At 72.3% G+C, this 56,460-nt stretch carries 48 protein-coding genes, 3 tRNA genes, 1 other RNA gene and 2 pseudogenes (2 of these 54 only partly in view); 38 read left to right on the top strand and 16 right to left on the bottom strand.

Going from position 1 to position 56,460, the window contains the following annotated elements; translation table 11 throughout:
* The 11 genes from ACYVJE_RS00550 to ACYVJE_RS00500 all read left to right on the top strand — a co-directional run.
* On the top strand, positions 1-370 hold the 3' portion of the coding sequence (locus tag ACYVJE_RS00550; RefSeq protein ID WP_461142774.1) for a hypothetical protein. 41 nt of this gene lie to the left of the window's left edge; 370 of the gene's 411 nt are visible here — the last part of the coding sequence; the start codon falls outside the window, past its left edge; the stop codon is at positions 368-370.
* Complete coding sequence (locus tag ACYVJE_RS00545) at positions 367-900, top strand: DUF3558 family protein (protein WP_461142773.1); 534 nt, start codon at positions 367-369, stop codon at positions 898-900. Before ACYVJE_RS00550 ends, ACYVJE_RS00545 begins: the two co-directional genes overlap by 4 nt.
* 370 nt (positions 901-1,270) lie before the next feature.
* Positions 1,271-2,611 (top strand): PPE domain-containing protein, encoded by a 1,341-nt coding sequence (locus tag ACYVJE_RS00540; protein WP_461142772.1) that lies wholly within the window; start codon positions 1,271-1,273, stop codon positions 2,609-2,611.
* A gap of 307 nt (positions 2,612-2,918) precedes the next feature.
* Positions 2,919-3,755: an ESX secretion-associated protein EspG gene (locus tag ACYVJE_RS00535; protein ID WP_461142771.1), complete on the top strand. Its 837-nt coding sequence runs from the start codon at positions 2,919-2,921 to the stop codon at positions 3,753-3,755.
* A 169-nt stretch (positions 3,756-3,924) separates the two neighbouring features.
* On the top strand, positions 3,925-5,232 hold the full coding sequence (locus tag ACYVJE_RS00530) for a M16 family metallopeptidase (RefSeq protein ID WP_459158493.1): 1,308 nt from the start codon (positions 3,925-3,927) through the stop codon (positions 5,230-5,232).
* Positions 5,229-6,593, top strand: a complete 1,365-nt coding sequence (locus tag ACYVJE_RS00525; RefSeq protein WP_459158494.1) for a M16 family metallopeptidase — start codon at positions 5,229-5,231, stop codon at positions 6,591-6,593. Before ACYVJE_RS00530 ends, ACYVJE_RS00525 begins: the two co-directional genes overlap by 4 nt.
* A complete protein-coding gene (gene nudC / locus ACYVJE_RS00520; RefSeq protein WP_461142770.1) occupies positions 6,593-7,525 on the top strand; it encodes an NAD(+) diphosphatase in 933 nt (310 codons plus the stop codon). The genes ACYVJE_RS00525 and nudC overlap by 1 nt, the downstream gene beginning before the upstream one ends.
* A 205-nt stretch (positions 7,526-7,730) precedes the next feature.
* A complete protein-coding gene (locus ACYVJE_RS00515) occupies positions 7,731-9,815 on the top strand; it encodes an ATP-dependent DNA helicase UvrD2 (RefSeq protein WP_459158496.1) in 2,085 nt (694 codons plus the stop codon).
* 165 nt (positions 9,816-9,980) lie between these two features.
* A complete protein-coding gene (locus ACYVJE_RS00510; RefSeq protein ID WP_459158497.1) occupies positions 9,981-10,142 on the top strand; it encodes a hypothetical protein in 162 nt (53 codons plus the stop codon).
* Between the two features lie 141 nt (positions 10,143-10,283).
* Complete coding sequence (locus ACYVJE_RS00505) at positions 10,284-10,724, top strand: WhiB family transcriptional regulator (protein WP_461142769.1); 441 nt, start codon at positions 10,284-10,286, stop codon at positions 10,722-10,724.
* Between the two features lie 103 nt (positions 10,725-10,827).
* Entirely contained in the window at positions 10,828-11,712 is an 885-nt protein-coding gene (locus ACYVJE_RS00500) for a class I SAM-dependent methyltransferase (RefSeq protein WP_461142768.1), read from the top strand.
* Positions 11,713-12,045: 333 nt separating this feature from the next.
* Here ACYVJE_RS00500 and ACYVJE_RS00495 read toward each other — a convergent pair whose 3' ends face one another.
* Positions 12,046-13,377 carry an ABC1 kinase family protein gene (locus ACYVJE_RS00495; protein WP_461142767.1) on the bottom strand — a complete coding sequence of 444 codons (1,332 nt, stop codon included), beginning with the start codon at positions 13,375-13,377 and terminating at the stop codon, positions 12,046-12,048.
* 135 nt (positions 13,378-13,512) lie between these two features.
* Positions 13,513-13,665: a DUF5679 domain-containing protein gene (locus ACYVJE_RS00490; protein WP_459158501.1), complete on the bottom strand. Its 153-nt coding sequence runs from the start codon at positions 13,663-13,665 to the stop codon at positions 13,513-13,515.
* A 227-nt stretch (positions 13,666-13,892) separates the two neighbouring features.
* Between ACYVJE_RS00490 and ACYVJE_RS00485 the strand changes: the two genes are divergently transcribed.
* Positions 13,893-14,435: a SprT-like domain-containing protein gene (locus ACYVJE_RS00485; RefSeq protein WP_461142766.1), complete on the top strand. Its 543-nt coding sequence runs from the start codon at positions 13,893-13,895 to the stop codon at positions 14,433-14,435.
* Positions 14,436-14,488: 53 nt separating this feature from the next.
* On the opposite strand, the gene ACYVJE_RS00480 is transcribed toward ACYVJE_RS00485, so the two are convergent.
* Positions 14,489-15,979, bottom strand: a complete 1,491-nt coding sequence (locus tag ACYVJE_RS00480; RefSeq protein ID WP_461142765.1) for a zinc-dependent metalloprotease — start codon at positions 15,977-15,979, stop codon at positions 14,489-14,491.
* Positions 15,980-16,176: 197 nt separating this feature from the next.
* Here ACYVJE_RS00480 and ACYVJE_RS00475 point away from each other — a divergent pair, with 197 nt between their 5' ends.
* From ACYVJE_RS00475 to ACYVJE_RS00455, 5 genes are all read left to right on the top strand, one after another.
* Positions 16,177-17,214, top strand: coding sequence for a YlbL family protein (locus tag ACYVJE_RS00475; RefSeq protein ID WP_459158504.1), 1,038 nt, complete (start codon positions 16,177-16,179; stop codon positions 17,212-17,214).
* Positions 17,215-17,292: 78 nt separating this feature from the next.
* Positions 17,293-17,859 (top strand): PPA1309 family protein, encoded by a 567-nt coding sequence (locus ACYVJE_RS00470; protein ID WP_461142764.1) that lies wholly within the window; start codon positions 17,293-17,295, stop codon positions 17,857-17,859.
* 181 nt (positions 17,860-18,040) lie between these two features.
* Positions 18,041-20,932, top strand: coding sequence for a UPF0182 family protein (locus tag ACYVJE_RS00465; protein ID WP_461142763.1), 2,892 nt, complete (start codon positions 18,041-18,043; stop codon positions 20,930-20,932).
* 219 nt (positions 20,933-21,151) lie between these two features.
* Positions 21,152-21,225, top strand: a tRNA-Met gene (locus ACYVJE_RS00460).
* Between the two features lie 182 nt (positions 21,226-21,407).
* Positions 21,408-21,481 (top strand) — tRNA-Met (locus ACYVJE_RS00455).
* Positions 21,482-21,601: 120 nt separating this feature from the next.
* On the opposite strand, the gene ACYVJE_RS00450 is transcribed toward ACYVJE_RS00455, so the two are convergent.
* A complete protein-coding gene (locus ACYVJE_RS00450; protein ID WP_459158506.1) occupies positions 21,602-21,811 on the bottom strand; it encodes a hypothetical protein in 210 nt (69 codons plus the stop codon).
* Positions 21,812-22,128: 317 nt separating this feature from the next.
* Here ACYVJE_RS00450 and ACYVJE_RS00445 point away from each other — a divergent pair, with 317 nt between their 5' ends.
* From ACYVJE_RS00445 to ACYVJE_RS00395, 11 genes are all read left to right on the top strand, one after another.
* A complete protein-coding gene (locus ACYVJE_RS00445) occupies positions 22,129-22,626 on the top strand; it encodes a PadR family transcriptional regulator (RefSeq protein WP_459158507.1) in 498 nt (165 codons plus the stop codon).
* Between the two features lie 377 nt (positions 22,627-23,003).
* Positions 23,004-24,113, top strand: coding sequence for a peptide chain release factor 2 (prfB, locus tag ACYVJE_RS00440; protein ID WP_459158508.1), 1,110 nt, complete (start codon positions 23,004-23,006; stop codon positions 24,111-24,113).
* A 365-nt stretch (positions 24,114-24,478) separates the two neighbouring features.
* Positions 24,479-25,168, top strand: a complete 690-nt coding sequence (gene ftsE / locus ACYVJE_RS00435; protein ID WP_459158509.1) for a cell division ATP-binding protein FtsE — start codon at positions 24,479-24,481, stop codon at positions 25,166-25,168.
* A 44-nt stretch (positions 25,169-25,212) separates the two neighbouring features.
* On the top strand, positions 25,213-26,115 hold the full coding sequence (ftsX, locus tag ACYVJE_RS00430; protein ID WP_461142762.1) for a permease-like cell division protein FtsX: 903 nt from the start codon (positions 25,213-25,215) through the stop codon (positions 26,113-26,115).
* 10 nt (positions 26,116-26,125) lie between these two features.
* Entirely contained in the window at positions 26,126-26,602 is a 477-nt protein-coding gene (gene smpB, locus ACYVJE_RS00425) for an SsrA-binding protein SmpB (protein WP_459158511.1), read from the top strand.
* A gap of 124 nt (positions 26,603-26,726) precedes the next feature.
* Positions 26,727-27,099: a transfer-messenger RNA gene (ssrA, locus tag ACYVJE_RS00420) on the top strand.
* 414 nt (positions 27,100-27,513) lie between these two features.
* Positions 27,514-28,482: an alpha/beta hydrolase gene (locus ACYVJE_RS00415; protein ID WP_461142761.1), complete on the top strand. Its 969-nt coding sequence runs from the start codon at positions 27,514-27,516 to the stop codon at positions 28,480-28,482.
* Positions 28,464-30,047: a flavin-containing monooxygenase gene (locus ACYVJE_RS00410; RefSeq protein ID WP_461142760.1), complete on the top strand. Its 1,584-nt coding sequence runs from the start codon at positions 28,464-28,466 to the stop codon at positions 30,045-30,047. The genes ACYVJE_RS00415 and ACYVJE_RS00410 overlap by 19 nt, the downstream gene beginning before the upstream one ends.
* A 241-nt stretch (positions 30,048-30,288) precedes the next feature.
* Positions 30,289-31,464 (top strand): Nickel transporter NicT, encoded by a 1,176-nt coding sequence (gene nicT, locus ACYVJE_RS00405; RefSeq protein WP_461142759.1) that lies wholly within the window; start codon positions 30,289-30,291, stop codon positions 31,462-31,464.
* A gap of 108 nt (positions 31,465-31,572) precedes the next feature.
* Positions 31,573-32,886, top strand: coding sequence for a DUF418 domain-containing protein (locus tag ACYVJE_RS00400; RefSeq protein WP_461142758.1), 1,314 nt, complete (start codon positions 31,573-31,575; stop codon positions 32,884-32,886).
* Between the two features lie 187 nt (positions 32,887-33,073).
* Entirely contained in the window at positions 33,074-33,448 is a 375-nt protein-coding gene (locus ACYVJE_RS00395; protein ID WP_459158516.1) for a hypothetical protein, read from the top strand.
* A 111-nt stretch (positions 33,449-33,559) separates the two neighbouring features.
* Here ACYVJE_RS00395 and ACYVJE_RS00390 read toward each other — a convergent pair whose 3' ends face one another.
* Positions 33,560-35,500 carry a UvrD-helicase domain-containing protein gene (locus ACYVJE_RS00390; RefSeq protein ID WP_461142757.1) on the bottom strand — a complete coding sequence of 647 codons (1,941 nt, stop codon included), beginning with the start codon at positions 35,498-35,500 and terminating at the stop codon, positions 33,560-33,562.
* A gap of 228 nt (positions 35,501-35,728) precedes the next feature.
* Between ACYVJE_RS00390 and ACYVJE_RS00385 the strand changes: the two genes are divergently transcribed.
* The 4 genes from ACYVJE_RS00385 (at position 35,729) to ACYVJE_RS00370 (ending at position 39,663) form a co-directional block, all read left to right on the top strand.
* Positions 35,729-36,559, top strand: a complete 831-nt coding sequence (locus tag ACYVJE_RS00385; protein WP_461142756.1) for a GNAT family N-acetyltransferase — start codon at positions 35,729-35,731, stop codon at positions 36,557-36,559.
* A 148-nt stretch (positions 36,560-36,707) separates the two neighbouring features.
* Entirely contained in the window at positions 36,708-37,955 is a 1,248-nt protein-coding gene (locus ACYVJE_RS00380; RefSeq protein ID WP_459158519.1) for an MFS transporter, read from the top strand.
* Between the two features lie 141 nt (positions 37,956-38,096).
* Positions 38,097-38,333, top strand: a complete 237-nt coding sequence (locus ACYVJE_RS00375) for a DUF6158 family protein (protein WP_459158520.1) — start codon at positions 38,097-38,099, stop codon at positions 38,331-38,333.
* Positions 38,326-39,663: an NAD(P)/FAD-dependent oxidoreductase gene (locus ACYVJE_RS00370; protein WP_461142755.1), complete on the top strand. Its 1,338-nt coding sequence runs from the start codon at positions 38,326-38,328 to the stop codon at positions 39,661-39,663. Before ACYVJE_RS00375 ends, ACYVJE_RS00370 begins: the two co-directional genes overlap by 8 nt.
* 317 nt (positions 39,664-39,980) lie before the next feature.
* On the opposite strand, the gene ACYVJE_RS00365 is transcribed toward ACYVJE_RS00370, so the two are convergent.
* Positions 39,981-41,321: a phenylacetate--CoA ligase family protein gene (locus ACYVJE_RS00365; RefSeq protein ID WP_461142754.1), complete on the bottom strand. Its 1,341-nt coding sequence runs from the start codon at positions 41,319-41,321 to the stop codon at positions 39,981-39,983.
* A gap of 244 nt (positions 41,322-41,565) precedes the next feature.
* Between ACYVJE_RS00365 and ACYVJE_RS00360 the strand changes: the two genes are divergently transcribed.
* A tRNA-Ala gene (locus ACYVJE_RS00360) sits at positions 41,566-41,637 on the top strand.
* 178 nt (positions 41,638-41,815) lie between these two features.
* Complete coding sequence (locus tag ACYVJE_RS00355) at positions 41,816-41,986, top strand: hypothetical protein (protein WP_461143163.1); 171 nt, start codon at positions 41,816-41,818, stop codon at positions 41,984-41,986.
* A 107-nt stretch (positions 41,987-42,093) separates the two neighbouring features.
* Here ACYVJE_RS00355 and ACYVJE_RS00350 read toward each other — a convergent pair.
* A pseudogene (locus ACYVJE_RS00350) lies at positions 42,094-42,263 on the bottom strand (IS701 family transposase); the annotation flags it as partial.
* 198 nt (positions 42,264-42,461) lie between these two features.
* Entirely contained in the window at positions 42,462-43,316 is an 855-nt protein-coding gene (locus tag ACYVJE_RS00345) for an SDR family oxidoreductase (RefSeq protein WP_461142753.1), read from the bottom strand.
* A gap of 190 nt (positions 43,317-43,506) precedes the next feature.
* Here ACYVJE_RS00345 and ACYVJE_RS00340 point away from each other — a divergent pair, with 190 nt between their 5' ends.
* Positions 43,507-44,097: a TetR/AcrR family transcriptional regulator gene (locus ACYVJE_RS00340; RefSeq protein WP_461142752.1), complete on the top strand. Its 591-nt coding sequence runs from the start codon at positions 43,507-43,509 to the stop codon at positions 44,095-44,097.
* A gap of 276 nt (positions 44,098-44,373) precedes the next feature.
* On the opposite strand, the pseudogene ACYVJE_RS00335 reads toward ACYVJE_RS00340, so the two are convergent.
* The 4 genes and pseudogenes from ACYVJE_RS00335 to ACYVJE_RS00320 form a co-directional block, all read right to left on the bottom strand.
* A pseudogene (locus ACYVJE_RS00335) lies at positions 44,374-44,732 on the bottom strand (DUF2637 domain-containing protein); the annotation flags it as partial.
* A complete protein-coding gene (locus ACYVJE_RS00330) occupies positions 44,729-45,028 on the bottom strand; it encodes a hypothetical protein (RefSeq protein ID WP_461142751.1) in 300 nt (99 codons plus the stop codon). The gene ACYVJE_RS00330 and the pseudogene ACYVJE_RS00335, both read right to left, overlap by 4 nt.
* Before the next feature lie 327 nt (positions 45,029-45,355).
* Entirely contained in the window at positions 45,356-46,741 is a 1,386-nt protein-coding gene (locus ACYVJE_RS00325; RefSeq protein WP_461142750.1) for a GntP family permease, read from the bottom strand.
* A 66-nt stretch (positions 46,742-46,807) separates the two neighbouring features.
* Entirely contained in the window at positions 46,808-47,332 is a 525-nt protein-coding gene (locus ACYVJE_RS00320; protein ID WP_461142749.1) for a gluconokinase, read from the bottom strand.
* A 274-nt stretch (positions 47,333-47,606) separates the two neighbouring features.
* Here ACYVJE_RS00320 and ACYVJE_RS00315 point away from each other — a divergent pair, with 274 nt between their 5' ends.
* Positions 47,607-48,371: a FadR/GntR family transcriptional regulator gene (locus ACYVJE_RS00315; protein ID WP_461143139.1), complete on the top strand. Its 765-nt coding sequence runs from the start codon at positions 47,607-47,609 to the stop codon at positions 48,369-48,371.
* Positions 48,372-48,457: 86 nt separating this feature from the next.
* On the opposite strand, the gene ACYVJE_RS00310 is transcribed toward ACYVJE_RS00315, so the two are convergent.
* From ACYVJE_RS00310 to ACYVJE_RS00295, 4 genes are all read right to left on the bottom strand, one after another.
* Positions 48,458-48,586, bottom strand: a complete 129-nt coding sequence (locus ACYVJE_RS00310; RefSeq protein WP_461142748.1) for an MFS transporter small subunit — start codon at positions 48,584-48,586, stop codon at positions 48,458-48,460.
* Positions 48,579-49,943 carry an OFA family MFS transporter gene (locus ACYVJE_RS00305; RefSeq protein ID WP_461142747.1) on the bottom strand — a complete coding sequence of 455 codons (1,365 nt, stop codon included), beginning with the start codon at positions 49,941-49,943 and terminating at the stop codon, positions 48,579-48,581. Before ACYVJE_RS00305 ends, ACYVJE_RS00310 begins: the two co-directional genes overlap by 8 nt.
* 140 nt (positions 49,944-50,083) lie before the next feature.
* Complete coding sequence (gene gndA, locus ACYVJE_RS00300) at positions 50,084-51,541, bottom strand: NADP-dependent phosphogluconate dehydrogenase (protein ID WP_461142746.1); 1,458 nt, start codon at positions 51,539-51,541, stop codon at positions 50,084-50,086.
* Between the two features lie 148 nt (positions 51,542-51,689).
* On the bottom strand, positions 51,690-52,868 hold the full coding sequence (locus tag ACYVJE_RS00295) for an ROK family protein (RefSeq protein WP_461142745.1): 1,179 nt from the start codon (positions 52,866-52,868) through the stop codon (positions 51,690-51,692).
* Positions 52,869-52,980: 112 nt separating this feature from the next.
* Here ACYVJE_RS00295 and ACYVJE_RS00290 point away from each other — a divergent pair, with 112 nt between their 5' ends.
* Together ACYVJE_RS00290 and ACYVJE_RS00285 are read left to right on the top strand one after the other, a co-directional pair.
* Positions 52,981-55,737, top strand: a complete 2,757-nt coding sequence (locus ACYVJE_RS00290; protein WP_461142744.1) for a glycoside hydrolase family 3 C-terminal domain-containing protein — start codon at positions 52,981-52,983, stop codon at positions 55,735-55,737.
* 300 nt (positions 55,738-56,037) lie between these two features.
* Positions 56,038-56,460: the start of a sodium:solute symporter family protein gene (locus tag ACYVJE_RS00285; RefSeq protein WP_461142743.1), read on the top strand. The gene runs 1,245 nt beyond the window's last position; the window shows 423 of its 1,668 coding nt (coding positions 1-423); the start codon lies at positions 56,038-56,040; its stop codon lies beyond the right edge, outside the window.

Genomic DNA, 56,460 nt, shown 5'->3' with positions numbered 1-56,460 from the left:
GGGGGAGGTCAGCAAGCAGACCGGCTGGATCAACGAGCAGGTCGGGGCCGGCAAGCTCCGGCTCGATCCCGAGGCCGCCGAGAAGGCGGCGAAGCGGTGCCGGGACGAGGCGGATGCGCTGGCTGAGCTACGCGGTAACAACCAGATGATTGCACGTGTCGAAGGTCTGGGGAACTATCCGGACGGCAAAGCTTTGCAAGAGCGCTTCGTGCAGAAGGCGACGGATTCCGAGGCCGGGGCGCTTCCATTGCTGGAGCAGATGGAGGCCGAGCTTCGCAAGCTGGCCGAGGCGTTCGAAGGCGCGGCGAAGGATTACCGTGCTACTGACGAACAGGCCGCTGGAGATATGCAAGGTGGGTTGCGACAGTGAACAGGATCGCTCGTTCGGTGCTGGGTATGTCGGCCGGTGTGGTGCTGGCCGGGGTGTCGGCGTGTGCGACACCGCTTGGGGGGTCTGAGTCTGAGCAGCCCTCGGAGAACGCGCAGCAGTCGAAGGCGCTGGAGCGTTTCGATCCGTGCACGTTCTTCGAGTCGGATGAGCTTAACTCGTGGGGGCTTCCGCCTGGGGAGGGGAAGGATTCGACGCAGGTATCCTGGGAGCCGTCCTGCCGTTGGTCCGGTGACGAGAAAATCATCGACTTCAGCAAGAACGTCGAAGAGACGGTGGATTCGTACAAGCAGAGCGGTAACTGGGAATCGTACGAGAAGCAGCAGATCGCGGGACGTTCGGCCGCGGTCGCACAGGTTCCTGGTGCTGGTGACGGTGGCTGCAACATCCTCGTCGATGCTGGTGGTGGCGTTGCGATTTATCAGGTCACCCTCAAAACTACTTCTTCTGCGGATCCGTGCCAGGAGCTGAAGAAGATCGCTGAAGCCACGGCGGCGCGGTTGCCGGAGTGACCGGGGTGCGGGTGTCGGGATTCTGCAGCGCGGCCGGTGCGGTACCGGTATCGCTCGTCGGGTGATGCGGGTCGACCCCAGCACCGATCTCCCTTCCCGTTCAGCGGAAGGGGGCCCGCCCCGGGACGGGTGCGAGTCGGGTCCGCTGCGCACAACGCTGTGGTCCGCTCCGCTCCACTCTTGCCGCCGCCGTGGCGGAATCCTGACGAATCGGTTGATTCGTGTGACAGGGGATCAGCCGGGATCGTAAGGTGTTGCACGCGCTCGACCAGGAGGTGGTGCACCGGGGCCGGCCTGTCGGGCGGCATCAGGTTCGGACGGTGCGTGCGGCCGCTGGGGTGGTCGCCGGGAACGACGAGGGGGTCAGGCCGTGGGGGTCACCGAGTTCTTCAGCGATACGGGCCGGAACATCCACGACGGCGGAGCCAGGCTCTTCGGCTACGAGAGCTTCGCGGAGGCCGACCGCAAGGAGCAGGCGCAGCAGGCCGAACAGGCGCACCAGCAGAACATGAACCAGCTGCAGCAGCGCAACCGCGGTCTGCAGGAGGGCGTGGAGGGTTACGACTCGCCCGCGGTGACGCAGCGCGTCAACTGGGAAGGCTACAGCCACGCGCAGATCTACCAGACGAACCAGGACTCGATCGAGGCCGGCAAGGTCGGTCAGATCGCGGACGCGTGGAAGAAGCTCGGCAAGGGTGTGGCCGACCGGGGCCCGCAGTTCTCCCAGGACATGGACAAGATCCTCGGCGGCAGCTGGGAGGGCGAAGCGGGCGAGGAGGCCAAGAGCGCGTCCAAGCCCGTCTCCGACTGGATGACCGGCACCGGCAACGCCGTCCACATGACCGGCAACAACATGCAGACCACCGGCGACGGCGCCGGTGAGGCCAAGAACATGGTCGGCGAGCCGGAGGGTCACAACGCCTGGGAATCGGGCCTGAAAACCGCGGTGAGTCCCGTGATGGGCGGTGCCGACGCGCTCGGCCAGATGGAGCGGCGCCAGGAGGAGGAGAAGGCCGCGCGCCAGACCATGGGTAACGTCTACAGCCCCACGGTCACCCAGGTGGACCAGCAGATGCCCACCTACCGCAAGCCGGACGGCACCGCGGTCGAACCACCCCCGGCGCAGCCGCAGGACTCCACGAACTGGGGCGGTGGTGGCGGCGCCACCACCGCGGCCAACGCGACGCCCGGTGGCCCCGGCGGCACGTCCAGCGTCCCCGGCGGCTCCTACCCGGGCACGCCCGGAACTGGCGGTCCCGGGAGCAACACGCCCTCGACTGGCTACCCCGGCGTTCCGGGGTCGACCACCCCCAGCACCTCGGCACCCGCCTCGACGGCGATGCCCGGTGCCCCGGGCGGTCCCGGCGGTGCGGCCACCCCGGGCGGAGGCGGCACGCCCGGCGGTGGCGGCGCCGCCGGCGGCGTGGTCGGCACGCCCGGCGGTGCACCCGGCGGCAAGTCCGGCGCCGGCACCGGCCCGGGCGGGCGCTCCGGCGTCGGCAACGGCGCCAAGACCGGCGCGCCCGGCGGTGCGGGAACCGCGGCGGGCCGCGGGGCGGCCGGCCGCGGAGCCATGGGCGGCATGGGCGGCCGCGGCGGCCAGGGGCAGGGCGAGGACGACGAGCACGAGCGCCCCTCGTGGCTGGAGGAGAACGAGGACGTGTGGTTCAACGACATGCCGAAGACCGCCCCGCCCGTCCTCGGCGAGTGACCGCGTCCGCGCCGTTCCCGGCGCAGGAACGCGCCCGGTGCGCCGGCCGCGCCCCCAGCGGCCGGCGCACCGGGATGAACCGCTTTCAGAGCGGTGCGCCCGTTGCGGGCGGGTAGTGGGGAGGGACCTCCCGCACGTCCCGGCTTCCCCGCCGCCCTCCCGAGGCGGTGGAGCATCGAGCAGCGACCTGCACCACGTCCCTCCCGGCTGCCGCGCCGATGCGGGAAGCGGGAGTCGAAAGCCCCGGTCGACGCCCGCGCGGCGCCGCCCGGGCCGCCGCGCGATCAGGAGAGAGGAAGCAGACACCGTGACCCAGCTGGGACGCTGGCAGCTGCCGCCCGTGCACCTCGACGCCGTGCTGACCTACCTCGGCGTCGAGGACCTCACCCTCCCGCTGACCACCCGCTCCCAAGGCCACACCGTCGAGCAGTGGGCGCGGACCGTGCAGAACGAGATCGGCAACATGACCGCGAGCGGCGTCCTCGTCGACGACGAGGTGGAGCCGAACCTGGCCGCCGCGCTGCGCGCGCTGGCCAAGCCCCACCTGTGGGCCGATTCGATCTGGTACCCGGACGCGGGGCAGCCGCACTGCTGGCGCACCGTCGCGGCGATCACCGAGGGCGAGCGGGGAACCCGCGTCGTGCTCGGCGTGCAGCCCCCCGACGAGGACCCCCAGCGCGGCGGGCCGCTCACCGTGGAGGTGCACGAGCGCGTCACCGCGGCGGAAGTGCTGCTGCCGACGCTGCCGCCCGCGCCGAAGGGGCAGCACCCCGCGGTGCGCGTGCCGCCGGCCGAGCTGGAACCCCGCCGGGGGCCGGGTGAGGGCGAGGAGCCCGACGGCTTCATGCGACCCGCCGCGTCCGGCAACCGGATGCGCAGCGGGGACCGCCAGGTGCAGCTGGCGAAGCAGATCGCCGGGCTGCCGCGCGTGCGCGTCGGCCAGTTCGCGGTGAACAAGCGCGACCAGCTCGGCAAGCGGCATCGCTCGTCGATCGCGGCGTGGTTCGACACCCCCGAGCCCGACGGGCGCTACCTCAACCGCGCCGAGCGCGGCAGCACCGGCGAGGAGCTCGCCGCGTTCGTGCCCGCCGACGCGCGGGAGATCGGCAACCAGGTGGAGAGCATGCTCAAACAGCTCGGCTGAGCGCGTGCTCCCTGCGCAGCGCAGACCCCCTGGCGTGTGATGTGTGCCACAACGCCGCGGGTGCTCCGGCGGGAGCGGGCGCGCAGCGTTCATCCGCCCGGGCTCGTTCGCCCGGGTGGATCGTCCGGGGGTTGTACGAAACCCCCGCGCTCGGACGTAGGCTGCGGGCATGGTCGACCCCCAACTGCATCGCGTCACGCTGCCCAACGGGCTGCGCGTGGTGCTCGCGCCGGACACCACCCCGGGGACGGCTCCCGTGGTGGGCGTCAGCGTGCACTACGACGTGGGTTTCCGCTCCGAGCCCGAAGGGCGCACCGGTTTCGCCCACCTCTTCGAGCACCTCATGTTCCAGGGCAGCGAGAGCCTGGAGAAGCTCGCGCACTTCCGCCACGTGCAAGGCTCCGGCGGGATCTTCAACGGCTCGACCCACCAGGACTACACCGACTACTTCCAGGTGCTGCCGACGCAGGCCCTGGAGCGGGCGCTGTTCCTGGAGGCCGACCGGATGCGCGCGCCGCGGCTGACGGAGGAGAACCTCCGCAACCAGATCGACGTCGTCAAGGAGGAGATCCGGCTGAACGTGCTCAACCGGCCCTACGGCGGGTTCCCCTGGATCCTGCTGCCGCCGGTGCTGTACTCCACGTTCGCCAACGCGCACAACGGCTACGGCGACTTCACCGACCTGGAACGGGCCACGGTGGACGACTGCGCCGCGTTCTTCGACAGCTACTACGCGCCGAGCAACGCGGTGCTGACCATCGCCGGCGAGTTCGACGTCGACCACGCGGTGGAGCTGGTGCACGAGCACTTCGGTGACGTGCCCGCCCGCGAGGTGCCGCCGCGGCCCTCGTTCGGCGAGCCGCACCTGGCCGCGGACGCGCGCGAGCAGCGCACCGACCCGCACGCCCCGCTGCCCGCGGTGGCGCTCGGCTACCGGCTGCCCGACCCGGTGGCGGACCCGGACGGCTACCTGGCGCACGTGGTGCTGGCCGCCGTGCTGTCCGAGGGCGACGCCTCGCGGCTGCAGCAGCGGCTGGTGCACCGCGACGAGCTCGTCGTCGACGTGCACGCCGGCGCCGGGCTGATGGGCGCGCCGCTGGACGCGCGCGACCCGGACACGTTCACGTTCACCGCGATCCACACCCCGCAGGTGGAGGTGGACCGCGTGGTCGGGGCGATCGACGAGGAGCTGGACCGGTTGTCCGTGGACGGCCCCAGCGCCGAGGAGCTGCACCGGGTCACCGCGCGCTGGTCGGCGAGCCTGCACCGGGAGCACGACCGCGTCATGTCCCGCACGCTCGACCTCGGCAGCACGGAGCTGCTGCACGGGCGCGCCGAGCTGGTGTCCGAACTGCCCGGCCGGGTCGCCGACATCACCCCGGGGGCGGTGGCCGCGGCGGCGAAGTCGCTGCGCGGGGACACCCGGGCCGTGCTGGAAATCCGACCCGACGAGAGCACCGCAGGAGGTGCGGCATGAGCGCAACGCACCGCAGCGCCGAGGAGATCGGCCGGACGCCGGAAGGCCCGCGCCCGCTGCCGCCGCTGGAACAGCCGCGCGCGCACGACGCTCCGGCCACAGTGGACACGGTGCTGGACAGCGGGCTGCGCGTCATCGCCGCCCGGCACGGATCGGTGCCGATGGTGGAGCTGCGGCTGCGCATCCCCTTCGCCTCCGACGACGCGCTGCACCCGGCCCGGGCGGAGGTGCTGGCCGACTCGCTGCTGACCGGTGCGGGTGAGCGCGACCGCGTGCGCATGGACACCGACCTCGCCGCGGTCGGCGGTGACCTGCAGGCCGGGGTCGACCCGGAGCGGCTGACGCTGTCCGGCAGCGCCCTGTCCGACGGGACTGACACGCTGCTGGAGGTGGTGGCCGACGCGCTGACCGCCCCGGCCTACCGGGAGGACGAGGTCGCCGCCGAGCAGACGCGGCTGGTGGAGCGGATCACCGTCGCGCGTTCGCAGCCGCGGGTGATCGCGCGCGAGGAGCTGCAGCGCCGCCGCTACGGCGACCACCCGTTCGTGCGGGAAGTGCCGCAGGTCGAGGACGTCTCCCAGGTCACGCCGGAGGCGGTGCGCCAGCTGCACCGGCGGTCGGTGCTGCCGCGCGGTTCCACCCTGGTGCTCGTCGGCGACCTCGATCCGGAGGAGGCGGTCTCCCGCGTGCAGCGGGCGTTCGCCGGGTGGAGCTCCGCGGAGGCCGCGCGCGAGATGCCGGACCTGCCCGCGGTGCAGGGCGGTGACCTGCGGCTGGTGCACCGGCCGGGTGCGGTGCAGTCGCAGCTGCGGTTCTCCGCCGAGGCCGTGCCGCGCACCGACCCGAGCTACCCGGCGGTGCAGATCGCCAACCTCGTCTTCGGCGGCTACTTCTCCTCCCGGCTGGTGGAGAACATCCGCGAGGACAAGGGCTACACCTACGGCGCGCACTCCACGTTCGAGTTCACCCCGAGCGGTGCGACGCTGCTCGTCGACGCGGACACCGCCAGCGAGGTCACCGCGGCGGCGCTGCTGGAGGCCCGCTACGAGTTCGGGAAGATGGCGGTGCAGCCGCCGACCGAGTCCGAAGTGGACTCGGCTCGGCAGTACGCCATCGGAGCGCTGTCCACATCGACCTCCTCGCAGTCCGGCCTCGCTTCGATGCTGTCCACGATGGCCGCAGGCGGTCTGGGCGTGGAGTGGTTGACGGGGCATCCGGACCGGCTGCGCGCGGTGACGCGCGACGATGTGGCCGAGGCGGCGAAGTTGTTCGGCCCCGCGAGGTTCACCGGGGTGGTCGTCGGCGATGCGGACCAGCTCGCCGATCAGCTCCGGTGCCTGGGAGGGGTCGAGCTGCCGTGATGAGCGGAACCGATGTCGGTGCGGAGTTCGAACTGGACACCGCACCGCTCCTTTCTCGGTCCACAGTGGATCGCAGGGAAGAGCTGCGCGACTCCGCCGCGGGCGCCGCGGAGCTGTGGCGCGGGGGGAGGCTGCTGCAGGTGGACCGGCGCGGGCGCGCACCCGTGACCGCGTGCGCCGACGGCGGCGTCCGCCTGCGCTACGACCGCACCGAGGAACTCGGTGCCGAACCCGCGCCCGGGGCGGTGCTGCTCGGCGCCGAGGACGGCACCGGATACTGGGCCGCGCGGCCCGGCGCGCAGGCCCCGCAGGGCGAGTGGCGGGACCTGCGCACCGCGGGGGCGCTGCTCAGCGACACCGAGGCCGGGCTGCTGACCACGGCCGTCGGCCTGCTGGGCTGGCACCAGCGCGCCGGCTACTGCTCCGTGTGCGGGGCGTCCACCCGGCCGGACCGGGCCGGGTGGGTGCGCGTGTGCAGCGGCTGCGACCGCGAGGAGTACCCGCGCACCGACCCGGCGGTGATCTGCCTCGTGCACGACGGCGCCGACCAGGTGCTGCTGGCGCGGCAGCCGGTGTGGCCGCCGCAGCGGTACTCCGTGCTCGCCGGGTTCGTCGAGGTCGGCGAATCGCTGGAAGCCTGCGTGCGCCGCGAGGTCGAGGAGGAGGTCGGCGTGCGCGTCGACCGCGTGCGCTACCTCGGCAGCCAGCCGTGGCCGTTCCCGCGCTCGCTGATGCTCGGCTTCGCCGCCGTCGCCGACCCGTCGGTGCCGCTGCGACCCGCGCTCGGCGAGATCGAGGAAGCGCGGTGGGTGCACCGCGACACGGTGCGCGCCGCGCTCGACTCCGAGACCGGCGCGGTCGACGGCCTGCTGCTGCCCCCGGGCGTGTCCATCGCCTACCGCATGCTCCGCGGGTGGGCACTGGGCGGGTGACGTTGGGAGGGCCTGCGGATCGGCTCGCGCAGCGAGTCCGGTGGGTCGGTCCGCGCGCCGGGGCAGGAAGGGGCTTCGCCGCTTGCCCGGCGGAGCGATGGGTCACGCGAAAATCCACCGCACCCGGGTGGAACGCGGTCTCGTGGCGCACACCGCGCCGGGGTGCGCGCCCGCGTGCGGGCGCGGGTCTGCGAGGATCGGCCGCATGGCCGATCAACCGCGACTGCTGGAAGGGCTCGATCCGGAGCAGCGGCAGGCGGTGCTGGCCCCGCGCGGACCCGTGTGCGTGCTGGCCGGCGCGGGGACCGGCAAGACCCGCACGATCACGCACCGCATCGCGCACCTCGTGCAGCGCGGCCTCGTCGTGCCGCAGCACGTGCTGGCGGTGACCTTCACCGCCCGCGCCGCCGGGGAGATGCGCACCCGGCTGCGCGCCCTCGGCGCCCCCGGGGTGCAGGCGCAGACCTTCCACGCGGCGGCGTTCCGCCAGCTGCGCTACTTCTGGCCCCGCGTGCACGACACGCCGCTGTGGACGTTGGTGGACAACAAGTTCCGACTGGTGGTGCAGGCGGCCAACCGCATCGGCGCGTCCACCGAGAAGGAGGACGTGCGCGACTTCGCCTCGGAGGTCGAGTGGGCCAAGTCCAGCCTCGTCGGCCCCGAGCAGTACGAGGCGGCCGCCACCCGCGCCGGCCGGGAGACGAGCATCCCGCCCGGCCAGCTGGCCCAGCTGTTCACCGCCTACGAGGAGGCGAAGAACCGCGCCGAGGTGCTCGACTTCGAGGACCTGCTGCTGCACATCGCCGCGATCCTGGAGGACGAACAGGCGGTGGCCGAGCAGTTCCGCGCCCAGTACCGCTCGTTCGTCGTCGACGAGTACCAGGACGTGAACCCGCTGCAGCAGCGCGTGCTCGACGCGTGGCTCGGCGGTCGCGACGACCTGACCGTCGTCGGCGACGCCAACCAGACCATCTACTCCTTCGCCGGGGCCACGCCCAAGTGGCTCATCGGGTTCTCCCGCCGCTTCGCCGAGGCCGCGGTGATCAAGCTGGAGCGCGACTACCGCTCCACCCCGCAGATCGTGGAGCTGGCCAACCAGGTCATCGGTGCCGCGCGGGAACGACCCGCCGGGGCGCGGCTGCAGCTCGTCGGCCAGCGCCCCGACGGCCCGCGGCCGGACTTCAGCGAGCACGACGACGAACCCGCGGAGGCCGAGTCCGTCGCCCGCGAGATCGCCAAGCTCGTCGGCCGGGGCGTGCCGCTGTCCGAGATCGCCGTGCTGTTCCGCGTCAACGCCCAGTCGGAGGTCTACGAGAAGGCGCTGTCCGAGGCGGAGATCCCGTACCAGGTGCGCGGCGGGGAGCGGTTCTTCGCCCGCGACGAGGTCCGGAAGGCCATGGCCGCGCTGCGCACCGCGGTCGCCCGCGCCGAGCCGACCCCGCTGCCCGAGCAGGTCCGCGCCGCGCTGGCCGAGCTCGGCCTGACCGCGCAAGCCCCCGCGGGCGGATCGGCGCGCGAGCGCTGGGAGTCGCTCAACGCGCTCGTCGAGCTCGCCGAGGAGCTCGCGCGGACCGAACCCGACGCCGACCTGGGCCGCTACGTGCGGGAGCTCGACGCGCGCGCCGAGGCGCAGCACCCGCCGACCGTGGAAGGCGTCACCCTGGCCTCGCTGCACGCGGCCAAGGGCCTCGAATGGGACGCGGTGTTCCTCGTCGGCTGCGTCGACGGCACGCTGCCGATCCAGCGGGCCGACACCACCGCGGCCGTCGAGGAGGAGCGGCGGCTGCTGTACGTGGGCGTCACCCGCGCCCGGCAGCACCTGAGGCTGTCCTGGTCGCTGGCGCGGCAGGCCGGCGGCCGGCGCAACCGGCGCCGCAGCCGGTTCCTGCACGGGCTCATCCCGGACCGGCACCCGGCCGCGCTGCCCGCGAAGGCCCGCTCGGACGCCCAGCAGGCCGACGCGGCGAAGTCGAAGGGCAAGACCGCGCGGTGCCGCCTGTGCGGGCAGAAGCTCACCGAGACGCTGCACATCAAGATCGGCCGCTGCGCCGACTGCCCCTCCGACGTGGACGAGGAACTGCTGGGCCGGTTGAAGTCGTGGCGCAGCCAGCGGGCCAAGCAGCTCAGCGTGCCGGCCTACGTGGTGTTCACCGACGCCACGCTCATCGCGATCGCCGAGCAGCGGCCCGCCGACGAGAGCGGGCTCGTGGGGATCTCCGGCATCGGGGCGAGCAAGCTGGAGAAGTTCGGTTCCGACGTGCTCGCACTCGTGCGCGGTGAGCAGAACTAGCCGCAGCCCCGGTCGTGTGTCGCTGAACTCGCAGGTCAAAAATTCGTTGCGAGCTCGCAGCGGCGGCTCGTAGAGTGCGCGAGCAGCGGATGCCGCGAGGCCGGCACCGCACGCCCGTCGAGAGGGGCTCGACGCGGCCCGAACGCACTGCCGGAGGTGGCGACCATGCTGATCGACGCGATCGGAACGCCGGCCGGCCTCGTCGCGTTCGACGCGCCGTTCCGCGCGGTGCGCCCGTATCCGTTCTTCGACCGCGCCCGCGTCATCGGCTGGTTTCCCACCCGGCGCCGGTCCGCCGCTGAACGCCGCACGCGTTCACTGAGCTAACTCCGCACGCGCAGCTCAGGCCGCGGACCCGCCAGCCGGGTCCGCGGCCTTTTTCGTGCGCTCAGGGGCCGCCGCGCGGCGATCACCAGGACCAGTTCCCGCAGCACGACAGCGTTCACGAGAACAGCAGGAGGTCATCGCATGGCTACCGCGAGTGTCCGACAACGGACCCGCGTGGCGGAGAACTCGACGGAGGAGGGAGGAGCGCCCACGTCCGCGGAAACCCCGCCCGGGCCGGACGGAGCCGGGCCGGATGGAGCCGCTGGGGGCGGGCGGCCTGCGGTCGCCGACCGCGGCCGGGCGCTGCGGTTGCCCTGCCGCGCCGACCCGGACCTGTGGTTCGCGGAGACCCCGCGCGAGCTGGAGAAGGCCAAGACGCTGTGCGCCGAGTGCCCGATCAAGGCCGAATGCCTGGCCGGGGCGCTCGCCCGCGGCGAACCCTGGGGCGTGTGGGGAGGCGAGATCCTCGACCAGGGCGCGGTGATCCAGCGCAAACGGCCCCGCGGCCGGCCGCGGAAGCACCCCGCCCCCGAGGGGGCCGCCGCCCCGCAACCGCGCGGCCGGGACGCGCGCGCCGCGTGAACCGCGCCGCACCAGCCGGTCGGGGGAGCCGGCCGGTGCGGCGCGGCGGGCCCGGCGGTGATCGCGGCGACGGCCCGGTTCCCCCCCGCGTACAGTGCTGTGCATGGTCGAACACGCGCACTCGCACGACAACATCGACTGGGACGCGCGGCTGGCGGACCTGCGGCAGGTCGACGAGCTCGTCGCACCGGAAACGCGGCAGCTGGTGGCCTCGCTGCTGCGCGCCGAGGACCGCCGGGTCGTCGAGATCGGCGCGGGGGCCGGCGGGACGGCCGCGGCCTTCGCCGCGGAGCTGGGGCGGCGCGATCCGGGTGGTGCGGGGGTCGTCGTCGTGGACTCGGCGCCGCAGCTGCTGGCCGAGGCCACCCGCCGCGCGCGGTGCTCCGTCAGCGCCGACGTGGAAGTGCGCGGTGTGCGCGCCGACGCGGCCGGGCCGGAACTCGCCGAGGCGGTCGGGGAGCAGGTCGACCTGGTGCACGCCGCGTTCGCCGTGCACCACCTGCCCGACCAGGTGGCCGGGCTGCGGCGGCTGGCCGGGCTGGCCCGTCCCGGCGGGCGGGTGGCCATCGTCGAAACCGGGCTGCCGCCCCGCGTGCTGCCGTGGGACGTGGGCCTCGGCGAACCCGGCCTGGAGGAGCGGCTGACCGCCACCGACGACGAGTGGTTCCGCCGCATGCGCGCCGAGATGGAAGGCGCGGTGCGCCTGCCCGTCGGGTGGGGCAGCGCCATGCGCGAGGCCGGTCTGCAGGACGTGGAAACCCGGAGCTACCTCGTCGACCGGCCGGCCCCGCTCGACGAGAACGTCCGCGGGGCCGTGGTCGGCCGGCTCGCGCACCTGCAGCGGCACGCCGCGGAACGCGTCGGAGCCGAGGACGCCGCGGTGCTGGAGCGGCTGCTCGACCCGGACGACCCGCACTACGCCGGCAACCGGGAGGACCTGTACTACCTCGCCGCGCACTCCGTCATCGTCGGCACCGTTCCCGAGTAGGACTGTCGAGCTGTTGTCGTGCGGGCTTTCCGCAGCGGAACCTCAGGCACGGCCCATGCTCCGGGGTGCTCGACATCGAGTAGCCACCTGCACAACGTCGAGCCTTCCTCGCATGGGCCGCACCTGAGAACCTGCGGTGGGCCCGGTCGCGTTGTGGGGTGCGGTGGAGAGCGTTCGGGAGCTGCCGTGCCGGAATGAGACAGCGGGGATCGAACGCTCCGATCAAGCCGTCCCTGCGGTGACCATCGGTACGTACTGGACGTCGTGCCTCCCGAGCAACTCGGCCACGCGCTTCAGCGGCCACCCAGCAGACCACCTCTCCGGAGGAGATGCTCACGCACCCTGCGGCTGCTCGTCGGCGGTGAACCCGGGCAGCCAGCGGTTCATGATCTCCCGGGCGGGCACCTCCGCGTCGAGCTGGCACAGGATGCCCGTGGTGCCCAGGGTCACCCGGTGGATCACCAGGTAGTCCGGCGGCAGGTTGAGCAGGCGACCGGTGTGGAAGTCCGGGCTGCGCAGGTCGCCCACCCGCTCGGCCTGCCGCTGCAGCCACGCGCGGGTGAAGTGGAACGTCTCCGTGCGCGCCGGCTCGGTGAACGGGTTGAGGTAGGCGTGCACGTCCGCGGCGGTGATGTCCTGCTCCGGCGGCACGAACCGCTCGGAGCGCAGCAGCTCCAGCAGCTCGTCCGAGCGCTCCTGCAGCGACAGCCGCATCATCCGGCCGAGCGTGTCCGGCAGGCCGCGCGGCAGGTTGGCCACCGCGCCGAAGTCGATCACCGCGAGCCGGCCGTCGGGCAGCAGCCGGAAGTTGCCCGGGTGCGGGTCCCCGTGCAGCAGTCCCACCCGCGCGGGCGCGGAGAAGTGGAACCCGGCCAGCGCCACCCCCGCCCGGTCGCGTTCGGCGCGCTCGCCGGATGTGATCAGCTCGCCGAACGGGCGGCCGTCCACCCACTCCGACACGAGCACCCGCGGGGAGCTGGCCACCACCCGCGGCACGTGCACCGCGGGATCGCCGTCGAAAGCGGCCGCGAACGCCCGCTGGTAGTCCGCCTCCGCGCGGTAGTCGAGCTCCTCGACCATGCGTTCCTGCAGCTCCGCCAGCAGCGGCTTCACCTCGGCCCCCGGCGCCAGCGACTGGAACAGGCGGGAGAACCGGGACAGCTGCCGCAGGTCGGACCGCAGCGCCTCACCGGCACCCGGGTACTGGACCTTCACCGCCACGGCGCGGCCGTCGTGCCAGGTGGCCCGGTGCACCTGCCCGATGCTGGCCGAGGCCGCCGGGGTGTCGTCGAACTCGGCGAACCGCTGGCGCCAGGCCGTGCCGAGCTGCTCGTCGAGCACCCGGTGCACACCGGCCGCCGACATCGGCGGCGCGTCCGACTGCAGCCGGTTGAGCGCCTCCCGGTACGGCCCGGCGAGGTCCTCCGGCACGGCCGCCTCGAACACGCTCAGGGCCTGGCCGAACTTCATCGCACCGCCCTTGAGCTGCCCGAGCACCGCGAACAGCTGCTCCGCGGTCTTGGCGGAGACCTCGTTGCTGACCTCCTCGGCGTCGTACCCGGTCAGCCGCTTCCCCCACCCGGTCGCCCAGCGGCCGGCCACCCCGAGGGGGAGGCCGGCGAGCTTGGCGGTCCGGCGTGCCGCGCGGCGGGGAATGTCGGACACGGGTTCTCCTCGGGTGCGGCGGGAACCTCCAGGACGAACAGGGATGCGGATGCGGGCATCCCGACGCCATGTTAGAGGCTGCACGCCGCGGTGTGGGCCCGTCGATCGTTCCGGTGCTGCCGCGCCGGGCCCCTCTCAGGACGATTTGCCGAGAATGCGCGTCATCTTCGTGCCGCAGACAGGGCAGGTGCCCTTGGCCATGCGGCGTCCGTTGGTTTCCTCGACCTCGCCGCTGAAGTCCCGCTTCTCACGGCACTTGACGCAGTAGCCGTTGTACGTCTCGGCCACGGGGCCGCCCTCCTTCGTCTCCGGCATCGGTCCGCTCCGCGCGGGCGTCCCGCGCGGGGCGGCGTGTTGCTCAGGAAGGTACAGGCGGCGCCCCCGGTGTGCATGCATCTGCAGCACCGCGTGTTCGTCCGAACGGAGCAGTGATCCGTGATCACCGGGGATCGCCGGGTGCGGTACGGATCACAGGGGCCTACCGCCGGTGGCGGCACCGACTAAGCTCTCGTGGCGTGGCTGAACCGCGGGTGGAGGTACGCCGCAGTGCTCGCCGCAAGAAGAGCGTGAGCGCCTACCGCGACGGCGACACGGTCGTGGTGCTGCTCCCGGCTCGCATGAGCGCTGCGGAAGAAGAGCGATGGGTCGCGGACATGCTCAGCCGGCTCGAGCGCAGCGAGACGCGCCGGCGCTCGCCGGCGCGCGAGTCCGACGGGGAACTGCTGCGCCGCTGCCGCGAGCTGTCCCGCACGTACCTGGACGGGCGGGCCCGTCCGGACGTCGCGCGCTGGGTGCCCCCGATGCGCACCCGCTGGGCCTCGTGCACCCCGGCCGACCGGTCGATCCGCGTGAGCCGGCGCCTGCGCGAAGTGCCCGCCTGGGTGCTGGACTACGTGCTCGTGCACGAACTGGCGCACCTGCTCGTGCCCGGCCACGGGGCGGACTTCTGGGCGTGGGTGCGGCGCTACGAGAAGACCGACCGGGCCATCGGCTACCTGGAGGGGCTCTCCGCTGCCGCGCACCTCGAGCTCGGCGGCGACGCGGACAACGACGACTGACCGGCCGCTGCGGCCGGTCACCGCTGCCGCGGAGGCCGCGGGACCGGGCCGCGTCAGCTGCGGTCCGAACCGCCCTCGTCCTCGGAGTCCCCGGCGGAGTCGTCACCGCGCTCGGATCCACCCCCGGACCCGCCGCCGTCGGAGCTCCCGGACCCGCCGGACTCCTCGGACTCCTTCGCGGCGGACTCGCGCTCCTCGGCGCGCTTGATCGCCGCGATCGGGTCGTCCAGGTCGCCGGAGCGGCCCCACCGGTCGGCGAAGTCCAGCGGCTCGTCCAGGTCCTCGGCGGTCGGCAGCAGGTCCGGGTGGTCCCAGACCTGGTCGCGACCGGCGGTGCCGTGCCGCTCGGTCATGATCCGCCACAGGTTCGCCGCGTCGCGCATCCGCCGCGGCCGCAGCTCCAGCCCGATGAGCGTGGCGAAGGTCTGCTCGGCCGGACCGCCGGTGGCGCGGCGCCGCCGCACCATCTCGCCGAGCGCCTCCGCACCGGGCAGGCGGTCGGCGAGCGCGTCGGCCACGACCACGTCGACCCAGCCCTCGACCAGCGCCAGCAGCGTCTCCAACCGGCTCAGCGCCGCCTGCTGCTCCGGCGTGTTCTGCGGCTCGAGCATGCCGGAGTTCATCATCTCCTGCATCGAGCTCGGGTCCGACGGGTCGATCTTGCTGGCCATGTCCTCCAGCGAGGAGGTGTCGATGTGGATGCCGCGGGCGAACTCCTCGACCGTGGACAGCAGCCGTTGCCCCAGCCACGGCACGTGCCCGAACAGCCGGTGGTGCGCGGCCTCCCGCGCGGCCAGGAACACGGTCGCCTCGCCGGCATCGCGGTCGAGCCCCTCGACGAAGCGCTCGATGTTCGCCGGCAGCAGCGCTGCCGTTCCGCTCGGCCCCAGCGGCAGGCCCACGTCGGTGGAGGTGAGCACCTCGCCGCCGAGCTGGGCGAGCCCGTTGCCGAGCTGCGTGCCGAAGGTCATGCCGCCCATCTGGCCGAGCATGGACAGCAGCGGTCCCGCGGCCTGCTTGGCCTCCTCCGGCAGCGCCTCCAGCCAGGCGTTGGACATGCGCTGCGCCACCGGGTCGCACAGCTGGCGCCACGTGGGCAGGGTGTTCTCCACCCAGTCCACCGACGACCAGGTGCGCACCGCGCGGACCCCGGCGGGCAGGGCGGTGTTCGGGTCGAGCCACAGCTCGGCCAGGTGCACCGCGTCCTCGACCGCCTTGACCTGCTCCTGCTTCGGGCGTTCGGTGCGCCCGGTGTTCTGCAGCTGCTGCACCGCCAGCTGCTTGGCCATGTCGTAGTTGACCGGCCCGGACGAGCTGCCGCTGCCGGACTGGCTCATCGCCTGCCCGAGCTGGGTCAGCATCTGGCCGAGCTGGCCGATGTCGAAGTTGGGCATGCCGCCGGGACCGGGCATGCCGGAGAAGCCGAAGCCCGAGGAGTCGCCGGAGTCCCCGCCGCCCTCCGAGGACCCGCCTCGGCCGGGCTCGTTGGGCTGGTCCGGGTCGTCGGGATCCTGCGGGTTGAACCCGAACGGCAAGTTGCTCATAGTCCCCACGGTACGCGGCCGGACTCGGTGCACAGAACAGGCAGGCGGGCTCCGCGCGCCCCGCAGCGCAGGGCCTTTCCGGCGGAGCGGCCGCCTGACCCGCGGGAATCCGGGCAGGCCGGGCGATCGGGACGGGCGCGGCGGCCGCACCGGGCGGTTGCGGCATCGCGCAGAGCGAACACGTATCCTGGCCGCTCGTGAGTCGCCGCACGTGGACGCTGGTGCTCAGCGTCGGACTGGTCATCGTGTTCGGGCTGCTCGGTGCGGTCGCTCCGGTGCCGTACGTGGCGTTGGGGCCCGGCCCCACCTACGACACGCTCGGCACCGACGGGGACGCGCCGGTGATCCGGATCAAGGGCGAGCGGACCTATCCCACCGAGGGGCACCTGAACATGACCACCGTCTCCGTCACGGACCGGTTGTCCCTGTTCAGCGCGCTGAGCATGTGGGCGAGCGGGCGCTACGCGCTGACCCCGCGCGAGGTGTACTTCCCGCCGGGCAAGAGCGAGCGCGAGGTCGAGAAGGAGAACACCGCGGCGTTCAACGCCTCGCGCACCACCGCCGAAACCGCCGCGCTGGGCTACCTCGGCTACCCCACCGAGGTGGTCGTCGGCCAGGTCGTCGGCGGCAGCCCCGCCGAGGGCGTGCTGAAACCCGGCGACGCGATCCTCCGCGCCGACGGCGACCCGGTGCGCAACGCGCGGTCGCTGCACGAGGCGCTCAGCGACACCAATCCCGGCGACCGGGTCGACATCCGCTACCAGCGCGAGGGGCAGCCGGAGCGCAACGCCACGGTCCGGTTGGCCGAGCGGCCGCACGGCCAGGACGGGCAGAACCGGCAGGGCTTCCTCGGCGTGCAGGCGCAGAAGCAGGCCGACGTCGACTTCGCGGTGGACATCAGCCTGGCCGACGTCGGCGGCCCCTCGGCCGGGCTGATGTTCTCGCTGGCGATCATCGACAAGCTCACGCCGGGCCAGCTGGCCGGCGGCGAGTTCGTCGCCGGCACCGGGGAGATCACCCCGGCCGGCGAGGTCGGGCCGATCGGCGGGATCCGGTTCAAGATGACCAAGGCGCGCGAGGCGGGTGCCACGACCTTCCTCGTGCCGGCGGGCAACTGCTCCGAAGCGGCCGCGCAGGCCCCCGAGGGGATGCAGCTGGCCAAGGTCGGCACGCTCGACGACGCGGTCCGCGCCCTCGACGCCGTGCGCGCGGGAAAGCAGCCCCGGACCTGCTGAGGGCGTCCCCGGCGGATTCGCGGACCGCTCCGCCGGACCCGGTGCGGCGCTCCGCCGACCGCCGGGGACTATGGGGTCATGTCCGCGCAGATCCCCGAGGACGTGGCGGCGGCGTTGCCCGCGGCCACCCGCGAGATCGAAGAGTTCGTGCACGCCCACGGCTGGAACCAACCGGTGCAGCTGTTCGCCCTGGTGCCCACCGGGCAGCTGCTCTCGGCCGAACCGGGGCTGGCCGACCAGCTGGACCCCGAGGCCGCGCTCACGCCGATCGCCCAGGAGTCGCTGCCGAGCGAGGACCTCGGCGAGGCGCTGTCGCGCATCGTCTGGCCCGAGCAGGTGGCGGGGTGCGCCGTCGTGCAGGAGATCGTCGTCCTGCCGCCGGAGGCCGAGGCGGAGCTCCCCGGTGAGGACGAGGCCGCCCGGCAGGCCGCCGCCGAGCACCCCGAGCGGCACGAGGCGCGTCTGGTGGCCGCGGTGCTCCGCGACCAGTCGGAGACGTGCGTGCTGCGCCTGCGCCCGCAGGAGCAGGAGGCCGAGGAGGCCCGGGAGGACCAGCAGGAGGACCCCGCGGACGGCGAGGTGGTCCAGGACGCCTCGCTGGCGCCGAACCTGCTGCGCGCGCTGCACGAGACGCTCACCGGCTGAGCACACGACTGCCCCGGACGTCACCGGGCCGGGGGATGAATCGCACGGGCTGCCCAGTACGTCCAGTTCGTGAAGGGGCTTCCGCGCGTGCTTCTCCCACATCGTAGAGTGAAAACTCACGAGGGCGGATCGTTCCGCCGCCCGGGCCCGACGATCGTGACCAGGAGCGTGCGCTGTGGCCATGCGGCCCCCGGCAGGGATGCCCAAGTTGTCCAGGCGAGCCCGGATCCTGCTGATCCTCGGCGGCGTGGTGCTCGTCGCCCTGATCGCCGGATCACGGCTGCTCGGGACGTATGTGAACTGGTTGTGGTTCGGCGAGGTCGGCTACCGCCAGGTCATGACCACCCAGCTGCTGACCAGGCTCGGGCTGGGGCTGAGCGTGGCGGTGCTCCTCGGCGCCGTCGTGCTGCTGTCGCTGTGGTTGGCCTACCGCAGCCGGCCGGTGTTCGTGCCCGCGAGCGGCCCGGACGACCCGCTGGCGCGGTACCGCACCGTCCTCACCGAGCGCTCCCGCCTGTTCGGGCTGGGCATTCCGATCCTGGTGGCGGTCTTCAGCGGTCTCGCGGCGCAGGCCCAGTGGCAGGTCGCGCAGCTGTTCTTCAACAGCGTGCCGTTCGGCAAGACCGACCCCGAGTTCGGCAACGACATCAGCTTCTACACGTTCGAGCTGCCGTTCTGGCGGATGGCGCTGACGTGGGCGTTCGTCGCCGTGGCGCTGGCGTTCTTCGCCGCGCTGGTGACGCACTACGTCTTCGGCGGCATCCGGCTCGCCGGGCGCTCGGGGCAGTTCTCCGTGGCCGCGCGGGTGCAGCTGGCGATCTGGGCCGGCATCTTCGTGCTGCTCAAGGCCGTCGACTACTTCCTGGCCCGCTACGACCTGCTGCTGTCCTCGCGCAACGACCTGTTCACCGGTGCCAGTTACACCGACCTGCACGCGGTGCTGCCGGCGAAGCTCATCCTCATGTTCATCGCGCTGTTCTGCGCGGTGGCGTTCTTCGCCGTGGTCTTCCTGCGGAACCTGCAGATCCCCGCGCTGGCCACGGTGCTGCTGGTGCTGTCCAGCGTGGTCCTCGGGGCGATCTGGCCGGCGCTGATGGAGCAGTTCTCGGTGCGCCCGAACGCGAACCAGCGCGAGGCGCAGTCGATCGAGCGCAACCTGACGGCGACCAAGGACGCCTACCGGGTCGACGACGAGCACGTGAACTTCGAGGACTACGCGGGGCGGACGCAGCTGCAGCCGCAGGAGGTCGCGCAGGACAAGGGCACGATCCCGAACATCCGGCTGCTCGACCCGGCCGTGCTGGAGCCGACGTTCACGCAGCTCACGCAGCAGTACAACTTCTACGGCTTCACCGAGAAGCTCGACGTGGTCCGCTACCGCAACGACCAGGGCGAGCTGCAGGACTACCTGGTCGGGCTGCGCGAGATCGACACCCAGGGCCTGGCGGCGAACCAGCGCACGTGGATCAACCGCCACATGGTCTACACCCACGGCAACGGGCTCGTGTCCGCGCCGGCCGACCGGGTCAACACGACGCTGCAGGAAGGCGGCTCCGAGGGCGGCTACCCGGTCTTCTCCATCAGCGACGTGGCCAACAACGGCCAGGGCAAGATCCCGGTGGAGCAGCCGCGGATCTACTACGGCGAGCTCGTCGGCAACCGCGGCGACTACGCGATCACCGGCGGCGACCCGGGCGATCCGCCGCGGGAGTACGACACCGACACCCAGCGCTACACCTACACGGGTGAGGGCGGTGTGCCGCTGGACAACCCGTTCAAGCGGCTCGTGTTCGCCGCCCAGCACGGCGAGCGCAACATCCTGTTCAACCAGGCCATCGGGTCGAACTCGAAGATCCTCTACGAGCGCAACCCGCGCGACCGCGTGCAGAAGGTGGCGCCGTTCCTCAAGCTGGACGGCGACCCGTACCCGGCCGTGGTCAACGGGCGGATCAAGTGGATCGTCGACGGCTACACGACGCTGGACAACTACCCGTACTCGCAGCGCACGCAGTTCGGCCAGGCCACCCAGGACACGCAGACGGGCAGCGGTGTCGCGGGCCAGCCGAACGAGCAGGTCAACTACATCCGCAACTCGGTGAAGGCCACCGTCGACGCCTACGACGGTTCGGTGGACCTCTACACCACGGACCAGCAGGACCCCGTGCTCAAGGCGTGGAAGGGCGTCTTCCCGGGGTTGATCAAGCCGGCCAGCGAGATCAGCCCCGAGCTGCGGAAGCACTTCCGGTACCCGGAGGACCTGTTCAAGACGCAGCGGGAGATCCTCACGAAGTACCACGTCGACGACCCGGGGAAGTTCTACGCGACCCAGACGTTCTGGGAGGTCCCGCCGGATCCGACGAAGAAGGGCGAGGGCGAGTCCGGCCCGCAGCCGCCGTACTACGTGGTGGCCCAGACGCGCGGCCAGGAACAGCCGACGTTCCAGCTGATGAGCCCGGTGACGCAGTTGCGGCGGCAGAACCTGGCGGCGTGGATGTCGGCCTCCTCGGACCCGCAGAACTACGGTGAGATCAACGTGCTGCGGCTGCCGACGAACACGCAGACGCCGGGCCCCAACCAGGTGCAGAACCAGATGGAGTCCACCCCGGAGGTCACCGAGAACCGGACGTTGTTCAACAACCCGAACGTCTCGGCGATCTTCGGCAACCTGCTGACGCTGCCGGTGGCGGGTGGTCTGCTCTACGTCGAGCCGATCTACATCCAGCGCAACGAGGAGGAGTCGTACCCGCAGCTGGCGCGGGTGCTGGTCTCCTTCGGCGGTCGCGTCGGGTTCCACGAAACCCTGGACGGAGCGCTGGAGCAGGTCTTCGGCGCGGGTGCCGGCAGCGGCACCGAGACCGGCCAGGGCCAGGAGGACGGCCAGCAGCAGCGGCCTCCGCAGGACGGCCAGCAGCCGCAGGCGGACCAGGAGACCGCGCAGGCGGTCGAGGAGATCAACGCGGCGCTGGAGCACCTGCGCAGCGCCCAGTCGTCCGGCAACTACGGCGAGATCGGCACCGCCTACCAGGAGCTGGGCGCCGCGATCGAGAGGTACAAGCAGGCGCAGGGCGGCTGACCTGGCCTTTCCGGTTGGGCGGTGGGCGCTTCCCGCGAAGTGCCCACCGCCCCGTTCGGGTGAAATCCGCCCGTGCGCACCCCCTGTGCGGGCCCAGCAGCGGCGGTTGCTAAGCTGTGCGCACAACGGAACACGGCGCTCCCGCGGAGCGGATCGGGAATGCACCGGATCGATGCGGTGTTGACCCGGGTGGTTTCGCGGACATCGCAGCCGTGGCGGCGCGGGGTGGAGCAGCTCGGTAGCTCGCTGGGCTCATAACCCAGAGGTCGCAGGTTCGAATCCTGCCCCCGCTACTGGATCGGGAGGGGTCGCGCACCCCTCCCGATTTTCGTCTTCCGCAGCGGGGTGCCCGGGCTGCTCCGGGCCCGGCCGGGGCACGTGGGATTCCCGCGGCTGCGGCTCGGGGACCCCCGTGCGAGGGCCGCCCGGAGCGGGTGTAGAGTGGTCAGCACAAGGACGGACAGTCCGCATACGGCGCGGGGTGGAGCAGCTCGGTAGCTCGCTGGGCTCATAACCCAGAGGTCGCAGGTTCGAATCCTGCCCCCGCTACTGGTGACCGGGAGGGGCAACGCCCCTCCCGGTTCTTCGTGCCCGGGGCGTGCGGCGGGCGGGCCGGATCCGATCCGCCCGACGCCGGAGGGGCGGACGGGCCGGTGCGCTCCCGCGGGATCAGCGCCGCGCGGCCCAGGCCCGGGCGCACTCGGCCGAGCACACGCGTTCCCCCGCCTGCGCGGCCCCGAGGTCGGGGAGGAGGCGCCCGCACACCACGCACGGGTCGTGCGCGTGCTGCGGCGGTGCCGCGGCACCGTGCTCGCCGAGGCGGCTCGCGGCCCGCGTGCGGCCGCGGATGACCCTGGTGCGGTTCCAACGCCCGTGCATGGCCGACCTCCCGTTCCGTTCGCCCGCAGGTCGCCGTGCCCGCAGGGTGCTCCTCGCGGGGCCCGGTTGGACAGACCCGGTGGCCGCTGGGAACCGTGTCGGGGCCGGGAACCGCCCGTTCAGGGGAGTCGGGAGGGGCGGATGACTGCGCAGCGTGCGCGCCGCGCACGGTCGTGCTCCGCGCTCGCGCGCGACGCCCCTCCGGAACGCGCGACCGGCGCAACCGTTCGTCCACTTGGACCAGTCCGCTGCAACCACTGTGGACAGATACCAGGACCATTGTGGACAGCAAGGCTCGGCCGTGGCACCGTGAGGGTGTGAGCGAGCTGAATGCGACATCCGCCGCCCTTCTGGGGCTACTGCACGACGGGCCGAAGACCGGTGGTGAGCTCGTTGCCGCCGCCACCGAGCGCTTCGGCGGTTTCTTCAGCGTGACGCGCAGCCAGGTGTACCGCGAGCTGCCCGCGTTGACCGATGCCGGCTACCTGCGGCTGGGCAAGCAGGGGCCGCGGTCGAGCCAGCAGTACGTGATCACCGCGGCCGGCAAGCGCGCGTTCAAGTCCTGGTTGAACACCGAGCCGGGACCGGACAACGTGCGCAGCCCGCTGATCCTGCGGTTGGTCTACTCCGGATCGCTGACTCCGAAGCAGCGGGCCAACCTCAAGTCCTCGGCGCGCGTTCAATACCAGGAGAAACTCGACGAGTCCAAGGCCGCGGCGAAGGCCGTGAGCGACCCGTACGAGAAGGCGGCGGCGGACTTCACCGTGGCCTACAACCGGGCGCTCATCAAGCTCATCGACGCCATCCCGGACTGAGGTCCTCGGAGTCGTGCGGTGCCGTGGCGCCCCGGTCGCGGGGCGTCACGGCCGGAGCGGCCTGTTTTCACTCCAACGGATGAACCACGTCGGGTGGTCCCCGCCGGATGATCCCCGCCGGGTGAGACCTGCCGGGCGGTTCCCGCGGGACGGTCCGGCCGGGCTGGGCCCGGGCGAGCCCAGCCGGGTGAGCTCCACCGGATGAACCCCACCGGATGAACCCCACCGGATGAACCCCGTCGGGTGGACCCCGTCGGGTGAACTCCGCGGGTGCGGACGCCCTCCCGGGGCCCGCACGAACTCGCGCGCCTCGTCGCCGCCCGCGGCGGGGCGCGTCCGCATGTCGGTGAGCCGCGCCCGTCCAGTACGCTGGAACTGTGAACTCCGACGTCGCCGCTGAACTCAAGGAACTGTCCAACACGCTGGAGAGCATCGAGAGCGTGCTGGACGTGGAGTCGTTGCGCGCGAAGATCTCCGAGCTGGAGGCCGAAGCGGCCAAGCCCGACCTCTGGGACGACATCGAGTACGCCCAGCGGGTCAACAGCCAGCTCGTGTACCGGCAGGGCGACCTGCGGAGGGTCACCGCGCTCCGGCAGCGCCTGGAGGACCTGCAGGTCCTCTACGAGCTCGGCGAGGACGAGGGCGACACCGCCGAGCTGCAGCGGGCCGAGCAGGAGCGGGCGCAGCTGAAGGAGGACCTCGAGGCCCTCGAGGTCCGCACGCTGCTCTCCGGCGAGTACGACGAGCGCGAGGCCATGGTCACCGTCCGCGCGGAGGCCGGCGGCGTGGACGCGGCCGACTTCGCCGAGATGCTCATGCGCATGTACCTGCGCTGGGCCGAGCGCCACGAGTACCCCACGCAGATCTACGACACCTCCTACGCCGAGGAGGCCGGGGTCAAGTCGGCGACCTTCCGGGTGAACGCGCCCTACGCCTACGGGACGCTGTCGGTCGAGCAGGGCACCCACCGGCTGGTGCGCATCTCGCCGTTCGACAACCAGGGCCGCCGGCAGACCTCCTTCGCCGGTGTCGAGGTGCTGCCCGTCGTGGAGGAGACCGACCACGTCGAGGTCAACGAGAAGGACCTGCGGATGGACGTCTTCCGCTCCTCGGGGCCCGGCGGGCAGAGCGTCAACACCACCGACTCGGCGGTGCGCCTGACCCACCTGCCGAGCGGCATCGTCGTGTCCTGCCAGAACGAGAAGTCGCAGCTGCAGAACCGGGAAGCGGCGATGCGCGTGCTGCAGGCCAAGCTGCTGGCGCGCAAGCGCGAGGAGGAGCAGGCCGAGCTGGACGCGCTGAAGGGCTCCGGTTCCAGCTGGGGCAACCAGATGCGCTCCTACGTGCTGCACCCGTACCAGATGGTCAAGGACCTGCGCACGAACTACGAGGTGGGCAACCCGGAGGCCGTGCTGGAGGGGGAGATCGACGGGCTGCTCGAAGCGGGCATCCGCTGGCGCCGCCAGCAGGAGCAGGAAGCGGCCTGACCCCGCGCCGCGGCGTGGCCCGCCCCGCCTCCGCTGGCGGCGGCCGCGGGGCTCGCCCCCGGCGGCAGCGTCGCGCCGCGAGCGCCTCGAGCGGATTCGGGTCTTCCCGACGAACCGCCCGCGGCGTGATCGCCCCGGCGTTCCGCGCGAATTGCTGCGCACAGCGCACTGCTGCGCGCTGTCGCGTGGTGCGCGGCGCTCGCGCAGCCGCACGCGCCGCGGTGTGATCACTCCGTTACGTGGTGCCTCTCCTGCGTGGTCACCCGGATGCGCGGCGTGTCGCGCTTGCGGCGAAACCACTGGTGAGCCGCTCATCCTGGGCCGGGCGGCGGAGCGGGCACGGCCCGTGACTAGACTCCGCTGGCGTGATCCGCCTCGAGCACGTGTCCAAGACGTACAAGACGTCGTCCAGGCCCGCCCTCGACGACGTTTCGATGCATGTCGACAAGGGCGAGTTCGTGTTCCTCATCGGCCCGTCGGGGTCGGGGAAGTCGACGGCCCTGCGGCTGCTGCTGCGCGAGGAAGTGCCGTCCCAGGGCCGGGTCCTCGTGGGTGACTGGAACGTGGCCAAGCTGCCGCGGCGGCGCGTCCCCCGGCTGCGTCAGCGCGTCGGCTGCGTGTTCCAGGACTTCCGGCTGCTGAACAACAAGACCGTCGCCGAGAACGTGGCGTTCGCGCTCGAGGTCATCGGCAAGCCGCGGCACACCATCCGGCGCGTCGTCCCCGAGGTGCTGCAGCTGGTCGGGCTGGACGGCAACGCCGACCGGATGCCGCACGAGCTCTCCGGCGGTGAGCAGCAGCGGGTCGCGATCGCCCGCGCGTTCGTGAACCGGCCGCTGGTGCTGATGTGCGACGAGCCGACCGGGAACCTCGACCCGGACACCAGTCAGGACATCATGCTGCTGCTGGAGCGCATCAACCGCACCGGCACCACGGTCCTGATGGCCACGCACGACCACTCGATCGTCGACTCGATGCGCCGCCGCGTCGTCGAGCTCAGTCTCGGCCGGGTGATCCGGGACGACGCCCGCGGTGTCTACGGCGCGGGTCGGTAACTCCCCGCCCACCCCGAACCCCCGAACCCAGCCAGGAAGCTCAGATGCGCGCAAGCTTCGTACTCAGCGAGGTCGTCAACGGCCTGCGCCGGAACGTGACGATGACCATCGCCATGATCCTGACGACCGCGATCTCGGTGGGCCTGCTCGGCGGTGGTCTGCTCGTCGTGCGCATGATCGACAAGATGCAGGCCACCTACCAGGACCGGGTCGAGGTCGTCGTGTTCATGACCGACGACGTCAGCGCCAACGACCCCTCCTGCGGGCAGCAGCCGTGCTCGGACCTCCGCTCGGAGCTGCAGCAGCTGCCCGGGGTGGAGTCGGTGGATTACGAGAACCGGGACGAGGCCTTCCAGAACTTCAACCGGGTCTTCGAGTCGCAGCCCGAGCTGCGCGACGTGGTCCGCAAGGAGGCGCTGCCGGCCTCGCTGCGCGTGAAGCTCTCGGACGAGTCGCGTTCGCAGGCGCTGGTGCAGCAGTTCACCGGGCGTCCCGGCGTCGACACGGTCACCGACCAGGCCGAGTACCTCAACCGCCTGTTCGACATGCTCAACGGAGTGCGCAACGCCACGTTCTCGGTGGCTCTGGTGCAGGCCCTGGCGGCCCTGCTGCTGATCTCCAACACGATCCAGCTCTCCGCGTTCACCCGGAGGACGGAAACCGGCATCATGCGCCTGGTGGGCGCGAGCCGCTGGTACACGCAACTGCCGTTCCTGCTGGAAGCGGTCGTGTCCGGGTTGATCGGCGCGCTGCTCGCGGTCGGCGGGCTCGTGGTCGCGAAGTTCAGCTTCCTGGACAACGTGATCGCGCCGATCGCCTCCTCCGGGGTCGTCCCCCCGATCGGCATGGGCGACATCGCCGTGGTCGCACCGGTCCTGCTGCTGGTGGCCGCGGGCATCTCGGCGGTCACCGGATATGTGACGCTGCGCCTGTACGTCCGGCTGTAGGCTGGTCGGCATGGGCAAGGAGAGCGGTCGCAAGCTGATCGCGCAGAACCGGCGCGCGCGGCACGACTGGTCCGTGGTGGACACCTACGAGGCCGGGATCGTGCTGACCGGCACCGAGGTGAAGAGCCTGCGCCAGGGCAAGGCGTCCCTGGTGGACGGGTTCGCCACCGTCGACGGCGGCGAGGTGTGGCTGCGGCACGTGCACATCCCGGAGTACACCGAGGGCACCTGGACCAACCACGAGCCGCGGCGCTCCCGCAAGCTGCTGCTGCACGGCGAGGAGATCGCCAAGCTGCTGGGCAGGGTCCAGGAGAGCGGAATGAGCCTGGTGCCGCTGTCGTTGTACTTCTCGGACGGCAAGGCCAAGGTCGAGCTGGCGCTCGCCCGCGGCAAGCAGAAGCACGACAAGCGCCGCGACATGGCCAAGCGCGATGCCGAGCGGGAGATGCAGCGCGCCATCGGCCTGGCCCGGAAGGGGCGCCGCTGAGCGCGGTGGGGCCGATCGCGCGCTCCGGTGGAATGAATCAGGTGCACCGGGAATGATCGGCGCGCCTGCGGGCGTTATGCTGGGCGTGCAGCTCGAACAGCGTGCCCGCGCGAACGGGCGATGAGGGGGTGACTGGTTTCGACTTCGTAGGTTGATCCGAGGGAAGCGTGCCGGTGCAGGCGGGAGACCACCGTGAAGCGTCGCCGTCAACTAATAAGCGCCGACAACAAGAGTCAGCGCGAGTTCGCCCTCGCCGCCTGAGCGAGGAGCGACTCTGTCGGATCGGGTAAGCCTCCGTCCCGAAATCCGGCATCAGCGAGGAGGCTCACCACGTGGCCTGGTCGCGGGGCCTCGTGGGACACCGCACAGCGACTGGGCTCGTCACACCGGCTCGTCCGCGTGACCGGTGGAGCCGAGTAGAGGCGTAGCGGACTGCGCACGGAGAAGTCTCGGTGAGGCTGCGAAGGACCCGGGTTCGAATCCCGGCACCTCCACAGCACGACGAGGGGCCACCCGCACGGCGGGTGGCCCCTTTTCGCGTTCCGCGCCCGCCGGCGGCCGCCCCGGGGGCGTTCGGGAGGCTCCCGGGCGCGCAGCCGCGGGCCGGCGGAACCGCGCCCCGGTTCGGCGCCGAGGTCGGGGACGTGCGGCGGCGGCCGGGAGCGGGGATCACCCGGTTCGGCTCGTGCCCCGCGGCAACTCGCTCCGTACCGTGGAACATCACGAGCACATGATGCGCATCACCGGTCGGGGCTGCGGAGTTGCCGGGCTCCGGGGCTGCTGGCCGGGAGCCGCTGGCCGGGGATGCCGCCTGGGGCTGCGCACCGGTGGCGTGGACGAGCCCGCGGGAGGGCGACGGCGGCTGGCGAACGCGGCGGTCCGTCGTCGGCGACGTCGAGGGAGCACGTGCGATGCCGTTGGAACCGACCTCCGAGGCGTTCTTGGCCCGGCTCGCGGAGTCCGGCACGCCGCCGATCCACGAGTCGACTCCCGCGATCGCCCGGATGAGCGGCCCGATCTTCGCGGGCATGAGCGGTCCCGGACCGGAGGTCGCGGCGGTGCGCGACCTCAAGCTGGACGGCGCGGACGGGCGGTTCCGCACCCGGGTGCTCACCCCTGCGGGCACCCCGCGGGCGATCGTCGTGTACTTCCACGGCGGTGGCTGGGTCCTCGGCGACATCGACCTGCAGTACGACCACGTGGGGCGTCGGCTGGCGAACACCACGCGCTCCACCGTGGTCCTCGTCAACTACCGCAAGGCCCCCGAGCACCCCTTCCCGACGGCGATCGAGGACAGCTGGGCCGGGTTGACCTGGGCGGCCGAGCACGCCGCGGAGCTCGCGCCGGAGGGAGTCCCGCTGATCGTCGCCGGCGACAGCGCCGGCGGCAACATCGGCGCGGTGATGACGCTGCGGGCGCGCGACGCGGCGGGGCCGCGGATCGACCACCAGGTGCTGATCTACCCGGTGACGGACTGCGACCTCGACCGGGGCTCCTACCTGGCGCCGGAGAACCAGTTGCTGCTCGGTCGGGAGACGATGCGCTGGTTCTGGGGCCACTACCTGCCGGACGAGCGGGCGCGCACGCATCCCGACGCCTCCCCGCTGCGCGCCGCGACGCACGCCGGGCTGCCGCCCGCGCTGGTCTCCGTCGCCGAGTGCGACCCGCTGCGCGACGAGGGCGTCGCCTACGCGCGGGCCCTGGAGGCCGCCGGGGTGCCGGTGGTGCTCCACGAAGCCGCGGGGCAGATGCACGGCTACTTCCAGATGGCCGGCCTCCTGCCCGGGCACGAGGAGGGCATGCGGCTCGTCGCCGAGCACATCGACGCGTTCGTCGCCGGGAGGGGAGGGCGGGCTGACCGATGTCCGACCACGACGTGATCATCATCGGGGCCGGGTTCTCCGGCCTGTACCAGCTGCACCGGCTGCGCCTGCTGGGCTTCGACGCGCGGGTCTTCGACGAGGCCGGCGATGTCGGCGGGACGTGGTACTGGAACCGGTACCCGGGCGCGCGCTGCGACATCGAGACGATCGAGTACTCCTACACCTTCGACCCGGAGCTCGAGCAGGAGTGGGACTGGAGCGAGCGCTACGCGGCGCAGCCGGAGATCCTCGCGTACGCCCGGCACGTCGCGCAGCGCCACGACCTGCGCACCGGCATCACCTTCAACACGCGCGTGGAGATGCTGGACTGGGACGAGTCCGCGTGCGAGTGGACGGTGACCACCGGCGACGGCGCGCGGGCCACCGCGCGCTTCGTGATCGCGGCGACGGGGTGCCTGTCGGTGCCCTCGCGGCCGCAGTTCGACGGGTTGGACGGTTTCACCGGCGAGGTGCACTGGACGTCGCACTGGCCGCACGAGGAGGTCGACCTGGCGGGCAAGCGGGTCGCCGTCATCGGCACCGGTTCGTCCGGGCTGCAGACGATCACCGCGATCGCCCCGGTCGTCGGGCAGCTGACGGTCTTCCAGCGCACCCCTCCCTATGCCGTGCCCGCCCACAACGGGCCGATCGGGGAGCGGCTGGCCGAGGTCCGCACGCGCTACCGCGAGTTCCGCGAGGTCAGCCGGACGACCACGGCCGGGTTCCAGTGCGGTGCGGGCACCCGGGCCCTCACCGAGACCGGCGCCGGGGAGGTCACCCGCGAGCTCGACCGGCGCTGGGCCGACGGCGGCCTGTGCTTCATGCAGGCCTTCCCGGACATCCTCTCCGACGCGGAGGCCAACGAGGCGGCGGCCGAGTACGTCCGATCCCGGATCCGCAGCAAGGTCGACGACCCGGAGCTCGCCGAGAAGCTCTCGCCGCGGTCGTATCCGCTCGGTGCGAAGCGGATGTGCGTCGACACGGGGTACTTCGAGGTGTACAACCAGGACAACGTCTCGCTCGTCGACGTCAACGAGGAGCCGATCCACCGCGTCACCGAGCGCGGGATCCTCGCCGGGGAGCGCGAGCACGGGTTCGACGTGATCATCCTCGCCACGGGGTTCGACGCGATGACCGGTGCGCTGGACGCCGTGGAGATCCGCAACGGCGACCGGACGCTGCGGGAGAAGTGGGCGGCGGGTCCGCGCACGTACCTGGGGTTGATGTCGGCGGGGTTCCCCAACCTGTTCATGATCACCGGGCCGCAGAGCCCGTCGGTGCTGTCGAACATGATGACGTCCATCGAGTACCACGTGGACTGGATCAGCGGTGCGCTGGCGCATCTGCGCGAGCGGGGCGCGCGCCGCATCGAGCCGGAGCTCGACGCGGAGGACAACTGGGTGAACACGACGAACGACGTCGCGGCGCTGACGGTGATGCCGCGGGCGGCGTCGTGGTACGTGGGCGCCAACGTCCCGGGCAAGCAGCGCGTCTTCATGCCGTTCGTCGGCGGGGTCGGCACGTACAAGCTGATCGCCGACGGAGTGGCGGTCGCGAACTACCACGGTTTCGAGGTGGCCTGAGCGGGGGAGCCTTCCCTCCTCCCGCCTGCCACTTCCGGGGCGTGGTGAACGTTTCTCGTGGGGACTCACCACGTGCGGGGCGGTCGGGTGCGGAGGAATCGCCTCCCGGGTGAGTTCCGCGTCCGGGAGGGTGAGTCGGCGGCGGTCGCGTCGAGGCGGTTCGCGGCGGCCGCGTCAAGGTTGTGTCGGCACTGTCGCACGTTGTTTGCAACAGCGATCAGTTGCACAATAATGGCGCGCCATGAACGCGTCAGCGACCCGGACGACCGGTGCGGCGAGTGCCGCGCCGCAGTGGACCCCTCGCGTGCTGCGCTCCCTGGCGGGCATGGGCGCCTTCGTGGTGCTGCTCAACGTCGTGGGCTGGGGCGTGTTCGGCCTCGTCGTCGCCCCGCAGAACGTCATGGGCGGTGCGGGCGCCTTCGGCGTCGGCGTGACCGCGTTCCTGCTCGGCGTGCGGCACGCGTTCGACGCCGACCACATCGCCGCCATCGACAACACCACGCGCAAGCTCGTCGGCGAGGGCAAGCCCGCCGCCGGCACCGGCTTCTGGTTCTCCCTCGGCCACTCCAGCGTGGTCTTCGGCCTGGCGCTGCTGCTGGCCGCCGGGATCGGCGCGCTCATCTCCCCGGTGCAGAACGAGAACTCGCAGCTGCAGTCCACCCTCGGGCTCGTCGGCACGCTCGTGGCCGGGGTTTTCCTCCTGCTCATCGGGTTGATGAACCTGTTCGCGCTCGGCGGCGTGCTGCGCGTGCTCCGGCGCATGCGCTCCGCGGGGCTGGACGAGGTCGAGCTGGAGCGGCACCTGCACAGCCGGGGGTTCCTCGCCCGCCTGCTCAGCCGCGTGATGCGGCACGTCAGCAAGCCGTGGCACATGTACCCGGTGGGGCTGCTCATGGGGCTCGGCTTCGACACCGCCACCCAGATCGCCCTGCTCGCGCTGGCCTCCAGCTCGGCGGCGCTGACCCTGCCCTGGTACGCGATCCTCGTGCTTCCCGTGCTGTTCGCCGCGGGCATGTCGATCTTCGACACCGCCGACGGCGTGCTCATGACGTGGGCCTACGGGTGGGCCTTCCTGCGCCCCGTGCGCAAGATCTTCTACAACCTCACGGTGACGGTGCTCTCGGTCGTGGTCGCCTTCGGGATCGGGGGCGTCGTCCTGGCCGAGCTGCTCGTCGAGCGCTTCGGCATCGAGACGGGTCCGCTGGCCTGGATCGGTGGGATCGAGCTGGAGAACGCGGGGTACGTCATCGTCGGCCTGTTCCTCGTCACCTGGCTGGTCGCCGCGGCGGTCTGGAAGTTCGGCGGGTTCGCCGAACGCGATGCCGCCGAGGCCCGCAGCACCGCGGCCGCCGAGGACACCGCGGCCACTGAGGACGCCGCGGCCACCAGGGACACCGCGGTGGGCTCGGCCGAGTGAGGCAGGTGCGATCACCCCGCGGGTCGAGGCCCCTCAGCCCGCGGTGGCAGGCCGAGCCGCGACCCGCGCCCGACGCGCGAGCAGGCACGCGCGGTGCAGGCTGATCACGTGACCGATGCGAATCCCCCCGGCGCGGCACCCGGAGCCGCGCGCACCCCCGCGGAACCACCAGCGAGCCAGGGCCCAGCGAGCCAGGACCGGGCGAGGCCCGCCCGGGCACGCGTGATCGGTGTGGACATCGCCCGCGGGCTGGCCGTGCTCGGCATGTTCGTCGCGCACGTCGGCCCGAGCCGGTTCACCCCGGACGCGGGCGGGGCCGCCGGAGTCCTCGACGCGCTGTCCGCGGGCCACGCCTCGGTGCTCTTCGCCGTCCTGGCCGGGGTGTCGCTGGCCCTGCTCAGCGGTGGGCACGCCCCGCGCGCCGCAGCGGCGCCGCGGCGGGACCGGGTGCGCATCACCGTGCGCGCGGTGCTCCTGCTCCTGCTGGGCATGGTGCTGACCGAACTCGGCGCGCCGATCATGGTGATCCTGTCGTCCTACGGTGCGTACTTCCTGCTGGCGCTGCCGCTGCTGCGGGTGCGGCCCGCGGCGCTCGCCGCCACCGCCGCCGTCTGGGCCCTGCTCGGCCCGGTGGTCTCGTTCGCCCTGCGCAGCGGCATCGAGCAGAGCACGGCCGGCGGTGCCGTCGCCTTCTCCGACCTGACCTCCCCCTCCGGCGCGGGGCAGGCCGCGCTGCGGCTGCTGCTCACCGGGACCTACCCGGTGCTGACGTGGATGCCGTTCGTCCTCGCCGGCATGGCGCTCGGGCGGCTCGACCTGCGCGCGCGGGCCGTGCGCCTGCGCGTGCTCGCGACGGGGGCGTGCCTGGCCGTGCTCGGCTACGGCGGCTCGTGGCTCGGACTGCACGTCTTCGGCGGGATCCGCGCCCTGGAACCGCTGCTGTCCGTGCTGCGCCCGCTGGGCGAGCGGCTGGGCGAGGAGCCGCTGGAGCTGCTGGCGACGACTTCCTTCGGCGCCGCGCCCACCACGGGCGGTCCCGCGGTCCTGCTGCTGGCCGGGCCGCACTCCGGCACCCCGTTCGAGATCCTCGGCTCCGGCGGGTGCGCCCTGGTCGCGCTCGCCGTCTGCCTGCTCCTCGGCGACGCGCGCGGCGGTGCGGTGCTGTCGCCGCTGGCCGCGACCGGAGCGCTCGCGCTGACCACCTACACCGCGCAGGCGCTGGTGCTCATCCCCGTGCTGGGCGAGGCCGGGGAGGGATCGCCGGCGCGGCAGCCGTGGTTGCTGCTCGGCGCGTTCACCGCCGCGACGCTGCTGCTGTGCGGCCTGTGGCGGTGGTGGCTCGGGCGCGGGCCGCTCGAACGGGTGCTGCACCGCGCCTCGGTGGTCGTGGCGGACCGCGTGCCCGGCGCGCGGCGGGGGTGAGCCCCGCTCCGGCGGCCGCCGAGGCCGAGCGCCACCGGGCAGTGCTCCCGGGAATCTGCCCGCTTTCGGTGATTTTCCAGGGCACGCGCCCCTCGTTGGCGGTGGCGGCGCGCGCGTGTGGCATGCTGGCGGATCGCGGGTCGGGGTGGCCGGCACCGGCCCCCGACGGAGGGGAAGGAGCTCGTCGATGCCGCGTGGCGGGGTGAGGCCGCTCAAGACGTTCGGGCGCATCGACCCGTTCTGCTGGCTGGCGGCCGTTCCCGGGGTGATCATCGCGATCGTGCTGGCCATGCTGGGCACGTGGGTGCTCGGCTTCGTGGCCCTCGTCATGGTCGCGCTGCTGCTGCTGTTCGACTCCTGGGCGAACCGGCCGTTCCCGGAGGAGCGCCCGTCCCGGCGCGAGGGCACGCCACCCCCGCCCGGCGGCTCGCGGGAGCGCCCCCGCGGCGGTGCGGGCGCGCGCCCCGGCTCGGACCGGACGCGGAGCACTTCTTCCCCGGGCACGGCGCAGCGCGGGACGCAGAACCGGCCGCCGCGTTCGCCGCAGCGCCCGCGCCGGTGAGCGCACCGGCTGGTTGCCCGACGTCCGCTGTCCGGGCGAGCGGGCCGGGGTCGGCTGGGAGCCCGCGGAACCCCGAGCCGGCTCGCGGCACCAGCCGTTCCGCGGAGTCCCTCAGCCGGACGCCGCGTCGGTGATCGTCCCCGCCCAGAGGAAGTCGGCCGCTCTGCTGCGGGCGACGAGGCGGAGCCGCCGCTCCTGGTCGTGCTCCTCCGGGTGCTCGGGCGGCGGGACCTCCGGATCGTCCGGGAGGAACACCGCGCGGAACTCGGCGTGCGCCGCCCGGTGCACCGTGCCGACGAACACCTGCGCCGCGCGGTCGCCGCGCCACTCGTCCACCCAGGCCACGGGGTAGCCCGCGGCGCGCAGCGCGTCCTTCCACCGGCGCGCGGTCGCGTTGGTCCGCGTGAGCACCGCCGCGTTCGCCCACGCCGGCCGCGTGCCCGAGTGCGCTCGTGCGGTGAGTTCGGCCAGCCCGTCGAGCAGCGCCTGCTGCTGGTGCTCGGCGCCCCCGGACCACTCGACGACCTGCCCGCCCCCGGACAGCGGGACGGCCGGAGCTGCGGACGCGGTGTGCACGTCGTCGAAGCGGTTGCCCGCGTCGATCCTCCGGGCGTCGGCGGCGAGGGCTTCGCGGTTGCGGTAGTTCCACCGCAGCACCTCGTGGCGGCCGCGCAGCGGAACGCCCGCGTCGGCCAGGCACCAGCCGCCGGAGTGGATCTGCTGCTGCCCGTCGCCGACGAGCAGCAGCTGGTTCGGCCCGTCGCCGCTGATCGCGTGCACCAGGCGCAGCCCCAGCGGGGTCAGGTCCTGCACGTCGTCGACCACGGCCATCGCGTACGGGCGCGACAGCGGGTGCCGTTGCAGCTGTGCGAGCGCGCGGGCGAGGACGTCGTTGTGGTCGAGCGCACCGCGTGCGGCCAGTTCCCGCTCGTAGGCCTGGTAGAAGTGCCAGACCGCGTCGTGCAGCCGGGCCGGGAGCCGGCCCGGGCCGGTGCGGGGGACGTGGCGGTAGGCGGTGGCGTCCGCGATCCCGCGGCCCTTGATGACCCGGTCGATCTCGTCGCGCCAGTACGCCTGGCGCGGCCGGAACCGCCGCAGCGGTTCGGTGCGGGGATCGCGCCAGGCGGCCTGCAGCGCCCGGCGCACCGCGTCCTCGTCCACCTCCGCGGGCTCGCCGCGCGCGTGCAGGAGGTGCTTGGCCCAGCCGTGCAGGTGGACGAACTCGACGCGGTGCTCCACCTGCGGTGCCAGGCGGCGGAAGCGGTCCCGCGCCGCCCGCGACGCGGTGGAGGTGTGCGCGGTGAACAGCAGCGCGCCGTCGACGCGGCGCGCGTGGTGCGCAAGACGGTGCAGCGCGAGCACCGTCTTGCCGGTGCCGGGCGGGCCGGCGAGCCGCGCCGGTCCCGCGTAGCGCCGCCGCACGATGCCGGCCTGCTCCTCGTCGGGGAAGAGCCGCCAGTCCCGGCCCGCCGCGTCGTCACCGGGGTGTTCGGCCGGTGCCGCGGTGCCGGCGGGATCGGTGCGGTTGCGCTGCTGCGGGAGGGTGCGCGCGGTCCAGCCGTGCGGTTCGAGGTCGAGGGTGTGGCCGGCGAGGTGGTGCGCGAGCGCACGCGCGTCGTCCGGGGTGAGCACGACGTCGCCGCGGTGGAGGAGGTCACCGGCGGCCCGGGCGTCGAGCAGCTGGAAGTCGGCGGGGGCGGGCACCGGGTGTTCGCCGGGGTGCACGGCGGTGGTCCGCAGGGCGGTGTCGGCCACCGGCCCGGTGGCGGTGCGCGCGTTGGCGAGCAGTTCCGCGGTCCACCGGAACGCGCCGCGGGCGTGCTCCGCCGCGGGGGGCTCGGCGCGCAGCAGGACGACGAGGACGCCGCGCGGGCCGACGAGCACCGCGTCCGGCCGGTGGGGCGGGGTGTCCGGGGCGAGCGCGTGCAGCAGCGCGTACCAGCCCTCGGCGTGCGCCAGGCGGAAGCGCTCGGCGACGGGGCGCTGCCAGCTCGGCAGCGGCGGTCCGGTGGAGTGCCTGTCTCGCCGGTGCTCGCGGGAACGTCCGGACACGGTGCCTCCCTGTAGCGTCGCGGGCACGCGCGGTGCCGACTTTACTGCTGTGCGGAGCTTTTTCGAGGGGTAGCCGGGTGGATCACCCGGACGTCGCAGGAACGGCGCGGCATCCGAGTGAAACCGTCCGATGTGGATGGAAACGTGCGGTGGATCACCCCCCGTGCTCGCGGAAAGGCCCGACCGGGCGAGTGCACCGGCCGCCGATCGTGCCCTCAGAATGGTCGGGTGGACCCATTGCACGATCCGGACGACGAGGCGCTGCTGAGCCCGCGGCAAGCGCGCGACCTGGCGGGCCTGGTGGAGAACACCCGGATGGCCTCGGCCGTGGTGCGCTACGGCACGCGGACCCGGGTGGGGGCGGCGGCGGTCGTGCTCAACCAGGACAACCCGCTGCCGCAGGCCAACCACGCCTGCGGGCTGTGGGGCACCCTCGCCGAGGTCGGCAACACGCTGCTGGAGCTGGAGCAGGTCTTCGCCGAGGCGGGGCGCGCCGAGGCCGTCGTCTACGCCTCGCCGACGACGGTCGCCGAGATCGACGGCATCGCCGACGACACGGGCTGGCGGGCGGTCGAGGAGGGCGTGGCGCTGCTGCACCGCGTCGAGCAGGCAGGTACCGAGCACACCCGCGCCTGCACCGGTGACGACCTGCCCGGAGTGGTCGAACTCCTCGCCGACGAGGAGGGGCTGTCGGCCACCGCCGAGCAGCGCCTGCAGCGCAACCTCGGCCACCGGGTGGACGACGGGAACTGCGTGCTGCGCGTCATCGCCGAGACCACCGACACCGGCGAGCAGCGGGTCGCGGGGTTCGCCCAGGGCTTCGTCCACCGCGGGGTGGGGCTCGTCGAGCAGCTGCACGTGCGCCCGGGGCGCCGGCGCCGCGGGTTCGGGCAGGCCCTGGCGCGGGAGGCGGTGCAGGCGCTGCGCGACCGCGGTGCCCTGCTCGTCGCCGCGCACAGCGAGGAGGGCGGGGCGGCCGAGCGCTTCGCCGAGAAGTGCGGCTTCGAAGCCGTCTACCCGGTGACGACTTACGCCCGCGGCATCGACGAACTGCTGTAGGGAGTCCGCGGGTCGGCCGCTGCGCGGGAATCCGGCACCGGATGGAATCCGCCGGCGCGCGGCGGTGTTGTGAACATCGGCACGCGCGTCTTGGGGTGGTGGCCGCCGGCGTGCTTGCCTGAACCGCTCCCGAGCGAAGGAGGTCAGCGTGGGCGGGTCCGCAGGTGCACCGGCGCACTCCGGCGACGACACCGGGACCGAGCCGGCGAACCCCGCCGCGGAGCGGATGCCCCGGGAGATCTGGATCCTCGTCCTCGGCAACTTCATCATCGCCGTCGGCACCGGCATCATCGCCCCCGCCCTGCCCGCCTTCGCCACCAGCTTCAACGTCGGCGTCACCGCCGCGTCCGTGGTCATCAGCGGTTTCGCCTTCATGCGCCTGGCCTTCGCCCCGGCCAGCGGCCGGCTCGTGGGCCTCTTCGGCGAACGCCCCGTCTACCTGTGGGGCATCGGCATCGTCGGCCTGAGCACGGCGGCCTGCGCCGTCGCCGGGGCGTACTGGCAGCTGCTGCTGTTCCGCGGTCTCGGCGGCATCGGCTCGACGATGTTCACCGTCTCCGGCGTCGCCCTGCTCGTGCGGCTGGCCCCGCCGCACCTGCGCGGCCGCGCCTCCGGCATGTGGGCGACGAGCTTCCTGCTCGGCAACATCAGCGGTCCGATCGTCGGTGGTGCGCTCGTCGGGTTCTCGCTGCGGCTCCCGTTCGTCTCCTACGCGGTCGCGCTGGCGCTGGCCACCCTCATCGGCTGGCTGATGCTGCGCCGCTCCCAGCTCGCCGCCCCCGACACCGGCGGCGAGGAAACCACCATGAGCGTGCGCAGCGCCCTGCGCCGCCGCAGCTACCGCGCCGCGCTGCTGTCCAACTTCAGCAACGGCTGGGCCGTCTTCGGCGTGCGCATGTCGCTCATCCCGCTGTTCGTCGTCGAAGTGCTGCACGTCGACCGCTCGCTGTCCGGGGTGGCGCTCTCCGTGTTCGCCGCGGGCAACGCGGCGGTGCTGCTCGTGTCCGGCCGGCTGTCCGACTCCTGCGGGCGCAAGCCCCTCGTGCTGCTCGGGCTGGCCGTGTCCGCCGCGGGCAGCGTGGCGCTGGGGCTCAGCGGCACGATCGCGTGGTTCATGCTCGCCTCGCTGGTCGCCGGCATCGGCGCCGGTCTGCTCAACCCGGCGCAGAACGCCGCCGTGGCCGACGTCGTCGGGAACAGGAGCAGGGGCGGGCCGGTGCTGGCGGGCTTCCAGATGTCGGCCGACCTCGGGGCGATCCTCGGACCGCTCGTGGCCGGCGCGATCGCCGAGGCCCTGTCGTTCCAGCTGGCGTTCGCCGCCACCGGTCTCGCCGCCGTGCTGGCCTTCGCCGCGTGGGTGGGCGCTCCCGAGACCCGCGAGAAGCAGGCGGGCTGACCGCCGCCCGCGCGCCGCGACCGAAAAGCCGAGATCACGGGTTTCCCGCACCGCGATCTCCGGGTAGTCCTGCTGCAGCGCCGGGGTCGTGCGGACCCGGCGTCGCCACACCAGCCAGGCCGGCCAGCGCTGGAGGACGACATGACCACGAACAGCGGAGTGCCCGGTCACGCACTCGACGAGGGCGAACTGCTGCGCGAGCTGCGGCACCTGCACCACACGCGCAACGACACGTTCCTGCACGGCTCCGACGACGCGCTGCGGGAGCACACCGCCCGCACGTTCGAGCTGGAGCAGGAGTACCTGCGGCGGCACCCGGACCGGGATGTCGATCCGCGACGTACCCGTACCGGCGCGAGGGAGGCGCACCATGTCTGAACCGCGCATCGTCGTCATCGGCGGTGGGCACGTCGGATTGACCCTCGCCCTGCGGCTGCAGGAGAGGATCCGGCCGCAGGAGGCGCGCGTGACCGTGGTCGACACGCAGCCGCACATGACGTACCAGCCGTTCCTGCCCGAGGCGGCGGCGGGCTCGCTCGAACCGCGGCACGTCGTCGTCCCGCTGCGCGCGGCCCTGCCCCGGTGCGAGGTGCTCACCGCGCAGGTCGGCGGCATCGACCAGGAGCACCGGCGCATCAGCGCGACGCTGGCCGACGGCACGGAGGAGCAGATCGGCTACGACTACCTCGTCGTCGTGCCCGGTTCGATCTCCCGCGCGCTGCCGATCCCCGGACTGGCCGAGCAGGGCGTGGGCTTCAAGACCATCGGCGAGGCGATCTACCTGCGCAACCACGTGATGTCGCGGCTGGACATCGCGGCGAGCACCGCCGACGAGAAGCTGCGGCGCCGACTGCTGACCTTCACCTTCGTCGGCGGCGGGTACGCGGGCATCGAGGCCATGGCCGAACTGGAATGCATGGCCCGCCACGCGATCGAGTACTACCCGCAGCTGCGGCAGCGGGACATGCGCTGGGTGCTCATCGAGGCGATGGACCGCATCATGCCCGAGGTCAGCCGCGCCATGGGCGACTACACCCGCCGCCGGCTCGAAGAGCGCGGCATCGAGGTGAAGCTGGGGACCACGGCGAAGTCCTTCACCGACGGCCACGCCCAGCTCTCCGATGGCGACGAGTTCGAGACCGACACGATCGTGTGGACCGCGGGCGTGAAGGCGCACCCGATGCTCGAGGACAGCGACCTGCCGCGGGACGGCGCGGGGCGCGTGCAGTGCCTGCCGACGCTGCAGGTGCGCGGCACCGACAACGTGTTCGCCGCCGGCGACTGCGCCGCCGTGCCCGACCTGACCAGCAAGGATCCGGACGCCACGCTGGGGCCCTCGGCGCAGCACGCCGTGCGGGAGGCACGCGTGCTCGCGGACAACCTGCTGGCCGCGCTGCGCGACGAGCCGATGCAGGTGTACAAGCACAAGCACGCCGGCTCCGTGGCCGGGTTGGGGCTGTACCAGGGCGCGGCCGAGGTCTACGGCGTGAAGCTCAAGGGGCTGCCCGCGTGGCTGCTGCACCGGGTCTACCACCTGGCCAAGATGCCCACGTGGTCGTTGAAAGGCCGCATCCTCGGCGACTGGCTGATGGAGCTGCCGCTGCGGCGGCAGGTGGTGGCGCTCGGCGAGCTGCACCACCCGCGCGCCGAGTTCGTCAAGGCGGCGAACACCCGCGGCCTGCCCAAGCCCAAGGAGCAGGCCGGGTAGGGAGCCGCGCTGGCAACGACCTCACCCGGACGAGTTTTGCACATTTCGCGAGGAATGCGCAAAACACTGATCGCGGGCTCGGGAAGGGGATCGCGGAAGTGCCGCTCCCCTCGTCGGTTCACTCCGACGCAGGAGCGGCGTTCCGGAGGGCCCGGTCGCAGGTCGGAGCGGGAGCCCCCGCCGCGGCCGGCGAGGGGAGGGGCGCACCGGACGCGGGCCGGCAGCCGGTGCAGACCGGTGGCAGGCCGGTGCCACCAGGCGGCAGGCCGGTGGCCGCGGCGCAGGTCGGCGGCAGGCCGCGTCACTCCAGGCCCGGGTCACTCCAGGCCCGGCAGCGGGGGAGGGCCGTGGTGCCACCGCACCAACCTGACCGTCTTGCCCGCTTCGTTGCGGGGGATGTGGTGGGGCGGGAAGGCCCGCACCGCGCAGCTGAAGCCGAGCCGGCCGCGCAGCGCGGTGACCAGCTCCTGCTCCAGGTGCTCGGTGTCCTGCCCCGCGTGGTGCACCTCGACCCCGATGCGCAGCTCCGGCCGCGAGCGGTCGCGCCGGTCCTCCACGAGCAGGTAGTGCGGGGCCACGCGCGGGTCGGCCAGCAGCACCTGCTCGATCTCCACGGGGTAGACGTTGACCCCGCGGATGATGAGCATGTCGTCGGTGCGCCCGAGCACGCGCCCCATGCGCCGCAGCGTGCGCGGCGAGTCCGGTGCCGGCGGGTGCAGCGAGGCGGTGTCCCCGGTGCGGTAGCGCAGCAGCGGGGTGCCGGTCTTGGTGAGCGTGGTGAACACGAGCTCGCCGGGCATGCCGTCCGGCAGGGGAGTGCCGGCGGCGTCGACCACCTCGGGGTAGAAGTGGTCCTCGGCGATGTTGAGCATGCCCTCCGAGTCGAGGGATTCGCAGGCCACCCCCGGGCCGATGACCTCGGTGAGGCCGTAGATGTTCAGCGCCCGCAGCCCGAGCAGCTCCTCGATCTCCGCGCGCATCTCCTCGGTCCACAGCTCCGCGCCGAACACGCCGCAGCGCAGCGAGAGCTGGTCGGGCGTGATGCCGGTCGAGCGGAACGCCTCCCCGAGGTAGATGGCGTACGACGGGGTGCAGCACAGCACGTCCGGGGCGAGGTCCAGCAGCAGCCGCAGCTGCCGGTCGGTCGCCCCGCTGGAGGCCGGCAGCACGGTGCCGCCGAGCCGCACCACGCCGTGGTGCACCCCGAGACCGCCGGTGAACAGGCCGTAGCCGTAGGCGCAGTGCACCAGGCTGCGGCGGGTGGCCCCGGCTCCGCCGAGCGCGCGGGCCATGACCTCGGCCCACACGTCGATGTCGTGCGTGGTGTACGGCACGAGCGTCGGGCGACCGGTGGTGCCGGAGGAACCGTGCACGCACACGATCTCGTCCTCCTCCGCCGTGCGGAGCCCGAACGGGTAGTGGTCGGCGAAGTCCTGCTTGGTGGTGAAGGGCAGCCGGGGCAGGTCGTCGAGCGTCACGTCCGCCCCCGCGGACACGCCCGCCTCCCGCAGCCGCCGGCCCTGCACGCCGTCCGCGTGCAGCAGCCGGTCGATGAGCCGGCGCAGGCGGCGTTGCTGGTTGGCTCGCCGTCTTTCCGGGTCCGCCCCCTCCACCTCGGGCGCGACCAGCTGGGGAGGAACGCGTTGAGTCACGGACACGCTTCATGGTGTAGCAGCTCGCGGCGCCGCGCGGTAGGTCCGGGTGAGCGGTCTGCGGGGCGGATCGGCGTGGTGTTCGGACTTTCGGGGAACGAACACCGTTTCAGGTCCGTTTCCAGGGGAGACGGGTTGCGCGGCCCCCCGTGAAGTGGTCCGTGAAGGTCGTGTAGAGTGTTCAGCGCAGGCAACGGAGGGGCCGGGGCGGAAAGCCCGGGAAATCCCGAGGTTGCCAACAGGAGAACACGGGGCTGTGGCGCAGTGGTAGCGCATCTGACTGGCAGTCAGAGGGTCAGGGGTTCGAATCCCCTCAGCTCCACCTTAGAGGTACTACTAGAACACGTGCCTGACTGAAGGCCCTGGAGTGGTACCGCGACGCCGGAAGGCGAGGACGGGCCACCCGCTTGGCGGGTGGCTCTTTTGCTGTCTCGGGGGTCCGAAACGGCGGGCATGGTGTGCTGTGCGTCTCGCGTTGATCGTTGCGTCTGCTGGATGGCATGGAGCTGACCGAACGGTTCCTGGAGATCGTGGTCGGTGACCTCCTCATCCTCGATGTAGATGTTGTGGAAGATCGCCTGGTTGAGCAGGTGGCGCTGCTGTTCGGTGCAGCGCCGGTGCGGCTCGTGGGGGTTGTTGGCGTTGTCGGCGCCATCTCGACCAGTGCATGACCTGTTCGACGCAGGTCAGCGGGGTCAGCACGAGCGCGGCGAGGAGTCGGCGAATCTCGTTGGCCGAGAGCGGGATCAGCCGGTGCTGACCGGCTGTGGATCCCCTTCTTCGCGGTCGGGAAGCACTCCTCGATCGCCCACCTCGCCCCGGCGACCCGAACAAGCTCTCGCAGCGGGGTGTTCGCGGGTGCGGCGCAGCGGTAGAACGCCAGCTCGCGCACCGTCTTGCCTCCGGCGCCTCGGTCTGGCGGCGGACCAGCAGCCAGTGCGCCCACCCCGCTGGGAGTCCGGTGGTGTCGAGGGCGATCGCGGTCCGGTCATAGACCCGATCCCGCCGGTCGCCAGCCTCTTCGGCGGTGATCATCACCGTCCGACCTTTCAGGACACGCCGAACTGCCGTTTCAGCAACAGGCCCCACTGATGCGTCCCTGCTCGTACGCCCAGGTCAACGATCAGGCGGTCGACACGAAGCGCTTCAGGCGGCGATGTGGGCCGCGAGCCGGTCGGCAGCGCTGCGGGGCTCGCGGCCGAGGAGCTCGGCCAGCAGGGGATCGGCTTCCGCGAAGTAGCCGGCGCGGGCCGCCTGGTACCAGGAGAGCATGAGCAGGGCCGCCTGCTCGGGGACTCCTGTCGTGATCTGGTCGGCAACCCACTGTTCGTCGTCCACGACGGTGCGTTCGATGGTGCGGCCGGTCAGCTCGGAGGCGAGCGTGGCGAGATCGTCGAAGGTGACGGCGGTCGGCGCGGTGAGGGTGACCGGGCCGTCGAAGGAGCGGTCACCGGCGAGGATGGCCGCGGTGGCCTCGGCCACGTCCGCACGGTCGGTGTACGGGACGGGGCCGTCTTCCGGTCGGGCGATCTCGCCGGTCCGCTGCCACGGGCCGAGTACCTGGTCCAGGGTGCCGTAGGCGCCGTTGCGCAGCGCGGTCCAGGCCACTCCGGACTCGGCGAGGAGAGCCTCGGTGGCGATGTGGGTCTCCGACGGCCGGTACGGGTTGCCGGGGACGGCGGCGTGCTGGCTCGTGTAGAGGATCCGCTGGGCGCCGACCGCGACGGCGGCCTCGATGGCATTGCGGTGCAAGCTCACCAGGTCGGCCGCCGGGTCGTTGCCGGACACCAGAAGCACCTGCTCGGCGCCGGCGAACGAGTTGCGCAGCGCAGCCGGATCCTCGTAGGAGCCCTGCCGCACGCGCACGCCGCGATCGGCGAAGTGCTGCGCCTTGGCGGTATCGCGGACGCTGACGCCGATCTGGTCGGCGGGTATGCGCTTGAGGAGGTGCTCGACGGTGGCGCTGCCGAGCCCGCCGGTGGCGCCGGTGACAACGATCATGCTGGTGGCCTCTTCCTGTCTGCCCGGACCCCGTCCGCCCGCACCGCATCCGCCCTGGTGGAGGGCGGAGCCATAAGTTGACCGTGCGGGTCAGTTTACGACTCGCCAGCGACAGTAGGTAAACTGACTCAGGGAGTCAAATTTCGATGCCGAGCAGCAGTGGGAGTCGGTGAGGACCTTGACCGGTGCGGTGCCATCGGAACCGCGGCTGCGCGCCGATGCCAGGCGCAACTCCGAGCAGATCCGGTCCGCCGCGATCGGCGCGTTCCAGGGGCGGGGCCTGGCGGTGCCGCTGGAGGAGGTCGCCAAGGCCGCCGGGGTGAGCAAGGCCACGATCTTCAACCGGTTCGGCGGACGGGTCGGCCTCATCGAGGCCGTCATCGAAGAGGTCGTAGCGACGCAGCTGTTCGCCGTCATCGATCACACGCGGACGATCGACGACGCCGGCGAGCGGATCGCGCACTACCTCACCGCGATCCGCGACCTCCAGTACCGCCAGCCCGCGGTCAACGACGTCCTGTTGCAGTCGTATCCGCACTCGCAGCAGCTCATGGAGATCTGCCGAGTAGGGAGCGAGGTCAACGACGAGCTCGTCGCAGCCGCGCGGGACTCCGGTGCACTGCGGCCGGAGTTCACGGCGAGCGACCTGCACGCGCTTGTCGTCGACAACGCCCTCGCCCTCAAACACGGCAAGCGGCCTCACCGGGACGACTACGACCGCCGCACCACTTACCTCCTGGACGGGATCCGCGGGCACCAGTCCGCTTCTGGCGGACGATGACAGCGCCTTGCCCTGGTGCGGCGAACGTCCATCGGATCGATCGAGTGCCGTTGCAGTACTGGACGAGAACGCCGCCGAACTCAACAACCGCCCCCGCGCCCTCCTCAACTTCCGCACGCCGGCCGAGGTTTGCGCTGAAGCCCATCAGGCGGTGATGCAGTGATCCCTTGGGATCGCCTCCACTGCAACTACCATCGACCGCACACCGCCGCCGGAGATCAGCCACCAGCGTCCCGGCTCTCCACCGGCGTCACCAACGTCATGGCCTCGTGCACCTAGAGGTGGGCAGGCGGCCACGGCGATGGAGAAGGCGTTCAGCTCGGGTGCGGAGGCGATGTTGGCGCACAGCGACAGCCCGATGCCGAGGGTGAACGACAGCCGTGCTTTCCACCGCCCGGTGGCGCGGTGGGGTGGCCGGCCTTCCACAGTTCGATGGTGGCCGTCGTCAACAGGCCGTCGACGATGAGCGGCCAGAGGGTGGCGGTGGTCTCGTCGGCGCCGAACCGCAGGGCGAACTCGCGGCCGTGCCGGTAGGAGACGTAGGCCGCGCCCACGGCTACCAGCAGCGTGCACGCGCACTGCAGGTGCAGCGATCGATCGGGAGCGGGGCTGGATGTGGAGGGAGTGCTGGTCATCGGGTGTCACCTGCCCGGGGGTGACCCTTATCGCGGGTCGGGACGCCGCGCTCGTGCAGGCGCTGGCGCACGGTGCCCGCGGCGACATCCATGCGTGCGGCGATCCGGGCCAGCGACCACCCCTGGTTGTAGAGACGGACGGCGTCGTCGATCTGCTCGGCGGACAGGCCGCGGCGGCGCATCGGGACTCCGTGGCGGTGCAGGATCGTGGACACGGTGCGGCGCTCGATGCCGAACTGGTCGCCCAGCTCGTAGACTGTGGCGCCGGACTGGTAACCCTCGATCAGTTGCTGCACTCGGTCGTCGGGGAGGCGTCGGGTGCGGCCGGGCTTTGCCCGCTTCGGTGACGGGTGGGGCGGTGTAGCCAGGTTAGGCAGCTTCGTCCGCAGTGTTTCCAGGGCGCTGACCTGGGCTTTTGTGTTCGAGTGAGCTCCCGCAACCTCCACCAGCGAAAACGGGCCGCCGGAGCACTCCGGCGGCCCGTTTTGACGTCGACGGGTGGCATCAACCGTGGTCGGGGGAGCGGTCCCTCCGGTGCGCCGCACCGCTCGCGAGCGGTGCGGCGCAGCGAGCGGACGTTCTCGCGGCGTGGAACTGACTGGGACGGCTCGGTCCGGTTCCCGTCAGGCGAGGACGAACAGCAGGGAGGAGAGGCCGAAGCCCAGCAGACCGATGGTGGTCTGCATGACGGTCCAGGTCTTCAGCGTCGTCTTCACGTCCATCTCGAAGAAGCGGCCCACCAGCCAGAATCCGGAGTCGTTGACGTGGCCCGCGGTGACCGACCCGGCCGCCAGCGCCAGCACCAGCGCGGCCTGCTGCACCGAGCTGAACTCGTGCGCGAGCACCACCGGCTGGACCAGCCCCGCGGCCGTGGTCAGCGCCACGGTGGCCGAGCCCTGCGCGATCCGGAGCACGGCGGCGATCGCGTAGGCGGCGACGATCACCGGCATGCCGATGTTCGACATGACGTCCGAGAGCGCGTCGCCGATGCCGCTGGCCTGCAGCACACCGCCGAACATGCCGCCGGCCCCGGTGATCAGGATGATCGCGCAGACCGGTCCGAGCGCGGAGTCCAGCAGCTTCTCGACGATCTCCTGGCTGCGTCCCCGGCGGGTGCCCAGCACGTAGGTCGCGACGAAGACGGTGATCAGCAGCGCGACCGACGTGTCGCCCAGGGCGCGGGCGACCTGGAACCAACCGGCGTCGGAGTTGAGCCAGCCCGCTTCGCCGGCGGTGTTCAGCCCCGTGTTGGCGAAGATCAGCAGCAGCGGGAGCAGCAGCAGCGAGACCACGGTCCGCGCCGGGGGAGGGGTCTCGTCGCGCTGCACCGGGCTGCCGCCGCTGAGCAGTTCCGGAACCGGCAGCACGATGCGCCTGCCCGCCCAGATGCCGTAGAGGTAGCTGGTCACGTACCAGGTGGGCAGCACGACCACGAGGGCGAGGGCGAGGACCAGTCCGACGTCGGCGCCCAGCAGGCCGCTGGCGGCGACCGGTCCGGGGTGCGGGGGGACGAAGACGTGCATCACGGAGAACGCGCCCGCGGTGGGCAGGGCGTAGCGCAGCACGCCGCCGCCGAGCCGGCGTGCCACCGCGAACACGATCGGCAGCATCACGACCAGGCCCGCGTCGAAGAAGATCGGGAACCCGAAGATCAGCGATGCGATCCCCAGCGCCAGGGGAGCGCGCCGCTCGCCGAACCTGCTCAGCAGCGCGTCGGTCAGCGACTGCGCACCTCCGCTGACTTCGAGCAGCCGGCCGAACATCGCGCCGAGGCCGACCAGCAGCGCCACGCTGGCCAGGGTGGACCCGAAGCTCTCGGTGAGGGTGTCGATGATCTGCCCGGCCGGGATCCCGGCGGCGAACGCGGTGCCGAGGCTGACCGCGACGAGCGCGAGGAAGGCGTGCACGCGCAGCTTGATGATCAGGACCAGGAGCACGGCGACCGCGGCCGCGGCGATGCCGAGCAGCGGTCCCGGCCCCATGGTCTGGGTCCAGCCATCGATGTTCATTCACGAGCTCCGTTGCTGTGTTCCGGGTTGGCGGGTTTCCGGGCGGCGGGGGTTCCGGTGCGCCGCTCAGCGCGCGGCGGGGCGGAGGTCGAGCTCGGTCGCCGCGAGGGTCCGGAGCACGATGTCCTCCGGGGTGCGGGCGGTGTCGACGGTCACCCCCTCCTCGTCCGGGTGCAGCGGTTCGAGATCGCCGAACTGCGAGCGCAGCAGCGAGGAGGGCATGAAGTGCCCGGAGCGGTCCGCGAGTCGCCGCCCGACGGTTTCGGCGGAGCCGGCGAGGTGCGCGAACCGGACGTCGGCCCGGGATTGCCGCAGGACGTCGCGGTAGCTCCGCTTCAGCGCGGAGCAGGTCACGATCGTGCTCACCGCCTCGGCCGAGTGCCGCGCGATCCAGTCGCGGAGGCTCCGCAGCCACGGCATCCGGTCCTCGTCGGTGAGCGGGAGGCCCGCCGCCATCTTGTCGATGTTGGCCTCGGGGTGGAACTCGTCGGCCTCGGCCAGGGGCCATCCGAGGCGGTGGGCGAGCAGCTGGGCGACGGTGCTCTTCCCCGACCCCGAAACGCCCATCACCACCAGGCACGTGGATGTCATACCGCCTCCTCCGCGCTGCCCCGCTCGTCGTGCCGGGCACCCGCGCCGTTAAAAGTATTACCTTTGGCGGCGAAAGGTATCACCAAAGTGTGTGACGGGGAAGACACGCGGGACTGGGTAATCTGCGTAGGTGACACCAGCAGGCGTCGAGCGGGGGAGCAGCGTGACGAGGTCCGGACGCGGGGGGAGCGGGCAGCGGGCCGGATCGGCGAGCAGCGCCGGACCGCGGAGCGCCGGGGCCGGCAACGGCGCGGGGGAGGCGAAGCCCGGGGCACTGCACAGCGACGTGCTGGACACGATCGGCCGGGAGATCACCGGGGGCCAGTTGCCCACCGGGCACGTGCTGACGCTCGACGTGCTCGAGGAGCGCTTCGGGGTCTCGCGCACGGTGGCGCGGGAGAGCATGCGGATCCTGCAGTCGATGGGGCTGGTCACGTCGCGGCGGCGGGTCGGGATCACCGTGCAGCCCCGGGAGTCCTGGAACGTGTTCGACCCGCGCGTGATCTGGTGGCGGCTCGCGGGCGAGGGGCGCGACGCCCAGCTGCGTTCGCTGACCGAGCTGCGCATCGCGGTGGAGCCGCTGGCCGCGGCCTCCGCCGCGCGCAACGCCTCCGGCGAGGTGCGGTCGCGGGTGGTGGAGTTGTCGGCGGCGATGCGCGCCCGGGGCGAAGCCGGTGAGCTCGACGAGTTCCTCGAGGTCGACGTCGAGTTCCACACCGCGCTGTTGCGGGCCAGCGGCAACGAGATGTTCGAGGCGCTGGCCGACGTGGTCGCCGTGGTGCTGCGGGGGCGCACGCAGCTCGGGCTGATGCCGCACCAACCGGTGTCGCAGGCGCTGGCGCTGCACGAGCAGGTGGCGGAGGCGGTCGCCGACGCGCGCTCCGACGACGCCGAGAACGCGATGCGGGAACTGCTCGCCGAGGTCCGCGACGCCGTGGTCCCGGTGTGGCGGCACCCCCGCGACGGCGAAGTCGGCGGGACCCGCAGCGGCGACCTCGACGGCGACTTCGGCGGTGAGCCGGGCACCGACGACCGCTGAGCGCGCCGCACCCCGGCCGCGGGGGCTTTTCCCGAGAAGTGGTCACCGCGGCACCGTCGTGCGCGGCCACGCGGTCGCCCTCGGCCTCACCCGGTGAACAGCTGCGCGATCTGGCGCACGAGTTCGGCGAAACCGTAGGCGAAGGGCAGGCCGACCCACAGCCAGGTGAGCGCCAGCAGGGCGGGGCGGGGTTTCGTCGGGGGCTGCTCAGTCATGGCGGGCCTCCTGCGCGGTCTCCGCGCGCTCGTCGCCGGGCAGGTGGTGCTTCGGGTGGACCGGGCGGATCAGCTCGTTGGCGAGGAAGCCCACCACGAGCAGGCCGATCATGATGGACAGCGACGTGCCGTACAGCGCCGGACCGGACTTGCCGGCCGCTGCCTGGCTGTCGGCCACCGCGTTGACGATCAGCGGCCCGAGCACCCCGGCCGCCGACCACGCGGTGAGCAGGCGGCCGTGGATCGCGCCGACCTGGTAGGTGCCGAACAGGTCCTTCAGGTACGCGGGGACCGTGGAGAAACCCGCTCCGTAGAAGGACAGGATCACCAGCGCGGCGAGGACGAACACGGCCTTCGAGCTGTCCCCGCTGAGCACGATCGCCAGGTAGAGCAGCGCACCACCGCCGAGGTAGAGGCGGTAGATGTTCTTGCGGCCCACGACGTCGGAGGCGGACGACCAGACGAACCGGCCGAGCATGTTCGTCAGCGACAGCATCGCGACGAACCCGGAGGCGGCGGCCGCCGAGACCGGCGCCGAGGTGTTCGCGAAGAAGTCCGTGATCATCGGCGAGGCCTTCTCCAGGATGCCGATGCCCGCGGTGACGTTGAAGCACAGCACCACCCACACGAGCCAGAACTGCGGTGTGCGCAGGGCGGTGTTCGCCGCGACGCTGGCGCTTCCGAGCACCCCGCCGGCGGAGCGCTCGGGGTGCCACCCGCGGGGCCGCCAGCCTTCCGCGGGCAGGCGGACGAGCAGCGCGCCGAGTCCCATGAACACCGCGTAGACCACGCCGTGCACCGCGAAGCTCGCGGCGATCCCGCCCGCGGACTCGCCGAAGGACGACAGCATCTGGTTGGACCACGGGGAGGCGATCAGCGCGCCGCCGCCGAAGCCCATGATGGCGATGCCGGTGGCCATGCCCGGCCGGTCCGGGAACCACTTCATCAGCGTGGACACCGGGGAGATGTAGCCGATGCCGAGCCCGATGCCGCCGATCGCGCCGTAGCCGAGCACCACGAGCCAGTACTGCCCGGTCAGCGCGCCGAGAGCGGAGACGAGGAAGCCGCTGGAGAAGCACACCAGGGACACGAACATCGCCCAGCGCGGGCCCCTGCGCTCCACCACGGTCCCGCCGAAGGCGGCCGACAGCCCGAGCATGACGATGGCGAGCTGGAACGGCAGCGCGCTCTGCGTACCGCTCAGCCCGAGCGATCCTTCCAGCGGAGGTTTGAACACGCTCCACGCGTAGACCTGGCCGATCGCCAGGTGCACCGACAGCGCGGCGGGCGGGATGAGCCATCGGTTCCAGTCCAGGGGCGCCACGATCCGGCTGCGCTCCAGAAAGCCGACGGCCATGCGTGCCTCCAGCGTCCTCGTTGAAACCTCAACTTCTCCTGGCGGGCGCAGCATGGCATTGCGCCTTTCGGGCGGAAACCCCGTCGCCGCGCACCGCGTCCGGATCGTGACCGAGCACCGCGCGAGGCGGGGCGGTCGCCTCAGCCCACGCGCTCCTCGGGGCGGCCCTGCTCGGCCCAGCGGGTGTGGAAGACCCCGTCGCGGTCGGTGCGGCGGTAGGTGTGCGCGCCGAAGAAGTCGCGCTGCGCCTGGGTGAGCGCCGCCGGCAGCGCACTCGAGCGGAGGCTGTCGAAGTAGGACAGCGCGGCCGAGAATCCCGGCGTGGGAACGCCGATCGTGACCGCTGTGGACACCACGCGGCGCCAGGCCTGCTGCGCGTCGGACAGCGCGGCGGCGAAGGAGGGGTCGGCCAGCAGGCTCGGCAGGTCCGGCCGGGCGTCGAAGGCGGCTCGGATGTCGTCGAGGAACCGGGCGCGGATGATGCAGCCGGCGCGCCAGATCGCCGCGATGCGGCCGCGGTCGATGTTCCAGTCGTTCTCGGTGCTGCCGGCCGCGATCTGGTGGAAGCCCTGCGCGTAGGCGACGATCTTCGACGCGTACAGCGCCTTTTCGACGTCCTCGGCCATGTTCCGCGCCGTCTCCGCGTCCATCGCGGCCTGCGGGCCCGGGAGGTCGCGGGCCGCATCGCGCTGCTCCGCGTGCCCGGACAGGGAACGGGCGAACACGGCCTCGGCGATGCTGTTCACCGGCACGCCGAGGTCGAGGGCCTGGCGCACCGTCCAGCGGCCGGTGCCCTTCTGCTCGGCCTGGTCGAGCACCACGTCCACGAACGGCGCCCCGGTGCCGGGATCGCGGTGGGCGAGCACCTCGGCGGTGATGTCGACGAGGAACGAGTCCAACCGGCCCCGGTTCCACCCGCGGAAGACCTCGGCGATCTGTTCGCAGGACATCCCCGCGCCGCGGCGCAGCAGGTCGTAGGCCTCGGCGATGAGCTGCATGTCGGCGTACTCGATGCCGTTGTGCACCATTTTGGCGAAGTGCCCCGCCGCGTCCGGGCCGACGTGCGTGACGCACGGGCTGCCGTCGGGTGCGCGCGCGGCGATCGCCTCCAGCATCGGGCCGAGCGCCTGCCAGGCCTCGGCGGAGCCGCCCGGCATGATGCTCGGGCCGTGCAGCGCCCCCTCCTCACCGCCGGACACCCCGGTGCCGACGAAGTGGATGCCGCGCTCCCGCAGCGCCCGTTCGCGGCGGATCGTGTCGGCGAAGTGCGCGTTGCCCGCGTCGATGATGATGTCGCCTTCGTCCATGTGCGAGGCGAACTCGGTGATCACCGCGTCCGTGGCGGGGCCTGCCTGGACCATGGTGACGAGCCGCCGCGGGCGCTGCAGCGCGGCCACGCACTCCTCGGGGGATTCGCTGGGCACGAACCGCCCCTCGTGGCCGAATTCGTCCACCAGCGCGCGGGTGCGCGCGGAGGTGCGGTTGTGCAGGGCCACCGCGTAGCCGTTGCGGGCGAAGTTGCGGGCGAGGTTGCGGCCCATCACCGCGAGACCGGTCACGCCGATCTGCGCCTGCTCCGCGTTCGAGGGGGAACCCATCAGCTCACCTTCGGTCGTGTCGACGAGACGTGCCGTTCCGCGCGAGTACACCGGTTGTGCACCGCGCGCGCATGCCGCGGCGCGTCCCGGGCCGAGCGGCGGGGTCATTCTGCCGGGCTAGGGCGTGGTGCGGCTATCCGCGCGGTGATCAGTCGAACTGGGTCAGGTACTGGTTGACGGCAGCTTCGGCCGCGCCCAGCAGGCCGCCGTGCCCGCCCAGTTCCGCCGGGCACAGCTGCAGCGGCACGTCCGGGCCGCGGAACTCGGCCAGCGCGGTTTCCAGGTCCGCGCGGGCGTGCTGCAGCAGCGGGGCGAGCAGTCCGCCGAGGATGACGCGCTCCGGGTTGAGGATGTTGGCCAGGTTGGCCAGTCCCTTGGCGGTGGGCGTGCACAGCGCGCGCAGCGCCTCGACGGCGTCGGTGTCGGTGGCGGCGCGGGCGAGCAGGTCGTTCAGCGCCGCGTGCCGGTCCTGCGGGTCGTGCACGCCGGCGTGGCGCAGCAGCGCGTCCGCGCCGATCTCGGTTTCCCAGCACCCGCGCCCGCCGCAGCGGCACCGCCGCCCGCCGGGGTCGGTGATCATGTGCCCGATCTCGCCGGCGTAGCCGGTGTGCCCGGTCAGCACCCGGTCGCGGGTGATGATGCCGCCGCCGACGCCGACTTCGGCGGAGACGTAGACGAGTTCGCCGCAGTCGCGCCCCGCGCCGCGGCGCTGTTCGGCCAGCGCGGCCAACCGGGCTTCGTTGCCGATGGCGATCGGCAGTGGCAGCGCGGCGGACCGGCGCAGCTCCGCGCCGAGGCTCAGGTCGTGCCAGTCCAGGTTGGGCGCGTGCATGACCTGACCGTCGGCACTGCGCACGAGGCCGGGCACGGCGACGCCGAGTGCGATCGGCTTATCGTCGGCCCGGCGCGTGCGGTCGGCGATGAGCTCGGTGATCTGGGTGAGGCTGCGCGCGGGTGCGCCGGGTTCCCGGTCGTGCGGCACGTGCTCCTCGTCGAGCAGCGCGCCGCCGAATCCGACGCGGCTGATGCGGATCGTGTCCACCTCGATCGCCACGGCCAGCACCTGGGCGCTGTCGTCGCGCGGGGAGACGATCCGGGGCGGGCGGCCGCGGCCGCCCTGCGGACCCGCCGCTTCGCCTTCTGCGGCCAGGCCGCGCTCGGCGAGTTCGGCGACGAGGTCGGCCACGGCGCTGCGGGTCAGTCCGGTGACCTCGCACAGGTCCGCGCGGCTCGTGGGCCCGTGCAGGTGGAGCTGCTGCAGGATCGTGCGCAGGTTGTGGCGGCGCAGGCCGGCCGGGGCGCGACCGGGCGTGGTCGAAGCAGTCACTGGTTCCTCGTTTCGGCGGGATCCCCGACCAGTATCGCCGATGGAGCGGGGTTGACGGAGCGGGCATTTTGTTTTTCCCTCTTTAAAATCATATTTGACGGAGGCCGATGCGATGACTCGGAAACGACCGTTCCTGCTCGCCACGGCGCTGAGCCTGTCCGCTGCCTGCCTCGGAACGACCGCCTCGACAGCGGCGGCCGAACCACCCGTCTACCGCGACCCGTCCTACGCCCCGGCCGAACGCGCGGCCGACCTCGTCTCCCGCATGACCGTCGAGGAGAAGGCCCAGCAGCTCACCTCCAGCCAGGCCCCGGCGATCCCGCGCCTGGACGTCAAGGCCTACGGGTGGTGGAACGAGGCCATCCACGGGGTCTCGCGGGAGCAGACCAACGACGGCGACGACCCGCCGGACCTGGTCAACACCACGTCCTACCCGACGAGCCTGTCCATGGGCGCGACCTGGGACCCGGAGCTCGTGCACGAGGTGGCCGACCAGGTCTCCAGCGAGGCCCGGGAAGTGGTGCGGGACAACCGCCTCGACCTCAACTTCTACTCGCCGACGGTCAACCTCGGCCGCGATCCGCGGTGGGGTCGCAACGACGAGACCTACGGCGAGGACCCGAAACTCACCGCGGCACTGGCCGCGCAGTACGTCAACGGGATGGAGGGCAAGGACCGCAACGGCGAGCTGCGGCCGGACAGCGGCGGGTACCTCAAGACCAGCACCACCATCAAGCACTTCGCCGCGAACAACAGCGAGTACAACCGCACCACCGGATCGTCCGACATGGACGAGAGCACGCTGCGGCAGTACTACGCCAAGCCCTTCGAGGCGGTCCTCGACCGCACCCAGCCGGGCTCGATCATGACCGCCTACAACCGGGTCAACGGCGTGCCGGCCACGGCCAGCACGCACCTGGTCGACACGCTCGCGCGCAAGACGTTCGGGTTCCGCGGGTTCTTCACGACCGACTGCGACTCGGCCCGCGAGATGCAGCACGGGCACCACTGGCAGCCGCCGGGTCGTGACGAGCCCGTCGGGCCGGTGGAGCGCAACGCCTACGCCAACGCGGCCGGGGTGGACCTGAACTGCAACCAGGGCCTGCACGACGAGCACCACTACGGCAACACGCTGCCCACTGCCGCGGAGCGGGGCACGCGAACCTCGAACGGTGCCTACACCGAGCACTTCCTGGACGCCTCGCTGGTGCGGATGTTCACCACCCGCATCCGGCTGGGCGAGTTCGACTCCGACGCGAACAACCCGTGGGTGCAGCGGGCGCGGGAACGCGTCCCGCGCGGCAGCTGGGAGAACTCCGAGGCGAACGAGGCCGTCACGCAGACCGACGAGCGGCTCGACCTCGCCCGGCGCGCCGGCAGCGAATCCCTCGTGCTGCTGCAGAACGACCCCGCGGCCGACGGCGAGAAGGTCCTGCCGCTCGACGTGCCGCGCAGCGGCCCCTTCCGCGTCGCGGTCGTCGGCGACTACGCCAACCCGGAGCAGATGTACCTGGGCGGTTACTCCAGCGAGCAGGGGCCGTCGGGCCGGGCCAACAACGTCAACGGCTTCGAAGGGGTCAAGCGGGCGATCAAGCGGATCAACCCGCAAGCCACCGTGGACTTCCTGCCCGGCACTGATCCGGAGGATCCCACCAAGGCCAACGCCGACTCGATCCGCAAGGCCGCGAACTACGACACGGCCCTGGTCTACGCGGGCACCGACGACGACCACGCCGAGGAGGAGAAGGACCGCGGGACGCTGCAACTGCCCGAACCGCAGACCGACCTGATCGAAGGCGTCGCGCACAGCAACCCGAACACCGCGGTGTACCTGGAAACCGTCGGCGCGGTCGACGTGACGCGCTTCGCCGACGACGTGCCCGCCATCCTGTGGAGCTCCTACAACGGGCAGCGCAAGGGCCAGGCCCTCGCCGACGTGCTCACCGGTGAGCACAACCCGAGCGGGCACCTGCCGTTCACCTGGTACCGCGGCGACGAGCAGCTGGGCGAACTCGGCGACTACGACATCAGGCCGCACGAGGGCGATCCCGGCCGCACGTACCGGTACTTCCGGGGCGATCCGTCCTACGCCTTCGGGCACGGCCTGAGCTACGGCGACTTCGACTACGGCGAGCTGCGCGTCGAGCGCGGCAGCGTCGACGCCAACGGGGCCGTGACCGCGCGGGCCACGATCACCAACCGCTCGGACACCGCCGGCTCCGACGTCGTGCAGCTGTACTCGAGTTCGCAGCAGCGGGGCGGGAGTTCGCAGCAGCGGGACGGGATTTCGCAGCAGCGGGGCGGGGAGGACCCGCGTCCGGACAAGCGCCTGGCCGATTTCCAGAAGGTGCGGCTGAAACCGGGCGAGAGCACCGAGGTCACCTTCCGCGTGCCCGTGCGCGAGCTGGCCTTCTTCGACGAGCAGCAGAACCGCTACACCGTCGACGACGCCTACGCGCTGCAGCTCGGCAGCTCCAGCGCGGACGTGGCCGACCAGCAGCGCGTGGACGTCATCGGCGAGCTCGTACCGAAACCGCAGTCCCTGTCCGTGACACCGCAGGCCGCCGGTGACCCGGACGGCAGCAACGCCTCCCGCGTGATGTACGCGCCGGGAACCGACATCGACCCGCGCCCGACGGTGGCGATGTCGGACGGCACCCGCCGCGGTCACGACGCCGAAGGCACCGCCGCACCACTGCCACCGGGGATGCGCATCAGCTACGAGTCCAACCGCCCCGAGGTGGTGCAGGTCGACGACAACGGTGTGCGCGCCCGCTCGGCCGGGGTCGCCACGGTGACCGCGACCGTCGAACACCGCGGTCAGACGCAGCGGACGTCCTTCGCCGTGCACGTCGGCAACGGCTCGTGAACACGGCGGGCACGCCTCCGCTGAACGGTGCCGCGCGGTCCCACCTCACCGGGCCGCGCGGCATCCGGGTCGCTGCGGTGCGCAGCGGCGGACCGGTCGCCGCCGAGAGCCCTGCTGGTGCAGGCGGCCCGGCGGCGGTGACCGATTCGCGACCTCCGAAGTGATTGACCGCACTCCACTTCTTCAGTAGCTTCCTCGCCGGAATTTCGTTCGTCGTCCGGTATATCGGACGACGGCGAGGGAGGCGATCCGCGATCCCGGAGCGAGCCGGAACCGCGGCGAGAACGGGGACGTTCCGACATGGTGTTAGCCGTCGACCAGCTGAGGCTGTCCATGAACTGGATGGACAACCTCATCCTGCTCATCTACTTCGCGGTGGTGCTCGGGGTGGCGCTCGCCGCCAAGCGCAGCGTCCGCAACAGCCTCGACTTCTTCCTGTCCGGCCGGTCGCTGCCCGCCTGGGTGACCGGCCTGGCGTTCGTGTCCGCGAACCTCGGCGCGATCGAGATCCTGGGCATGGCCGCCAACGGCGCGCAGTACGGGGCCTACACCGTGCACTGGTACCTCATCGGCGCCATCCCGGCCATGGTGTTCCTCGGCCTGGTGATGATGCCGTTCTACTACAACTCGAAAGTGCGCAGCGTCCCCGAGTTCCTGCTGCGCCGCTTCGGGCCCTCCGCGCACCTGCTCAGCGCCGCGCTGTTCAGCATCGCCTCGGTGCTC

Source organism: Salinifilum aidingensis, from assembly GCF_054782015.1.
This window is presented reverse-complemented; position numbering and strand designations above follow the sequence as displayed.

What these genes read in the sequence shown, in the direction of transcription:
- ACYVJE_RS00530 (WP_459158493.1), top strand. Translation starts at nt 3,925, where the DNA reads ATGGTCGACCCCCAACTGCATCGCGTCACGCTGCCCAACGGGCTGCGC.
- ACYVJE_RS00525 (WP_459158494.1), top strand. Translation starts at nt 5,229, where the DNA reads ATGAGCGCAACGCACCGCAGCGCCGAGGAGATCGGCCGGACGCCGGAA.
- ACYVJE_RS00465 (WP_461142763.1), top strand. Translation starts at nt 18,041, where the DNA reads ATGCGGCCCCCGGCAGGGATGCCCAAGTTGTCCAGGCGAGCCCGGATC.
- ACYVJE_RS00450 (WP_459158506.1), bottom strand. Translation starts at nt 21,811, where the DNA reads ATGCACGGGCGTTGGAACCGCACCAGGGTCATCCGCGGCCGCACGCGG.
- smpB (WP_459158511.1), top strand. Translation starts at nt 26,126, where the DNA reads ATGGGCAAGGAGAGCGGTCGCAAGCTGATCGCGCAGAACCGGCGCGCG.
- ACYVJE_RS00395 (WP_459158516.1), top strand. Translation starts at nt 33,074, where the DNA reads ATGCCGCGTGGCGGGGTGAGGCCGCTCAAGACGTTCGGGCGCATCGAC.
- ftsX (WP_461142762.1), top strand. Translation starts at nt 25,213, where the DNA reads ATGCGCGCAAGCTTCGTACTCAGCGAGGTCGTCAACGGCCTGCGCCGG.
- ACYVJE_RS00505 (WP_461142769.1), top strand. Translation starts at nt 10,284, where the DNA reads ATGGCTACCGCGAGTGTCCGACAACGGACCCGCGTGGCGGAGAACTCG.
- ACYVJE_RS00410 (WP_461142760.1), top strand. Translation starts at nt 28,464, where the DNA reads ATGTCCGACCACGACGTGATCATCATCGGGGCCGGGTTCTCCGGCCTG.
- ACYVJE_RS00310 (WP_461142748.1), bottom strand. Translation starts at nt 48,586, where the DNA reads ATGACTGAGCAGCCCCCGACGAAACCCCGCCCCGCCCTGCTGGCGCTC.
- nicT (WP_461142759.1), top strand. Translation starts at nt 30,289, where the DNA reads ATGAACGCGTCAGCGACCCGGACGACCGGTGCGGCGAGTGCCGCGCCG.
- ACYVJE_RS00320 (WP_461142749.1), bottom strand. Translation starts at nt 47,332, where the DNA reads ATGACATCCACGTGCCTGGTGGTGATGGGCGTTTCGGGGTCGGGGAAG.
- ACYVJE_RS00500 (WP_461142768.1), top strand. Translation starts at nt 10,828, where the DNA reads ATGGTCGAACACGCGCACTCGCACGACAACATCGACTGGGACGCGCGG.
- ACYVJE_RS00510 (WP_459158497.1), top strand. Translation starts at nt 9,981, where the DNA reads ATGCTGATCGACGCGATCGGAACGCCGGCCGGCCTCGTCGCGTTCGAC.
- nudC (WP_461142770.1), top strand. Translation starts at nt 6,593, where the DNA reads ATGAGCGGAACCGATGTCGGTGCGGAGTTCGAACTGGACACCGCACCG.
- ACYVJE_RS00355 (WP_461143163.1), top strand. Translation starts at nt 41,816, where the DNA reads ATGGAGCTGACCGAACGGTTCCTGGAGATCGTGGTCGGTGACCTCCTC.
- ACYVJE_RS00305 (WP_461142747.1), bottom strand. Translation starts at nt 49,943, where the DNA reads ATGGCCGTCGGCTTTCTGGAGCGCAGCCGGATCGTGGCGCCCCTGGAC.
- gndA (WP_461142746.1), bottom strand. Translation starts at nt 51,541, where the DNA reads ATGGGTTCCCCCTCGAACGCGGAGCAGGCGCAGATCGGCGTGACCGGT.
- ACYVJE_RS00515 (WP_459158496.1), top strand. Translation starts at nt 7,731, where the DNA reads ATGGCCGATCAACCGCGACTGCTGGAAGGGCTCGATCCGGAGCAGCGG.
- ACYVJE_RS00345 (WP_461142753.1), bottom strand. Translation starts at nt 43,316, where the DNA reads ATGATCGTTGTCACCGGCGCCACCGGCGGGCTCGGCAGCGCCACCGTC.
- ACYVJE_RS00415 (WP_461142761.1), top strand. Translation starts at nt 27,514, where the DNA reads ATGCCGTTGGAACCGACCTCCGAGGCGTTCTTGGCCCGGCTCGCGGAG.
- ACYVJE_RS00325 (WP_461142750.1), bottom strand. Translation starts at nt 46,741, where the DNA reads ATGAACATCGATGGCTGGACCCAGACCATGGGGCCGGGACCGCTGCTC.
- ACYVJE_RS00470 (WP_461142764.1), top strand. Translation starts at nt 17,293, where the DNA reads ATGTCCGCGCAGATCCCCGAGGACGTGGCGGCGGCGTTGCCCGCGGCC.
- ACYVJE_RS00370 (WP_461142755.1), top strand. Translation starts at nt 38,326, where the DNA reads ATGTCTGAACCGCGCATCGTCGTCATCGGCGGTGGGCACGTCGGATTG.
- ACYVJE_RS00290 (WP_461142744.1), top strand. Translation starts at nt 52,981, where the DNA reads ATGACTCGGAAACGACCGTTCCTGCTCGCCACGGCGCTGAGCCTGTCC.
- ACYVJE_RS00375 (WP_459158520.1), top strand. Translation starts at nt 38,097, where the DNA reads ATGACCACGAACAGCGGAGTGCCCGGTCACGCACTCGACGAGGGCGAA.
- ACYVJE_RS00480 (WP_461142765.1), bottom strand. Translation starts at nt 15,979, where the DNA reads ATGAGCAACTTGCCGTTCGGGTTCAACCCGCAGGATCCCGACGACCCG.